The organism is Tunturiibacter empetritectus, assembly GCF_014201375.1.
Classification (GTDB): Bacteria; Acidobacteriota; Terriglobia; order Terriglobales; family Acidobacteriaceae; genus Edaphobacter; species Edaphobacter lichenicola_D.
The window spans coordinates 630,463-688,133 of record NZ_JACHDZ010000003.1 but is presented as its reverse complement, the minus strand read 5'-3'; the positions used below and the strand labels follow the sequence as shown (position 1 = coordinate 688,133).

Sequence of the window (57,671 nt, the reverse complement as noted above, 5' to 3'; positions counted from 1 at the left end):
CAACACCACGATAATTCAATCAAAATATAAATGTCAATAAGATAACATAAAATAAGTAAATACCTTTTATTATCTAATAATTACTGTTTTAGTTTTCCATTTGGCATAGTAAAAAAACATGACGATAAGAGATTTCCGTATTCGTTATTTTTTCGCTTGTACGCAGTGAGAGCGGCCAGATTTTTTTGACTTGAACCCTGGCGTCAAGCTCATAAATAGCTCGCAGATTGGCGCTTAGAACCCGGAGCGTTCAGCCTCTTAAATGGCCATCGAGCGGCCAACAAAAAAACTCCCATCGAGACCGGTCCAGCGACCTCTCCAAACACTGCTAACATGCAATTCAATGAAAGTTCTGGTCATCGACATCGGAGGCACCAACGTAAAGGTCGCCTCCACAGATATGCGCGTCCCTATCAAGATCCCCTCCGGTCCTGCCATGACCGCCGAACAGATGACTAAGGATGTCCTCGCGGCCACCGCCGGCTGGACTTACGACTGCGTCTCCATCGGCTATCCCGGTCCGGTCGTCCACCATCGTCCAATCGCCGAGCCTCATAACCTTGGCGGAGGCTGGATCGATTTTCCTTACGAGAAGGAGTTCGGCAAGCCTTTACGCTTCATCAACGATGCTGCGATGCAGGCTCTCGGCGGCTACAAGGGCGGCCGCATGCTCTTCCTTGGCACCGGCACCGGCCTGGGCTCGGCAATGATCTTCGATGGCGTCATCATCCCGCTCGAACTCGCTCATCTGCCTTACAGGAAGGGATTCACCTACGAACAGTACATCGGTCTCGTGGGACTCGAACGTCGTGGTGTCAAGCGCTGGAGGAAGTCGGTTCTGGACATCATCAGCCGCCTCAAAGCCGCGATGGTATGCGACACTGTCCTGCTCGGTGGTGGCAACGCCAAACTGATGAAGTCCCTGCCCAACCACGTGATCCTGGGCGCTAATACCAACGCGATCGACGGTGGCATCAAGCTCTGGCAGGACAACCCTGGTACTTCCAAGCCGACAAGCCCCTCGGCAAAATCTTCAAAGTCCTGAGCATGCAGAGTGCAACCGAAGGCGATTCGCCGAGTCATTGTTTCGCTTTTGAAAGTCTTCAGTCGGAGCGCAAGCACAACGTTTACGACCAGAGATCGCACCCCACCTGTAATCTGAAACAATTCATACCGGAGACAGCATGGCTAACAAATATGGCGAAGCCGCTCTCATCGCGGCCCGCATGGATACTTACGGCAAGTCCATCACACCTGCAGCTCGCTGGGAGCAGGCGACCGCAAAACTCTATCCGACCAGCCCCTCGGCCCAGCGAAAAGGAGGCCCCCGGTTCGCCTTCCTTAGCCTCTGTGAAGCCGGTCTGGTCAAGGGAATTCCTGCCGGACAATATGCTCCATCCAACAAAGCCAAGGCTTATGCCCTTCGTGCCGTGGCGCTACTCAACGCCGGCACGCACAAAACTGTCAACGCACTCTGGGCCGAGGTCACCGACGGCGAAGACATAGCACACAACAGCCAGATGGACGTCGTTCTGGCCCTTTGGAAGAACGACCTGATCGTCCGCGGCGCCTAGCTCATCGTCACATCCGGTCCGAGCGGTCTCCCACAGAAGGAATCTACATATCCCGGCATCAAACCCTTGCATCCGCAGCAAGTAGGAGTATTCTTCTTCCATCAATCGAGACGTATCCGGCCGCCCCGGAAAACCAAACATGGAGGAACAGCGATGCTTCATTTGCTTTGGACGGCTCTTATCGGTCTCATCGTCGGCGCACTCGCCAAACTGATCATGCCAGGCAAAGAGCCCGGCGGCATCTTTATAACCATGTTGATCGGTATAGCGGGGTCCTTCCTTGGGACCTTTCTCGGCCGCGCTATTGGTCACTATGAGCCTGATCAGTCCGCTGGCTTTTTGATGTCGCTTATTGGCGCCCTCATCTTGTTAGGCATCTATCACCTGATTCGTCGCAGTCGGGCAACTACTTAGAAGTTTTTTTTTATTTTTTCAATGACTGCTACGGCCGAGGGAGATTTCTCCGTAATCGATGTTGCGTCACGGGGCCCTCTACCGAACCAACCCGATTGCCGGCTCCGACGCACGAGCGGCAGGGCCATCGGCGTACTGTCGTACCACGTCGCTAAACTCCGCCATAGCCACTGGTTTCGCAATGAAGTTGCCCTGCGCTTCGTCGCACTTTCTCCGCAACAGGAAACGCATCTGCTCATCGGTCTCGACGCCTTCTGCTACTACCTTAATGTTGAGTCCGTGAGACATTGCAATTATCGTTCGAACCACTGCGGCGGCGTTGGCATCAGTTCCAGCCTTCTTCACGAAGCTCTGATCGATCTTCAAGCGATCGACCTGATATTCCAGCAGATACGAGAAACTGCAGAATCCAGTACCGAAGTCATCAATGGATATTCCGACTCCCAGCTCCCTCATCTTCTGCAACTTGTCCAGAACATGTTCCGAGTTGACCATCAGCATATTTTCCGTGATCTCGATCTGCAGTTTCTCTGGAGACAGACCGCTCTTCGACAGGGAATGTTCAACAATAGGAACGAGATTTTTTTGCTGAAACTGCCGCGGCGACAGATTGATTGAAACCGTTAGATCCATGCCAAGCTCGTCCTGCAGCGCCTTTCCCTCGCAACATGCGGTCATAAAGGCCCATTCCCCGATCGGCACAATCAGCCCCGTCTCTTCCGCCAACGGAATAAATTGCGACGGCGAGATGCTCCCCAGTCTGGGATTGGTCCAACGCAGTAACGCTTCCATTCCGGTCACCGCTCCGGTGGTCAAAGAGATCTGCGGTTGGTAGTGCATGCTGAGCTCTTTATTCGCCAAGGCGTGTCGTAGCGCATGTTCCATCGTCAGGCGCTCTGCCGTCTCCTTCAACATGCTTTCGCTGAAGATTTGAAACTGGTTCCGCCCATTCTCCTTTGCCGCGTACATCGCCGAATCTGCCCGTTTCAGCAGGTGCTTGGCATCGCTTGCGAAGTCGGGATAGATGCAGACTCCGACACTCGCGGTCACGTGCACCAGGTGCTCTTCGATTGAGATCTCCGGCGATAGCGTAGCAACAAGATTCACTGCGCATTGTTCCACGTCGTCCACGGTGGTGATGTCCGGCATGACCACCACAAACTCGTCCCCTCCTATCCGCGCCACCACATCAGTGCTGCGTACCGAGCGACGCAGTCTATGGGCCGCCTCGACCAAAATCTGGTCTCCCGCCGAATGTCCCAGGGAGTCATTGATACGTTTGAAGTGATCCAGATCGATCACAAAGACCGCGACCTTCGTCCCGTAACGTCGCGCCAGCTCCACCGTCTGGACGGTCTTGTCCTGCAGGAGCGCGCGCCCTGTCAGCCCCGTCAATTGATCATGCGTGGCGAGATGAGTCACATACTCCATCATCTGCCGCCGATCCGTAATATCGAATGCGATGCTCACAAAGCCGGTTACCTCTCCCGCCTCGGTCTTCACGGCTCTCATGGCCAGATTGATTGGCGTTCGTCCGCCGTCGCGTCTGATCAGCGTCCACTCCTGCTCCTCCATCTCTCCCTGGGCTGCCCTCGTCGTCAGAACTTCGAAGCCGTATTTTTCCAGCGTCGCGGAGGAGTCAATCGCGACCGAACTCCCCAACAGCTCTCGCTCGTCGTGCAGCACGGTCAGCGAAGCCTTCCCGACTAACTCCTCGCTGCGATACCCAGTGAGCCTCTCTGCCTCCCCGTTCATTGCCGTAATCATTCCCGAAATATCGGTTGCGACGATGCTGAAGGGAGCGTTCTGAAAGACAGAGCCGGTAAACTCCGCCAGGTGGGCATATCGCTCCTGAGTCGCCTTGGCTTCGCTTATATTGCTGAACGTGATGGCCAGCCCATCTCCGAGCTTGACCACCTGGGTTCGTAGCCACGTCGCCTTGACACTCGCGTAATCTACGGGAAACTCTTCGTTGAGTGACTCCCCGGTCTCGACAACCCTGCAAAACCTGGCGAACATCGGCCCCGTTGCCTTTATCGGAGTTACTGAGCACAAAGTATGTCCGAGGAGCTCGGAACGTGATCGTTCGATCAGTCTCTCGACGTTGGCATTGACGTAGAGAACCCGGAAGTCCACGATCCTGCCTTCTTCGTCTCGCACGGATTCAAAGAGCCCAAAGGCGTCCAGGCTCGTCTCAGCGGCTGCCAAAAACTGCGAATGCGCCTGCTCGGCTCCTCTTAGCTTCTCTACCCGGCTGCGTTCGCGCCACAACGCCCACAGGGCAACGGCAGTGCCAGACATCGCAATAAAGATGGTGCTCAACTTCCCGAACTCGGCCCCATGCTCGATTCGCCAGAGCCCTGCCACCACCAGCGAAACCGGCGCTGCTATAAGAATCGTCTTCCAAACCCAGGATCGCTGGGATTCGAGCGCAGAAGCCTTCAAGAAATACCTCGAAAAACAAGTCAGGATCGTGCCAGCATCGTGTCTCTCTATCCTCGTCAACGCCGTAACCGAACGAAGCAACTTCTTTCGCCGTCAAAAAATGCGTGCTGCCGCGCAACTTGTAAACGTTTGCCTTCGACCTTTTATTCCACAGCGATACCAAATGCAGTCTATTCGTTCCTCGCAGCCTGGGATCAACTATTTTGCTCCATCTGTGTTGAAGAGCACAACAATCTCTCCGTCACACTATTCCTGCGACATCCAGCCGTGCATCTCCATCCAGTTCGCGAGCAGAGTCGGATAGATGGCCAGCTCGGCCATTCCTTTCATCCCCTGCGCCATTCCCGTCCCGTGCTGTCCCCGCTCGAAGATGTGCAGCTCCGCGGGGACACCGGCTTCCTTCAATGCGTCGTAGAACGCCGTCGCATTGAGTGGACTTACTTGCTGATCGGCCGTCGTAGAGAAGATAAAGCAGGGAGAGGTATTCTTCGTCACCAGCTTCACCACCGAGACCGAGTCCAGCATTGCCTGCGTCGGATGGTTGCCCAGCAGCCCCTCCAGGTTAGTCTTTCTGGGTATCGAGGCGTCCATGGTAAACCGGCCATAGGAGACAATGGCGAAGTCGGGCCTGTCGCTGACTCTATCAATTGGGTCCGCAGCGCTCGCGGCGCCCTTATCGTTTACCGCTGCGAGATAACCTGCCAGGTGACCACCCGCGGAGAAGCCCCAAAGCCCGATCTTATCCTTCGCCACTCCCAACTCTGCAGCGTGGCTGCGCACATAGCGCATCGCCCGCGCACCATCCAGCATTGGAGAAGGGAAGTGGTATCGCGGCCCGAGCCGGTACGCCAACACAAAAGCTGTCACGCCATGCGCATTAAGCCAACGCGCCTCCTCCCCACCTTCCTTTTCGATCGCAAGGTGAACATATCCTCCCCCTGGCATCACGATCACTGCAGAATGCACGCCGGCGCCGGGGGCGGGATACACATACATCTTTGGAATGTCACCTTCCTCTTCTCCCAACGCACCTGGCGCTCCGTTCGGCCATAGCACGATGGTCTTTGCGAATCCCATCGGAGGCTTCGTTACCGTTGCCTCCGCTGTAGCGTGCGCCGAGGTAGCTGCTGTAGCCGAGTTTGAAGCGCAACCCACTCCAGACAGCGCACAGAAACATCCAACTGTCAGCCAAAGAAGTGGTCGCATCATCCCGTCAAAATACATGCTTCTCAACCCATTGCCATTGCAACAACACGAGATGGCAGATCCGCGGCTCAGACCGTCGAATCCGCAGTGAACATCTCGCTCTTTGGCATCAATGCCGCTGCCGACTCTACCCGGTTTCGTCCCAGATACTTGGCACGATACAACGCGTGATCGGAGGCCGTCAGCAAAGATATCACCGTGGTATTCCGGTTCGGTACCTCCGCCGCCACACCTACGCTGATGGTTTGGATTCCAAGTTGATTTCCCGAGTGCGGCACCTTGAGGGATGCGACGGCCTCGCGGACGTCTTCACCGACTTGCATCGCAACTTCGATTGTCGTGTTCTGGAGGATCACGGCAAACTCTTCGCCCCCAAAGCGTGCTGCGATCTCAGCTTTACCCTGCAGCGCACTGGCAATCACCTTCGCAATGCAGCGCAGACATTCATCTCCGCCAACATGTCCATTGAGGTCGTTATACGCCTTGAAAAGATCCACATCGATCAGCAGCAGTGCCAGCGACTGCTCCTCCCGCATCGCCCGATACCATGCCACCTCCAGCCTCTCATCAAAGGCTCGCCGGTTCGCCAGGCCGGTCAGCGCATCCGCATTGGCCAGCTCGCGGTATCGCAGTTCGCTCTTCTGCAACGAAATCTCGAGCGCCTTACGTTCCTCAAGCAGAGCCGCCACCGGAAAGAAGGTGAAGAGGGCCACCGCAAGGAAGATCTGCTCAACCACAATCTTATGAAGCAGATTTGTACCAGTGATCAACATCAACGGCCCATGTCCGGTGACGGTGAACCAGATCGAGATCAGTGCAATCACAAAGACGGCGAGTACAGTGCCAGGGAAACCCAGCCGAAACACCACCAGCAACAGCGCGGGAAAGATGAAAAAGATGAGCGGGTCTTTGCTGTGGCTGAACACCAGTGCTGTCGCGGCGGCAGGAACCATCAGCAACAACAGTGTTCTCGGCAGCTGCTGACGGTGGAGCATCGTAAAGAAACCCGGCCGCTGCAAGATAAAGACCAGCGGCGCGATGATCGCCATGCCCAGCACATCGCCCAGGTACCAGGTGCGAAACAGCATCCACCAGGGGCCTGCGTTCACAAAGAGCATCGTCCACGAAGCTCCCAGTGCACTGGTCACAGCCGTTGCCCCAACGACCGCGACGCCGAGAAAGCCCAGCAAAGGAAGGCGCTTCGTCAGCAGCAAAGGGCTGCCGAACCAACGCGTCAACAACACGGACGAGGTAATGACCTCCACGGAGTTGGCAACCGACACGCCGATCGCCAGTCGCAGCGGATCGCCGTAGAGGACATCGGCCAGCGTATCGGCCAGGAAACCTGCGATGAAATAAGGGATCCAGGTCTTCTTCGGACGCGTAACCACCAGCGCAAACAAAAGTCCGTTGGTAAACCAGATCGTCGCAACCCCATCCGACTGTCGCGAAAGCACGATTCCCAGCCAGGAAAACAGCAGCAGAGTGAAGAACGTGGCGGTCAGGTGCACCCAACGAATAGACTCAGAGCGCGATTGGGCATAAGTGGCCTCAGGAGCAGCACAATCAGCCAACCCCACCTCCAGCGACGCTTCGCCAACAGTCTTGCTTAGGTCCATTGCGTTCTATTTTCCAGCATCTCCAAACCCACTCAGAATACTGCAATGGGAGTGTCAACAGGTTATAGCGTGGAGCAATCCTGCCTGTCATTCGCCATGCTTCTTCAGAAATTTCCGCTCACAATCGCGAAGAGCTGCGGGGGTGCGGCGGTTTCAGAGTTCGATGACCTACAACGACCACATGGGCCGAGAATTTACTCAAGCACCCCACTTGACCCGAAAAGGAGCAAGGAGGAGCAGATTGAAACGATGACTCGATAGTAGCAAGTCAAAGATTTCTCGTCAGCAAAAACGTCAGGTCTGCCCCTGAATTGAAACCCCATCAAGCCGGGGTCGTCTAAACTCACATGACCGCCCCCTCCTTACTTTGGCCCTTTCTGATGGCCGTTGTCTTCCTCAGCCCTGCCCTCCACGTTACGGACCTCGCCGCGCAGCAAAAAAACTCTCCCTCCGATCAGTCTCCTCCACCCGCCGGGGGCACGATCGCAGTTGACGCCCGTCTGGTCAATCTCCCCGTCGTCGTCCGTGACAAAAAGGGAGCACTCATCCAGAACCTGACAAAAGACGACTTCACCCTCCAGGTGGACGGTAAACCACAGACCATTCGCTACTTCGACAAGGACACCAATCTCCCCCTTACCCTCGGTCTTCTAGTCGACATCAGCCAGTCCCAGCGCAGCGTACTGGACGAAGAACGCACCGCCAGCAGCACCTTCCTCGACCAGATGCTGACCAACCCGAAGGATCAGGCCTTCATCATCCAGTTTGCGCGCCAAACCGAGCTGCTGCAGGACCTCACCACCTCGCGCCCGCTTCTCCAGAAGGCGCTCAAAGAGATCGATACTCCAAGCCCCAACTCCGTCGACGACGATAGCGACAGCCGACGTCACAGTCGGGGTGGAACCGTTCTTTATGACGCTCTCTTTCTGGCCTCCGACGAGCTGATGAGCAAGCAGACCGGCCGCAAAGCCCTGATCATCCTCTCCGATGGCGTCGACCGAAACAGCAAGGAGAATCTCGTCCGATCCATCGAAGCCTCGCAGCGGGCCGATACCGTCATCTACGCCATCTACTTCAAGGGAGAAGAGACCCATCCGCAGAACAACAACCAACAGCGCGGCCGCGGCGGCTACCCTGGCGGTGGCCTCCCCGGAGGCGGATATCCTGGTGGAGGTGGCGGCTACCCCGGCGGTCGTGGCGGGGGCTATCCTGGTGGAGGCAACGGTGGCGGGAACGGGGGGAACTATCCCACCCAGAGCCACGTCGACGGAAAGAAGATCCTCGAACGTATGGCACAGGAGACCGGCGGCCGCCTCTTCGAGGTCAAGAAAAATCAAGACGTCGCTCAGATCTATAACCAGATTGCGGAGGAGCTCCGGGCACAGTACCGCCTCGGTTATACCCCCACTCAGGACGCAGCTTCCAACGGCTACCATCAGGTCGCAGTCGACATTCACCAGAAAGGCCTCGTCGTCCAGACCCGCGATGGTTACTACGCCGGGAAGTAACTCTCGCCGTCTTCGCGCGTCATAGTTTTGCGTCACTCCGTGATCTTCATGCATCATCGATAGACTTCCGGATATTCGGATCGCATGAGATATCCGATCGCAACGAGCGTCCTCACAGTCCCACGAACAAGGCCTCTATGAACACGACACATCGCATCATCCGCACTGTCGCAGTAGTGCTTCTAGCGCTCACTCTTACCCCGCTCACTCCGGCCTCTGCTCAGGCTGTCTTCACGGTCAACCGGAACCTCTACTCCGAGACCGCCAATGCCAGTGCCGACATTGCCGCCGCAATGGTCACCGCCCGCCGCGAACACAAGCGCATCATCCTCGACTTCGGTGCAAACTGGTGCGGCGACTGCCAGGTTCTGGACTACTACTACCGCCAAAGCCCCAATGCGGAACTCCTCGCCAAGCACTTCCTTGTTGTGCACATCGATACCGGCCATGTGGACCATAACGTCGATGTGGCAAAGAAGTATCATGTTCCCATCGCCCATGGCATTCCTTCTCTCGCTGTCATCGACGCTCACGGCAACCTCCTCTACGCCGAACACGAGAAGGAGTTCGAGCACACCAGCGTTGAAGCCGTCACGGCTTTCCTCAACCGGTGGAAGGCATAGTCCGTCTCCTTCGTCCCCTGGACGTCTCCCATGAGAAGACTCCTCCGTCTCCCCAGAATCCTTCATGGAACACTGCTCCGGGCAATGAGGCACGATAGCCTCAACCTCGCCCAGTCCACCGCTTACTCGGCGATGGTGTCACTCTTTCCAGCCCTCATCGTCGCTGCCGCCGTTATCAGCATGGTTCCCGATACAACTCCCCTGCGCTTCCAGTTCGCGCTCTTCTTCGACCGCATTCTCCCTCCGGACGTCAGCCCCCTGCTGCAAAGTTATTTTGTCGCTTCACCACAAACCATCCGTTCCACCCACGCCCTGGGCGTTGCGGCGCTCGTCAGCCTCATCGGCGCCTCCAGCGTCCTGGCCACGATCATGGAAGGCCTGCGCCGTGCGAACGACCTCCCGTTCGACTGCTGGACCTTCTGGCAGCGGCGCTTGCGAGCACTCCTTCTGGTTCCCCTCTCGCTGGTCCCCTTCGCGCTCGCCAGCATCCTTGTGGTCTTCGGTCACTTCATCACAACCTGGCTCGCCCTGCACATCACACCCTCCGCCCGTACCCCGGTCTATATCCTTGCTCTGCTCATTCGGTGGAGCGTCGCGCTTACCGGCAGCATAGGCGTCACCGCCCTCATCTATCACATGGGAACTCCCATGCAGCAGTCGTGGAAGCGTACCCTCCCCGGGGCCTTCGTCTCCACCGCCATGTGGTTTCTTGCCACCGTCGTCTTCGGCTGGTATGTCACACGTTTCGCCAACTACTCTCAGGTCTACGGCTCCCTTGGCGCCGGCATAGCGCTTCTCTTCTGGCTCTACATCATCTCGCTCTGCGTTCTCTGCGGAGCCGAGTTCAACGCCGAATTTCACGCTCGTTTCTTCCACCCTCATCTGCCTCATTCCAAACCCGCGCCCCCAAATACCCTCCTGCCCGGTTAGAATGGCCACGGCAGGTAAAACTCACTGGCCATACCATCATTCCTTCGCGATGGTGAGAAAGTTTCCGCAAGCGACCCATGAAGAAATCTGTGAACTCAATGCCCAACGTTGCCCCCTTTGCCGCAATGGAGCGTGGTCGCCGCGCCAAGATCGTCGCCACCCTCGGCCCCGCTTCCAGTACGCCGGAGATATTTCGCCAGCTGGTCCGCGCCGGACTCGACGTCGCCCGCCTGAACTTCTCTCATGGCACCCACGAGCAAAAGACCGAACTCATTCGCATGGTCCGCAAGATCTCGAAAGAGGAGGGCAAGCCCATCTGCATCCTCGCCGACCTGCAAGGCCCCAAGATTCGCACCGGCAAGCTCAAAGGCCATAAGCCCGTGCAGCTTATCGCCGGCAAGCGCCTCACCATCACCCCGCAAGAGATCGAAGGCACAGCCGCTCTGGTCGGCACAACCTTCAAGACGCTCGCTGAAAACCTCGAGCCCGGCTCACGCATCCTGCTCTCCGACGGCCTCATCGAGCTGCGCGTCGAAGCCGTCAAGGGCGTAGACGTAACCTGTGAGATCATCAACGGCGGTATGCTCGGCGAAAACAAGGGCATCAACCTCCCCGGCATCGCCGTCAACGTCCCCTCCCTTACCGAGAAGGATGAAGAGGATCTCATCTTCGCCATCGCTCAAGGGGTAGATACCGTCGCCGTCTCCTTCGTCCGCACCGCCGACGATGTACGCCACGTGAAGAATCGTTTGGCCGCTCTCAAGTCCGACGCATGGGTCGTCGCCAAACTCGAAAAGCCACAGGCCATCGAGCACCTCGACAGCATCCTCGAAGTCACCGATGCCATCATGGTCGCCCGCGGCGATCTGGGGGTGGAGGTTCCACCAGAAAAGGTTCCGGCGATCCAGAAGCACATCATTCGCCGAGCCGCCGAGTTCCGCAAACCCGTCATTACCGCGACCCAAATGTTGGAGTCGATGATCGACAACCCGCGCCCCACCCGCGCCGAGGCGTCAGACGTCGCCAACGCCATCTACGACGGCACCGACTCTGTCATGCTCTCCGGCGAGAGCGCCGCAGGCAAGTACCCCGTCGAAGCCGTTGCCATGATGGCCAAGATCATCACCGAGACTGAGCACCAGATCCGCCTCGATCCTCGCCCTGCCCTCGGCCATCACCCCAGCGTCCGCCTCTCCATCGCGGAGACCATCTGCGAGTGCATGTCGCACGCAGCCGACGACCTCGACGTAGCCGCAATTGCCATCTTCACCGAAAGCGGCATGACGGCACGGCTTCTTTCGAAGTACCACCCCGATCCACCCATCTTCGCGCTCTCGCCCTTCGAGAAGGTCATCAACCGCTGCATGCTTCTCTGGGGCACCTCCCCTATCCTCTGCGCGCGCTTTCGCGATACGGACAAATTGGTCGACATGGCCGAACAAATCCTGGAAACGCAAGGTCATGTTCACCAGCGCCAGATCGTCGGCATCGTCGCCGGTACGAGGACCAAATCCGGCGCCACCAACTTCATGCGGTTACACATGGTTGGGGATCGCGACACCGAGGTCGCCAGGGCGAGGGCCTCGAAAAAAAGAAAGTGAACCGCCAGGCCGCGGGTGCTTTAGCCCTTAACGAAACAAAAGCCACCTGCCATAAGGTGGCTTTTGTTTGCCTACAAGGCTTAGGTGGTAAGACGGCGACGCATGACACCAGCTGCTCCCAGGATCCCCGTGCCCAGAAGGGCAAGCGTTCCCGGTTCAGGAACCGGAGAGGTAGATGCGATCTTTTCTACGTCGATGTTGATGTATTCAGTGATATCCCAATTGCTTTTCGAAGGATCCAGGTCGGCAACTTCAAATAAATTGAGGAAGCCACCCTGTCCAATGTTGACCCTGTCTCCCCCGCTTCCAAGCTGAAACGAGACCCCTTGGGTATCGAAGTTATAGGCTCCAAACAGGAAACCAGGGCTGTAGAGCAGGTTGTCGTTGTTATCGAAGGCGTTGACGCTGAGCAGGTTGGAGATGGCCTGATTATCAACGATTCCCGATATATTGGTGATGGTGTAGACGCCGCTGCCGTTTGCGGATGCCGTTATGGTCCCCGATCCATTGAAAGCTGAGCCGGTGAAGTTGAAGGAGAACGTGTCTGCGTGAGCTGCCGACGTGCAAGCAACAGCCAAGGCAAGGATGCAAAGTCCAACAGTTCTAAGTTTCATAACACTCCATAAGTGCCGAATGAATGCCGTTCCAACCATCTGGTTGCATTCTGATAGCCAATTCAGATCCCGCAGGAAGTCCGTAAATTCGGTCTTTTTTAGCGCATACGCAAGATTGCCACTTTGTCAGTGTGCAAATTTTTGCCATGCAAAGTGGAACTAAAATTCCCTGCGAGAAGACAGTGATATCCTCTATCTCTTGATATAAGTTGACTAAACTTACAAAGGGCCATAGTTTCACTTCTCGCGTCGGAATTTTTTACCTGACGGCACACCTTCAAGACATCTCCGATACACCTCACGACATCTCAAGATCGCTCCTCGTACAATCGACCTATGGGCCGCATTCGCATCCTTTCCGACCTCGTGGCGAACCAGATCGCCGCCGGCGAAGTCGTCGAACGACCCGCCTCCGTCGTCAAAGAACTCCTCGAAAACTCCCTCGACGCTCAGGCCACCCGCATCCGAATCGAGGTCGAAGCCGGAGGCCGCAAGCTCATCCGCATCACCGACAACGGTCACGGCATGGTGCGCGACGACGCTCTTCTCGCCTTTGAGCGCCACGCCACCTCAAAGCTCCGCAGCGCGGACGACCTCCTCTCCATCGCCACCCTGGGCTTTCGTGGAGAAGCCTTGCCATCGATCGCCAGCGTCTCCCGCCTCCAACTCGAGACGCGCGTCGCCGAAGAGGCATCAGGCACCCTGGTCGAGATCGCCGGCGGCAATATCCTCCGTGTCGAAGACGCCGGCCTTCCCGTCGGCACCACCATCACCCTCCGCGATCTCTTCTTCAATACCCCCGCCCGCCGCAAATTCCTCAAGTCCGAGCAGACCGAGCTCTCCCATATCGCCGCCCTCGTCACGCACTACGCGCTCGTTCATCCAACAAAACACATCGAGCTTCACTCCTCCACCCAGGCTCTCCTCGTCGCCCCCGCCGTTGCCAATGCCGCCGAACGCCTCTTCCAGATCTTCGGCAGAGACACCAGCAACTACATGCTCCCCACCACAGCCGAACTCGACTTCACCCGAGCCGGCCTCCCCGAACCCCCGCCCTGGAAGCGCGAAGAAGACTACGAAACGCCCGATCCCGGCTTCCTCCGCATGACAGGCTTCGTCTCCAAACCCGAACTGCAAAAGCTCAATCGCAACTCCATCTACGTCTTCGTCAATCAGCGTCTCATCCGCGACAAACTCATCCTCCACGCGCTCTCCGAGGCCTACCGCAACATCCTCCCCCCAACCTCCTACCCGGTCGTCCTGCTCTATCTCGAGATGCCCCCCCAAGAGGTCGACGTAAACGTCCACCCAGCAAAAACCGAGGTCCGCTTCCGCCAGCCAAGCTTCGTGCACGACTTCGTCCGCGACACGATCCGAACCACGCTCATGCAGGCCCGTCCCGCCGCGAGCTTCGCCACCGCGCTTCAGAAGGGCCCGCAAGGCATCTCAAGCTCTCTCCTTATCGACGTAAGCCCGCTCCCCGGCCCTCCCGATGGCAGCGACGCTATCCCCCAACCAGTCTTCGACCCCACGCATCCACCATCTACCTTCAAAGACCATCAGCGGGCTCCTCTGAGTGTCGAAGGCGAAGGCGCCCTCTATTTTTCGAACGGCTCCGAAACCGCCCAGTGGGACAATCCAACCTCAGCTGAAACCATAAAGTCCCCCACCTTCTACCTTGCCGCTCCCATCGTGCCACCCTCTCCCGGCCGCTTCGCCTTCTCCGGGCACTCGATCCCCATCGGTTACGAATCCACCGACGCCGAATCCACTTACGAATCAGCCTCGCCTCAGCAAGCCGACACGCTCACCGCGCTTTCAACCCTCAAGCCACTCGGCCAACTCCGCGACTCCTTCATCCTCGCCACCAACGAAGAGGGGCTCTGGATCATCGACCAGCATGTAGCTCATGAGCGCATCCTCTTCGAAAAGGTTCTCCGCGACCGTGACACCGAACAGATTCAGCGACAGCGTCTGCTCATGCCTCTGCTCATCGACCTCCTCCCCGCCCAAATGATCACCTTCGCCGAGATCGCCGAAGAGTTGGAGCGCAACGGCTTTGAAGCAGAGCCCTTCGGCCCTCGCACTCTGGCAGTCAAGGCTGCACCCATCGGTCTCGAGGGCCGCGAGCTTGAGCACCTCCTCGAAGAAGTCCTGGCCATCCCCGACCGCAATCGCCAGACCGAGAACTCCGAAGCCCGCCGTCGTCGCATCGCAGCCTCCATCGCCTGCCACGCCGCGATCAAGATCAATCAGCCCCTCGAACACTCGAAGATCGAATGGCTGCTCGACGCCCTTGGAAAGACCGAGCACCCCACCGCGTGCCCTCACGGCAGACCCATCGCCTTGCGCTACTCCTATAAGGACATTGCGAAGGCCTTCCAGCGCATCTAACTCCATAAAGACTCAGCCTCTGTAAAGACTCTGCAAATATGCCCCTCTGGCGGCAACCATCTCTCCATGGTCATGCAACCAAACTAATATCCATCTTCGTTCCACTGGAGAACCTATGCGCAAATCCATCGATAGCCCCCGTCTCCGATCAGCCTATGTTCTCTGTTTTGCATCCGCTCTTTTTATGGTCTCCCTTGCGGGCTGCAAATCAAGCTCCGGCGGCAGCGAAGCTCAGAGCGTGGAACTCAACGGCGCTGGAAGCACCTTCGTATATCCCGTAATGTCCCAATGGACGTCCGCTTTCGCCAACGCCCACTCTAACGTCCGCATCAACTATCAATCCATCGGCTCTGGCGGCGGCGTCCAGCAGGTCAAGAACGGCACAGTCGACTTCGGCGCCTCCGATGCCGCGCTCAACGACGATCAACTCAGCGGCATGAAGCCCGTCATCCAGATCCCCGAATCCGCAGGCCCCGTCTGCATCACCTACTCGCTGCCCGGCCTCGCCAAGCCGATCCAGCTCTCCTCAGACGCCATCGCAGGCATCTTCCTCGGCAAGATCACCTCCTGGCACGATCCCATCCTGGTCAAAGACAACCCCGGCGTCGCTCTGCCCAACACCAAGATCCTCGTCGCCCACCGCACCGATGGCAGTGGCACCACCAACGCCTTCACCACCTATCTCTCAGCCGTTAGCCCGGAGTGGCAGCAGAAGGTCGGCAAGGGCAACTCCGTCGACTGGCCCGTCGGCATGGGAGGCAAGGGAAGTGAGGGTGTCACCGGCCAGGTCCGTCAAACTCCCGGAGCCATCGGCTACGTCGAACTTACCTTCGCCCAGCAGAACAAGCTGCCCGTAGCCTCGGTCAAAAACCTCGCCGGCAAATACATCCTGCCCGATACCTCCAGCACCACCGCCGCCATCGCAGCCTTCACCGATCAGCTCTCCAAAGACCCGCGCACTCCCATCGTCAACGCCCCCGCCTCCGCGCCGGACGCCTACCCGATCTCCACCCTCACCTTCCTCATCATCCCGAAGGACGGCCCCGACGTCGCCAAGCGAACGGCCCTCAGAAACTTCATCCAGTACGTCATCACCGACGGACAGGCCGCTGCAGCCACACTCAACTACGCCCCGCTCCCCGACGGCGTCAAAGCCTACGACCGCCAGCAGGTCCAACTAATGACTGCCGCGGGCCAGCCAATCCCATAATCATGCGCGCCTGAGTTGGCGACGCACGTGAGGCAGGTTCAGATAAACACACCACCACATGCCGATAAGGAAGCAAAAGGGTATGAAGAATATTCCGAACCCTTCATCTGGGCCAGCTCGCTCAGGATGATAAAGGTCATAAACGAAACCTCCGCTTAGGAGGAGAAACATGACTCCAAATAGCATGGCCAGGTATGCAGCCCACAGTTGTCTCTTCCTAAGAGCTGAAGCAGCACAAAAGATCAGATATGTAATTGCAGCGGAAACACACATACCGATCAGCATCAGCGGCCACGATTGAGGGCGTAAGGTCGAAGCTCGTCCTGTTAGAACTTGAATCGCGAGAACGATCAGCAGCAGAGCAAAACCAAGTGGGTAAATGGCGAATATGCAGCCTACACTCGCGAGCAGGCCAGCACTGACGCGTAAGCCCACTAATTCCGGCTCATCTTCTGGAGGAGAGTTATCAGCTCGAAATTCCATTGTGCTGCAGCCTCTTGGTAGCGCAACGGTAGCATACAAGGTTTCGCAGCTTGCTTGTATTCCCTGAACGATCGCGCCAACGGTTTCGCTTCCTCTCCGGTTGGTCTGAATTGAGGTTCCTTGAAAACGAGGTTATAGATAACTTGGTTGCCCAGGTTTCAATCGACCCGCTACCAATTCCTTCACTCATCCACGGAACCCCGCCGCTTTGCGGTATTCTTATAAAGACATACAAAAAGCATCTCAGCGCATCCGGCCGCTTATCGCTCGAATCCAATCTTTTAGTGTCATCCTTTTAGCCCAGGCTAAGGATATGTTGTAGCGCGAGCCCCGCTCCGCCCAGCAGGAAGGCAACACCTTGAGTAACCTAAGCACTCCCACGGCTGACCAGCTCGCCGCCGCCCGTCTCGCGCATTGGCATCAAAACACCGATCCCATCCTCACCCTCAACATGCTTCGCGACTGGCTCAACACCTCAGGCCTGGTCTTCTTCACTCCCCGCGCCGCACAGCTTCCCGCTCCCGCGCCATCCTTCGTCGAAGCCATCCTCGGCACCCCCAACGCCACGCCTACCCTCGCCGACACCGACCAGTCCCGCAGCCTCCTCTCCCGTCTCATCCTCGACAGCGGCGCCATCCCGCTCAATCTCCTCGGCTCACCCAGCGGCACCGGCAGTGAAACACCCGACTTCATCGTCTCCCCGCTCGCCTTCCCCTACATCTTCACCCTGCGCGGCGACAAGGCCTGGAAGCAGCCCCCCACCACCAGCGGCGCCACGAAGGTCTCCCCGCTCGCCCTCAACACCTACACCCTCCTCGCCGAGCGAGCCAAAGACCACTCCACCGGCATGAGCTCCTACGACCTCACCACGCAGCTCGGCAAAGAGGTCACCGAAACCGCCGTACTGCGCTCTCTCACCGAACTCTGGCAGCACCTCCGCGTCATCCCCGTCCCCCAGCCCGATGGAGCAGCCACACTCTGGGAGCTCATCACCACCCGTTTCACCAAGCAGATCAAGGCCGGAGCCAACGCCGGACAGCCCACTGCCCTCTCCGCACTCATCTCTCTCTATCTCGGTCAGGCCATCGTAGCTTCTGAGGAGGACATCGAGACCTTCCTCTCGCCCATCGCCGCCCGCTCGCGCATCCGCGATGTCATCCACGCTCTCATCTCCGCGCGCCAGTTGGAGACCATTGCAGTAGAAGGCCGCACCGTCCTCCACGTCACCGGCGAACTCCCCGCCTTCCTCGCCATCGCCGCTCCCGCACCGGACGACGTCGACTCCATCGCCGCCACCACCGAAGGCCACAGCGCCGAATCCGCCGAGGAGACCGGCCGCATCAAGAAGTTCATTCCCAAGCCCCGCAAGGTCGGCACTGGATTTGTAACCAAACCTGGTCGCAGTTCAGAATCAACTCCTTCCCCACGCGAGCGCCGCCCATTCACTCGCGAATCCAACCGCCCCGACCGCCCCAGCTTCACCAAGCCCTGGGAAGAAGAGAAGGCCGACCGCCTCGCCGCAGCGAAGTCCTCCTCCGAGGTGCCAAACGAAGGCGACAGTGCCGAAGCACCCCGCACTCCTCGCACCTACAAGCCCGCCTCTGACCGAGCAGGGAAGCGGCCCTCCTTCGGATCGAAACCATCCTTCGGCGCAAAGCCCTCGTTTGGCTCGAAGCCTGCTTTTGGATCAAAGCCATCCTTCGGCAGCCGCCCCAGTTTTGGCAGCAAGCCAGCGTTCGGCAGCAAGCCCCGCTTCAGCAGCGATCGCCCCACTACCGGCGGCGACCGCCCCACCTACCGCCGCAGCGCAGACTCAGGCGAAAGCCGCCCACCCCGTCGCGAATACACTCCGCGCCCCTACAACGACTCCTCCGCCGGAGAAGGCGACCGTCCGCGCAAGACCTTCTCCAAGCCAGGCACCTTCGGCCGCAAGCGCGAAGGCTTCGCCGGGAAGCCCAGCTTCAGCCGCGACAGCAGCGACTCCCGTCCACCCCGCCGCGATTTTGGCGACGCTCGCCCCCCACGCCGCGACTTCGCGCCCCGTCCCGACGCAGACTCCGGTGACGCCCGCCCACCTCGCCGCACCTTCGGCGACAGGCCAGCCAAGCCCAGCTTCGGTGGCCCCCGCAAACCCGGCAGCTTCTCCGCCCGCCCGCAACGCAGCTTCGACGGCGGCGACCGCACCAACGGCTTCGCTCCGCGCAAAAACTTCTCCCGTGACACCCCCGCCACCCGCGACACCCGTGACTCCGAAGCCCGACCCCGTCGCACAGAGGGCCGCGCAGCACGTCCCGACGGTCCCCCCTTCCGCAAGTTCGACGCACCTCGCACCCCGCGTCCCAAGGGCACCTTCGAAGGCAAACCCAGCGGCGGCTTCGGCGAGAAAAAACCGTACAGCAAAACCGGCAGCAGCTTCGGCGCCAAAAAGCCATACAGCAAATCGGGCGGCAGCTTCTCAGGCGGCAGCTTCGCCGGCAAATCCACTGGCAGCTTCGCCGGCAAAAAACCCTACAGCAAATCCGCCGCCGGAACCGGCAAACCCGCCAGCACCTTCGACAAGTTCAAGGGCAACAAGAAGCCCTTCGGCAATCGGCCTCCCGCCCGCAAGTTCAAACGTGAGGAAGGGGAATAAGCCGGATGACGCAGCCGCACGTGGACTCCGCACCCGCAACGCAGCCTGAAACCAAAAAGCGCCAGCGCCCCGTCATCGCCATCGACGGGCCTGCTGGAGCCGGCAAAAGCACCCTCGCCGCTCATCTCGCCCGCCGCTTCGGATTCCTCAATCTGGAGACCGGCGCCATGTACCGCGCTCTCGCCCTCAAAGCCATCGACAACGACTACGACTTCGACGACGAGGCCCCGCTCCTGGACCTCGCCGCCCACACCCGCATCACCCTCGAGCCGCAACTTGAAGGCAACCGCGTCCTGCTCGACGGCCGGGACGTCTCCCGTCGCATTCGCGAGACCGATGTCACCAACGCCGCCTCCAAAGTCTCCGTCCACCCGCAACTTCGCGCCTGGATGGTCCACCAGCAGCGCCTGCTCGGTGAGGCCGGTGGGGTTGTCATGGAAGGCCGCGATATCGGCACCGCCGTCTTTCCCGACGCAGAAGTCAAGATCTTCCTCGACGCCGCCCCCGAGGTTCGCGGCAATCGCCGCTACCGCCAGGCCGCTCCCACATCGAACATTGGATCGAACGCCGACGAACCGACCGCCCGCCAAAACTCCAGCCGTCAGTCTCCCGATCCCATCTCCGCCGAGCAGCAGCGCCTTAACGAAGAGGCCGTCCTTCGCGAACTGAAAGACCGCGACTACCGCGATCGCAACCGGGCCGAATCACCCCTCAGGCCCGCCGCAGACGCAGTCATCCTCGACTCCACGTCAATGACCCTCCACGAGGTGCTGAATCAAGCCGAAGAGATCGTCCGAACCCACCTCAAAGCATAACGCTGCGTGATACTTAGCATTGTGGTAGTACGTTTGTCGAATCCGCCGAACCCCGATATCCTCAACTACGCCCTAAAATTCACATTTCTTGCACTATAAATAGTGCAGTTGTAACTATTTAGGAGAATAAGTAAAAAAAACTTGGCAACTGTGCTAACCTTCACACATCGTTTGAAACAGATTGGATTTCTGCAAAGCTCGTACTGTACGAACCCCGATTTGGATCTAGCGGCAAATTCAACAGTAATAAGGAAATAACGGATATGGAACAGGGAACAGTGAAGTGGTTTAACGATGCCAAGGGGTTTGGCTTTATCAGCCGTCAGAATGGCGAGGATGTATTCGTACACTACTCGGCGATCAATTCGAACGGTTTCAAGAGCCTTCAAGAGGGCCAGGCTGTACAGTTCAACGTGGTAAAGGGACCCAAGGGTTGGCAGGCGTCTGACGTCCAGCCTCTCTAGTCTTTAGCACTACGACTACAGCGACAACCAAGTTTTGCGGAAGGGATGGCCTCGGCTATCCCTTTGCGCGTTTTTAACGTATGCTTTCCTGAAAATCGGGGATCTTCTTCCCCTTTCTGCTATCGTGGTGGCGCGATGCCGAAGACGGGAACACTCAAACAGACCTCTCTCGTCCTCATAGCCCTTATCGCCTGGCTAGCCGTCCTCGTACAGATCATCTCAGCGACAAAAGGACTGGTCGCAGATGGTCGCTCCCTAATCTTCGGGGTCATCAACACACTCAGCTACTTCACGATCCTCACAAACCTGCTCCTCGCCATCGTAACGACCGCGTGCTTTCTTCGCGGCGACGCCGACACCCTCCTTACCCGTCCCTCCACGCAGTCGGCTGTCGCGCTCTATATCTTCGTTGTAGGGCTTATCTACACGCTCCTGCTCCGTGCGACTTGGAGTCCAACCGGTCTCAACGCAGTCCTGGACACAGCCTTGCACGACGTGACGCCGGTCCTCTACGTCCTCTACTGGCTTCTCTTCGTTCCCAAAGGCACCCTGCGCTGGAGCCTGCCCCTCTACTGGCTCGTCTATCCTCTGCTTTACGTTGCCTATTGCATCCTTCGCGGAGCATTAACCGGCTTCTACCCCTATCACTTCGCCGATGTCACCCTCCTCGGGTACCCTCGAGCACTCCTCAACACAGCCTTCCTGCTGCTAGGTTTCTGGGTCCTGGGGATGGTTCTCGTCGCCATCGACCGGCTTCTAGCGAGATCACGCTCCGCCTCCACCAAAGCCTGAAGATCACTGAGGCATAGACTCCGGCATGGGACTCTCCACCGGCACAATCTTCGAAGTCGCCTTGAACTTCCGATAGTCCGACTCCACCGCCTCAACGCGGCCGTTGAAACCCAGAAACAGCAAGGCTCGTGCAGACCCCTGGCCCTCTTCTCTCGCCGGCAGCCACACCTCGCCATTCACCTTTCTCTGCTCCATCGAGAAGCTCGTCCCCTTCTGAATATTCGCCATCAGCCCGCCGCCAATCTTGAAGTTATTCACGAAGTGTCCTTCAGCCTTCACCAGCACACGGTCCTGTTCATCCACCCATACCGTGCCCATCATGTCCCGAACCACCTCTTCGAATTTGGTTCGTGTCTTGGCCTTCGGGTCACCCGCATAGTCCGCCACAATCGTGTCCCTGCCATTCAGCTGCACTCGCCGCGGATTGGTAAAGCTTCCCAGCTCCAGCGCCCGCGAGGCCGTCATCAGCTCGTGCCCGCGCGCATCCGACTCCTTCCCCTTCTCATCGGCCTTCTCTCGTCTCTCCTTGGCCTTCTCGGAGTCCTTGTCAATCCGGTCACTCTCTTTCTTCTGCTCGTCCGGGCTTAGCTCCTGCCCATCCTTCTTTACCAGCCGAGCCACCGGCACGCCATTCTCCCAAAAGACCTCATACTCCCTGGTCTCGGTCTTCTTCAATCCGCCATGCGAATCCAGCCGCTGTTCCGTCACCAGAGACCGATATAGATAGTCCTTCTCAATCGCCTCTGCGGCTCTCTGATTCGTCTCAACGTCATGCATCAGAGCAGCAATATCCGGCAGCGGACGTTCCCCAGCCTTCACGTCCGCAGCCTTCACGTCGTTCGCTGCCGGAGCAGAAGGAGTGGCTGGAGCAGGAGCGACCGGAGCAGAAGGATCGACAGTCTGTGCAGGCTCCTGTTGTGCAGGCTCCTGAGTGGATGGCTGCGCAACTGTGTTTGCCTGCCCCGGAAGGCTCAGAGCGGCCCCCTCGGACAAACCCATCAGACCCACCCCTGCGAGCAAAACCAAAACCCTGCGAGCCTCAACCACCATAACTTCTCACTATAAGCGGCCCATCGCGACTCCGCTCCTCCAAGGCTTGTCCGATAATCGGGAACTCCGCCCTAACCCGCTGGGAAAAAATGGCTTACAACATCTCCACCGACAGGGAAAATCCCTCCAACACACCAGAGCAGAAGAACCGCTGGCTGGCCCCGTTGTTTTTTCGCTAGCTGATCTCAAAGAGGGGCAAAAGAGGGGTGCAACTTTATGGTCACAGCCCCTGGCAGGCCCCTCCAGAGCGTGCACCCAACCGCCGAAAGGTCTAGCATAGAAGAGGACGCGCATCACGCGAATAGATCTGAAGTGAGGAAGCAATGGCCACGAAGGCAGAGGCACTGACTGCAACAACATCCGCAGTTGAACAACACGAACGAGAGACAATCTTCGATATCTTCCGCCGCTGGGGCTACCTCCAGGCATCGCTTGACCCTCTCGGCCAGTACCTTCCTCCCGAGCCATTTCCCACCCCCGCACCCGAAGGCGATATCGCGAAAGAAGCGCGCAGCTACTACTGCGGAACCATCGCCGCAGAGTTCATGCACCTTCCCAGCAACGAACAGCGGCAGTGGCTGCAGGAGCGCATCGAACAACTCCCGGCCAAGCCCGATCAAGCACTCATCCTCACGCAACTCATTCGCGCCGACATCTTCGAGCAGGTCATTCAGTCCCGCTACCTCGGCACCAAACGTTTCTCCCTCGAGGGGATCACAGCGCTAATCCCATTCCTTGATCGCGTCTTCGCCGTCAGCGCCGGAACCGGCGTCGCCACGGCCATGATCGCAATGAGCCATCGCGGCCGCCTCAACGTGATGACCAACACCATAGGCCGTTCTCCCTCCGAGATATTCACCAAATTCGAAGACGTCGATCCGCGCAGCACCATGGGTGGTGGAGATGTGAAGTATCACGTCGGCGCGACCGGCGAATACCACTCCCCCGACGGAAAAACCATCTCGCTCCATCTCGCCTCGAACCCAAGCCACCTCGAAGCCGTCGACCCCGTAGTCCTCGGACGCACCCGCGCCAAGCAGGAGCGCATCGGCAAAGACGGCAACGACCACGTTCTTCCGTTGATCATCCACGGCGACGCAGCCTTCGCAGGTCAAGGCATCCTCGCCGAGACCTTGAACATGGCCACCCTGCATGGCTACAACGTAGGCGGCACTATCCACGTCATCGTCAACAACCTCCTCGGCTTCACCGCAGTCCCCGAAGAGTCGAACTCCTCACGATTCGCCACCGACATCGCAAAGCGCCTTCCCATTCCGATCTTCCACGTCAACGCCGAAGATCCAGACGCCGTCGTGCGAGTCGCTGCAATCGCCGCAGAGTACCGCAATCGCTTCCACTCCGACATCGTCGTCGATCTCGTAGGCTATCGCAAACACGGGCACAGCGAAGTCGACGATCCCACCGTCACCCAGCCCCGCCGCTACGCCATCATCAAGGATCGCCCCGCGCTCTACCAGCTCTATGCAAAACAGATCGGCGTCGACCCCACAGCCGAGGTCCAGCAGATCCAGCAAGAGCTCCTCGACGATCAGAAGGCCGCGAGCCAGGCTGATCACAAGCCGCACCTGGCTCAGCTGCCCGCCTACTGGGACCCCTACAAAGGCGGCGAATGCGAGCCCGAGTACAACGTACCCACCGGGCTGCCAGCAGAGCGCATCAATCAACTCGTCACCTCGCTGACCTCCTACCCCAAAGAGTTCCACATCCATCCCAAGGTGAAAAAGCTCTTCGAGCAGCGCCAGGAGATGGGCGCAGGCACACGCCTCTTCGACTACGGCATGGCTGAGCTCGTAGCCTTCGCCTCAGTCCTCGAGGCTGGCGTTCCCGTGCGTCTCAGCGGACAGGACTCGCAGCGCGGAACCTTCAACCAGCGCCACGCCGTCATGGTCGATACTGAAACCGAAGTCCGCTACACGCCCCTCGCTCACCTCAGCGACAAGCAAGGAAAGTTCGAGGTCTACAACTCGCTCCTCTCTGAAGCCGCAGTCCTCGGCTTCGAGTACGGCTTCTCCCGCGACTTTCCCGAAGCTCTCGTCCTGTGGGAGGCGCAGTTCGGCGACTTCGCCAACGGTGCGCAGATCATCATGGATCAGTTCATCGCCGCCAGCGAAGCCAAGTGGGGCCTCCTCTCCGGCCTCGTCATGCTTCTCCCGCACGGCTACGAAGGCCAGGGCCCCGAGCACTCCAGCGCGCGCATCGAGCGTTACCTGCAGCTCGCCGCCAACGACAACATCCAGATCTGCCAGCCCTCGAACGCAGCGCAGTACTTCCATCTCCTGCGCCGTCAGGCTCTCAGTCCATGGCGCAAGCCGCTCGTCCTCTTCACCCCCAAGAGCATGCTTCGCCATCCCGATGCCTCCTCAACCCTGGCCGACTTCGCCATCGAGCACTTCCAGAACGTCCTCCCCGACAACGACGTAAAAAATCCACGCCGCCTTCTCGTCTGTAGCGGAAAAATCGGCCACAACCTCCGCGTCGAGCGCGCGAAGCGCAAGGACTTCAGCGTTGGCATCATCTTCCTCGAACAGATGTACCCCTGGCCAGAGCAAGAGTTGCAGGCCGCCCTCGACCAGCACCCAGACGCACAAGAGATCATCTGGGTCCAGGAAGAGCCCGCCAACATGGGAGCCTTCTCCTACGTCATGCCTCTGCTACGCCGCATGGCCGGCGACCGCGCAGTGCTCAGCGTCAAGCGCAGTGCCAGCGCAACACCGGCAACCGGCTCGGCCAAGGCTCACGAGATCGAAGAAAAAACCCTGATCGATCTGGCACTCGGATCCGCAGTCTAACCCAACTCTGAAAAATTCACGGGCACAGCCTTGGTTTTGGCTGTGCCCGTCGTCATTCATCGCAACAGTTTACTCAGCGATCTGTACCGCGACCTTTCTGCGGCGAATAAAGCCCGCAGCGGTCAGCAGTCCGCTCCCCAGCAAGACAAAGTTGCGCGTCTCCGGTGCCGCAGGAGCAGCAGCCTTGAAGACAACTGCGTCATCGTAGTCTTCCTCAGAGAGCGGAAGGAAAGAGTCTTCCGCCTCAGGGGATCCATTGGCAGCGTTATGGGTCGCCGAGCCGTTTGGGACGGGGTAAGTCATTATCGAGCCGCTGCCCATCTGCGGCATTGTCGATGCAAGAAACGGGTTAGGGATGGTGTCGGCAGAAGCGAATTTGGCAAAAAATAACGCAACGACCAACGAGGATGTAGCGCAAAACACACGTAGCGTTAACCTCATGGCGAGACCTCGGGAAAGTTTTCAGTAAAGGGGCCTGCCCGGGTAAGCAGCACGCCGACGGCCAAACACTTTTTCGGCCCTCCCGGAAACCTGGCAACTCACCGCGCCATTATTTTCAGAGATTTGCAGACTGGCCGCTTCTTGACTCCGTCTTACCTCTCGCAAAGAACCGCAAAAATCTGCAGGAACGAAAGAAAACTCTTCGGTCCAGTATTACGGCTTCGTTTCAACAGCGCTCGCAGGAGAGCCGGACGGTATCGGATTCGCAACCTCGCGCGCATAGATCTGGTACGTTGTCTTCGGCGGATCTTCATGCTGATGTAACGCACGCACGCGAGCGCGAATCGCCTCATCAGCCGCAGTAATGCGTTCGCGCGAACGCAGGTAATCCAGCCACGACTCCATCACGAAGGTCTCGTTCAAATGTGTTGGATCGATGGCGTCGCGGTAGATGCCCCAGCGTATCGCACCATCACGCAGACGCACGCCTCGAAGCTGGTGAATCGCAGAGGTGAACTCCGCATAATTTTCGATCGGCACGCAATATTCAACCGAGATGCGCACCGGCCCGTCGGTAGGCTCCGTATCCAGCGCAAGCTGCGGTGCCGGATGCTTCCACTGATACGGCGTATGGTCGGGTAGCGGACCCTGCAGGATATGAAACCGTCGCGCGAACGGAAAGGTGATCAACAAACCGCACGCCGCAGTAGTCAGCGCGATCGTCGTCGAAGTATGTTCCGCGATGTATCCCCACAGAATCGCACCAAACGCCATGCCCCCCTGAAACGTCGTCATGTAAGTCCCCAGCGCGCGAGCCTGCACCCACGCCGGCACCGCAAGCTGCACCGAGACGTTGATCGTCGACATCGTGCTCGTCCACGCCGCGCCCGACAGGATCAGCGTCGCGATCAGTATCGACGGGCTGCGCACAAACGCCAGCACCAGCAGCACCACCACGTTGTACAGCGTCGATGCCGCCAGAATCTGGTCCGCGGAAAATCGCTGACGAATGCGATGGAGCGTAGTAGCCGCGATCACCGCGCCCAACCCAAGCGACCCGTTCAGAATTCCGTAGCCCAGCGGACCCTGCTTCAAATCACGCTTTGCGACGACTGCCAGCAGCGACCAGATCGCCGAGATGAAGAACGTATAAATGAACGCGCGTACCAGCGACGACTGCAGATCCGGAGCGTATCGCACATACCGCAGCCCCGAGCGAATCGAACCCGCGATGCGCTCCGACGGCAGCGCCGACTTGAACAGCGGAATCCTCTTCCAGTTCACCAGCACCCAGATCACGCCTGCAAACGACACTGCATTCAGCGCAAACACAGATCCTGCGCCGGTGTAGACCCGCTGAAAACCCGCAACCATCAATCCACCAAGCGCCGGGCCCACCGCACGCGCCAGGTTATTACTCGCAGCATTCAGCGACACCGTATCCGGTATCAGTTCGCGAGGCACCAGTTCCGGCACAATCGCCTGCCACGCCGGGTTGTTCATCGCCGACCCGATGTTCAGCAGAAACGTAAACGCAAGCAGGGCCCACGGCGAGATATAACCAACGAAGGTGAGCACAGCCAGTACGCCGACCGAAGCCAGCATCCACGCCTGCCAGAAGATCAGCAGCTTGCGCCTGTCGAAGATGTCCGCAGTAGCCCCAGCCAGTAGCCCCAGCAGCAGCACCGGCAGGCTGGCCGCGGTCTGCATCAGCGCAATCAGTAGAGGCGAGGTGGTCAGCGAGGTCATCAGCCAAGTGCCCGCAGTGTCCTGCATCCACGTCCCCACCGAAGAGATCGTGCTCGCAATCCAGCGATCTCGAAACAGAGGAATCTTCAGGGGAGCGAAGCCGCCGGACTTGTCTACCATCGGAGGTTCTGCAGCGGTGTTGGGAGATTCGAGTGGCATCGCTACGTTAGTTTACGGTCTCAACGTCCTTCGTAAACGCATTCGCATGCGAAGACAGAAGACAGAAGATAGAAAACAGAAAACAGAAAACATGAAGACAAGAGTTTCAAGCAGCTGGTCCGCAGTTCGGCCCAACCGGCCAATTCAGCGAGCTCGTTACGGTAGAAGTTCCCTGAAAACCGCGAAATCTGTGAATCGGCAAAACTTACGTTGACTTTCGACCAACCAATTCTTACAGTCTATTAATCTAATCCAGCGCAGCGCGGTCGATACAAGAACCACCCTAGGTTGTCGAAAGGGTTTAATTATGAGACGCACGATGGTTGGTACGACGTGTCCGAAATCGGTTGCAGGCCCAGCCGATACAAAATCCCACAAGATACTTCTTCTCCTGGTTGTCTGTGTCCTCGCACTTCTGATCCCGCCTGCCCTCCATGGCCAGGCCGTTGGAAGTTTCTCCGGCAATGTCCTCGATAAATCCGGATCGGCTATCCCTGGAGCTACCGTCAAAGCTACCTCTCAGGCAACCGGCCTCACTCGAGACAGCAAGACCGACAGTGCCGGACACTATCTGATTCCGTTACTCCCACCGGCGAACTACACCGTGCGCGTCGACATGCAGGGCTTTCAAAGCGCCGAGTCCAAAGATCTGCGTCTCCAGATTGATGAAGCTCGTGAGCTCGATTTTTCCATCGCACCTGCGACAGTAGTCACTACAGTGGTAGTCTCCGGTGACGCCGTCACTGCCGAGACCAATAACCCTTCCCTCGGCCAGGTCATCACCTCGCAGCAGGTGTCGCAGCTTCCCTTAAACGGTCGCGACTTCGTTCAACTCGCCACGCTCACCGCAGGCGCTACAGCAGAGACCAACCCCAACAGCTTTTTCACCTCCGGCACCGACAGCGAGGTGGCCGCGCGCGGTTCCTTCTCCCTGTCTGTCGGGGGCTCCCGGCCCAACAGTACCGATTGGCTCCTCGATGGAGTCGACAATAACGAACTGACGGCAGGCGGAATTGGCGTCTTTTCTTCCATCGACGATATCGCGGAATTCAAGGTGCTCACCTATAGCTATTCCGCGGAATACGGCTCCCGCGCCGGCCCCACCGTGCTGGTCACAACCAAGTCGGGTACAAATAACTTCCACGGATCTCTCTTCGAGTTCGTCCGCAACACCGCCTTCGACGCGAAAGGCCCCTTTTCCACGACAACCCCAAAGTTCAATCTGAACCAGTTTGGCGGCTCTATTGGGGGGCCCATCCTCCACAACAAAACGTTCTTCTTCGTGGATGGCGAGCAGAAGTATCAGCGTCAGGGAATCACCTTTACCGGGCTGGTTCCTTCCCTGGCCATGCGCAAAGGCGACTTTTCGGCCGACCCCTTCGGTACTCCCAAAACAGGTCTCGCCATCGCCAACCCTAATGTGTACGGATCATCAAACCCTGCCTTCCAGTGCGACGCCTCCGGCAATGCGATACCCGCGAACGCCGACGGCAGCCAGGCACCGGGACAGAACTGCAACAAGATTCCTTCAAACCTGATTAACAGCGCCGGACAGGGGTTGCTCAATATCTACCCTACGCCCAATGCATCCGGTAATGGCTATAACTATCTCAACGAGCCAGTCCGCATCCTGAACGAAACCAAATTCGATATTCGACTGGACGAGACGCTCACGGCCAACGACAACCTGTTCGGCCGCTTCAGCTACGACCAGGCGTTCTCTTTTGCGCCCGGCGGCGCGCCCGACCTAGCCGAAGCCAATGCCTTCGGCAGCAATGAAAACCTCATCAATCACGCACGCAATGCCGGCGTGGGCTGGAGCCACGTCTTCGCGGCCACCACACTCAACCAGGCAACCTTCGGCTACGACCGCATCTTCAACTACATTGACTCACAGGGTAACTTCACCTGCGGATCGGCTCTCCTGGGCATTCCCAATGCCAATACCGGCTGCTCAGCCACCGGTACCCCTATTGCCGGAGGCTCCTACAGTCAAGGTGTGGTCTCCGTCCTGCCCACCAGCGGATATTGGGCAATCGGTGATCGCGGCTACTCTCCCTTCCAGGGTGGAACCAATATCTACTCCTTCAAAGACGATCTCGACCTCATCCGCGGCAAACACGATATTCACGTCGGCATCGATCTCCGTGCCAATCAGATGAATGTGGGCACAGAAGCCTTTGGATCCGGCTTCTTGCTCCCGGGTGCCACCGGAAACTTCAGCGGGGCGGGTGTAGCCCAAGGTAATCCCCTGGCCGACCTGCTCATGGGGATCAGCGGAGGCGCCATCCACGACCAGACATTCAATGGCGCAGTCACCGGCCGCCGCTGGAAGATCGTAAGGCCCTTCGTCGAGGATGACTGGCGGATCATCCCGTCGCTGACCCTCAATCTGGGCTTGGCGTGGGCCGTCACAAGTCCGATCACCGAGGTCCATAACCGGATGGCGAACTACATCCCCTCGACCCGAGAGCTTCAGATCGCCGGCCAGAACGGAGTGAGCCGATCAGCGGGCATCAACAGGTTCGGGGGCGCGTACGAACCCCGTCTGGGCTTCGCCTGGAAGGTTCTCGGCAGCGACAAGACAGTGCTCCGCGGCGGCTTCGGCATCTATCACGACTCCGTCTGGAGCCAGGGCGCGCAGGGCCTGTGGCAAAATCCACCCAACCTCGGCGAGACCGATCAATTCGCCGACGCGGGATGCGCCTTTGCAACTTCATTCTGCGCCCTCAACGGCCAGAAACCTTCGGGAACCTTCTACCTCTCCACCGGCTTTCCCATTCCACCCACACCGGGGACTGTGGACAACTTCCAGGGTACGTTCTACTACCAGCCACCCAACTTCCAGCCCGGCAGGGTTCATCAATATAACGTCAACGTGGAACGCCAGCTACCGGGCGATGTTCTGCTCACCGCCGGCTATGCCGGCGCGGTCGCCGGCCACATACTGGTAAGCGGCAATGCCATCAACGTCAACAGCCCCTCTGCTTGCGGAGTCGACTCTACCTATACGATCGGCTGCCTGCCCGGTGGCGCACCCTACATCTATCCCTACCCCACCAAGAACTTTAACTCGATCATTCTCTTTGGTGATGTGGGCAAAACCCACTACAACTCGCTGCAGATTAAAGCAGAGACCAAGACGCCCAAGCATGGTCTTTACGCGCTGATCGCTTACACCTACTCGCGCACCTACGACAATGGTCTAAGCGACGGCCTTGGCTCGTTGTTGAGCGCCCCGTATTTTCCGCTGCCCAACTGGGAAAACCTCGACTGGGGACTGTCGCAGATCAACCTGAATCACAGCTTCACCGCAAGCATCATCTATGATCTGCCCTTCGGCAAAGGCAAAGCGTTCGGAAACACTTGGGGCCCTGTGACCGACAGTCTTCTAGGCAACTGGCAGGTTACGCTGATTGAAAGGATCTCCTCCGGGTTCCCGGTTCCACTGATCGACAGCAGTAACCAGTCGGGCACTACCTTCAATGAAGGCGGCAACAGCTTCAACTTCAACCGGCCCGACCAGATTCCCGGTTGCAATACGCACACAGCAAATCACAGCACGTACAACTGGATCAACCCTAAATGCTTTGCTCCACCGGCTGCAGGCAAACTCGGCAATGCCAATCGTGTCCCCGTCGCGGGACCCGATTTCGTCAACTCTGACTTCTCACTCATCAAGCAATTTCGCCTGCCCCGTGAGATGGGCTTGAACTTCCGCGCTGAGTTCTTCAACCTGTTCAATCATCCGCAATACGGATCGCCAATCGCCGACATCAACTTCAACTCACCGGCTGCGGGCCAAGTCTCAGACTCCTTCGGCTCAGTGAGTTCAATCGTCAACAATCCGCGCTTAATACAACTGGCCCTCAAGCTGAATTTCTAAAGCGCAAAGGCCAGCACCGAAGTAGTCCCGACCTGCAAGCGAGGAGTGTCAGTCCCGAACGACGCTCTCTCCGGAGCGATTGATGTAAGAGCCGACACAGCATACTGCCGGAGCAGTATGCTGTGTCGGCGATCGGATTAGTCCTCATCAGTTCCCAATCTCGAACCTGAAGTGCAAGGCAAAACTGGAGCTTCGCAAGCGTGATCTGCTCTTCCATTTGGCCTCCTCCAAACAATCAAAGGGATGTTAAAAAGGAAACCCACGCAGCGCGGTGGGGGCTGTTGCGTGGGTATTCCGGTAAAGCAACGAAGTGGGTGGACTTCGTTATGACTGACTCAACCCGAAGGGAGTCTTGCCACTAGTTAAAGATAAAGGCAAAGAAGATAGGAGTCAATAGGCATTTGTGGGGAGTGCACTGTTCTGGCGCGCGTGTTTTACCATCTCGACCAAAATGGAACGTGTGTCCCCAGCCGTCTTCGCCTCACGTAAAAAAGCGATGCGCGCACCCTTGACTCCTGCTGGTGTGACGGCCCGAACATGGAACCCCAGCCGGTCGACCGAGGTCATCGTTGCCGACTCGGCTTCAAGCCCGGCATGTGCCTTCGTCAGCAGAACGAGCGCGTCGCCGTGATCGGCGTTCATGTGGTCCAGGATGCCCTGCGCTGTCCCGGCAAGAGGGTCGGGAGAGGCTGCGGCGTAGTCCGCCGCAGTGACCCAGCCCATCACGCCGAAGCCGCCCACGTAGTACACATCCACCGGCTCCAGACGAAAGAAGGCGAAGTCGGTAAAGTCCACCCAGTAGTGGCTGTTGGGGTGAGCCTTTAGGTAGAGTTCCCGAGCCTCAGGCTTCTCCTTCTCGATGATCTGGTGGACCGCCCCGACGAGGGTGACACGTGCCGCCCCAAGCACGTCCCCATCGGCCGCCGGCTGGGCAACAAAGAGGCTGGCGCGTGGGTCCGCCTTCATGTTCTGAGTGTGCATCGCCATCGTGCTGATGAGGAACAGGGGCCGCCCCGCAGCATCGAGCGCGTAGGGCATCAGGGAGCCGAAGGGGAAGCCCGGCTGCTTGCGGGAGACGGTCGAAAGCGTCGCCACGCTGGCCTGGTGAAGCAGGGTGCGGGAGCGTTCGGCGTGGCTGGGCTCTGGCACTGGCGGCCGCGGATCGGGGTTGACGGGTGCAGCGTGCTGATTCGACATAGGATCCTGCTTAGCTCTCTGAATATTGCTTCCGGGAGACTTTGAAGGTCAATCACCATTCAAAGGGGGAACCGGAACCTTCGAACCAGTTGGCTCTGAACAGCCATGCCAAATAACTCTGAACAAGGCAGGTCAAAATAAATTGTCAAAACGTGGCGTATTTTTCGTGACCTGAAATCGTGGTGTTTTCAGCCAGCATTTCACCACGATCTCACCACGTTTCACCATCCAGAAAACCACGTTTTAGCACTAGCATTTCGCAAAAACCCCTGCAAAAACGCACATGCCACCATACAGAAAAAAACACCTGACTAAAGTCTGCAGATGAGCAGTTCGCGCTCATAGATCATCTCCGGAGGCAGGTGGTCATGAAGGGCGAGGAAGAGCTCCTCATGGCCCATAACCTCCTGCTTCCACTGGCCGCGATCTACCGTTTGGAGCACGTCGAAGGTCTCACGCGGAAAGTCGAGCCCCTTCCAGTTGATGTCGTCAAAGTGCGGCGTCCAGCCAATGGGCGTCTCTTTGCCCTGGGCGCGGCCGCGGACACGATCGACGATCCACTTGAGAACACGCATGTTCTCGCCGAAACCAGGCCAGAGGAACTGCCCGTCAGGACCCTTGCGGAACCAGTTGACGTGGAAGACGCGGGGCGTGGCAGAGAGGTTGCGCTGCATCTTGAGCCAGTGCCGGAAGTAGTCGCCCATGTGATAGCCGCAGAAAGGCAGCATGGCCATAGGGTCGCGCCGCACCTTGCCGATAGCACCGCCCGCTGCAGCAGTGGTCTCCGAGCCCATGGTGGCCCCAATGTAGACGCCGGCAGACCAGTTGAAGGCCTGATAGACAAGCGGCATGGTGGTGGGTCGTCGACCGCCAAAGATGAACGCGGAGATGGGAACACCGTTCGGATTCTCCCAGTCGGGGTCGATGGTGGGACACTGCGAAGCCGGAGCGGTGAAGCGGCCGTTGGGATGGGCGGCGGGTTGGCCGGTTTCCTTGGCGATGGCCGGGGTCCAGCGGTTGCCGCGCCAGTCGATGAGCTCGGCGGGTGGGGTATCGGTCATGCCCTCCCACCAGACGCCGCCCTCGGGGGTGAGCGCTACATTGGTGAAGATGGTGTTTTTGGCCAGCGTGGCCATGGCGTTGGGATTGGTCTTGGCGCTGGTGCCGGGGGCCACGCCGAAGAAGCCGGCCTCAGGGTTGATGGCGCGGAGCTGTCCATTCTCGTCTGGTTTGATCCAGGCGATATCGTCGCCTACGGTCCAGACCTTCCAGCCCTCGAAGCCTGCGGGTGGGATCATCATGGCAAAGTTGGTCTTGCCGCAGGCACTGGGGAAGGCGGCCGCTACGTAGGTCTTTTCGGTGGTGCCGTCGGGGCGCTTGGGCGATTCCACGCCGACGATCAACATGTGTTCCGCCATCCAGCCCTCGTCGCGGGCGATGTTGGAGGCGATGCGTAGGGCGAAACATTTTTTGCCGAGCAACGCGTTGCCGCCGTAACCCGAGCCGTAGGACCAGATCTCGCGGGTTTCGGGGAAGTGGACGATGTATTTCTCGTCGTTGCAGGGCCAGGGGACATCCTGCTCGCCGGGTGCAAGGGGTGCGCCTACGGTGTGCATGCAGGGGACGACGCGCTTCTCGTCCTTGTCGATTTCGGCGAAGACGGGGGCTCCGATACGGGCCATGATGCGCATGTTGACGACGGCGTAGGCGGAGTCGGTGAGCTGGACGCCGATCTGCGACATGGGCGATCCGACCGGGCCCATGGAGTAGGGCAGGACGTACATGGTGCGGCCGCGCATGGCTCCTTTGAAGAGGGCCTTGAGCTTCTTGCGCATCACGAAGGGGTCTTCCCAGTTGTTGGTGGGACCGGCGGTATCCTTCGACAGGGAGCAGATGAAGGTGCGGTCTTCGACTCGGGCGACGTCGTTGGGGGCGGAGCGGGCGAGGAAGCAGCCGGGCCAGAGCTTTTCGTTGAGCTTGGTAAAGGTGCCGGTGTGGACGAGCTGGTTGCAGAGGAAGTCGTACTCGGCCTGCGATCCGTCGATCCAGTGAATGCGGTCGGGCTGGCAGAGGTCGGCCATCTTTTCGACCCAGCGGATGAGGTGTTTGTTGGTAGTGGGCGGGGTCGCGATAGCGGATTCGACGGCTACAGTCTTCATAAGTGGGCGCAATTCCTTCGGGTACAAGTCTTCGCCTCTACCGTGGGGCTGTCAACCCTCTGGAGAGGGTACAGAGATAGTGGTTCAAATTCAGGGCATAGAGAGTGCACGGAATTGCCTCATTTTGCGCGCGTTGCTGATTTTGAGGCGATTCAGGCGCGGGCGAGTCGCACTTCGATTACCGCGCTGATAGACTTAAAGTTCTGCGCTGTGACTTCGCGCTACCAGATCCCTCAACGCGGGACGAGCAAAAAGGAAGAACAAGACAAAGTGGACCAGCAGACCAAGCAAGCTCTCAAGCATGACCAGTTCGTCGATACCACACAGCATGGCCTTGAGTGGGCCAGCGAAAACCGCCGCTCCGTGATCGCTACCAGTGCAATTGCCCTCGCGGCGATCCTGGTGGTGGTGGGTGGCTTTCTGATCTATAACAGCCGCGCAAATCAGGCTTCCGTGGCCTTTGGCGCAGCCATGCAGGCTTACCAGACGCCGCTGGCAGCGCCTGGGCAGCCGGTGCCTGCTGGGGTGAAGACGTATGCGTCTCCGACCGAACGGGCTAAGGCGGCCAATGATCTTTTCATGGGCGTCGCGGACAAGTACGGTATGACCCCGGATGGCAAGGTGGCTCGCTACTTTGGTGGGTTGACCTATATGGAAGAGGGACAGAACGGCCCGGCGGAGAGCACGCTGAAGCAGGTGGCGGGTGGTTGGAATGGGGATCTTGCGGCGCTCGCGAAGCTTTCGCTGGCACAACTCTATCGCCAGACGGGGCGTGATTCTCAGGCTGTGGATATCTATAACGAGCTGACGGCCAAGCCGACGACGACTGTGCCTTCCGGCCTGGCGCAACTGCAGCTTGCGGAACTGTATGAGGCACAGGGGAAGCCTGAGCTGGCGAAGAAGATCTATGCGCAGTTGAAGGACAAAGACGCTAAGGGCGCTGCCGGGACGCTGGCTGCTCAGAAGCTGAATCCTGCGCCTGCGGGGCCTGCTGGTCAGTAGCTTTCTGGATACAGATTTGGAAAGAAGTTCGGGATGCGAGGGCTGTACGCCTTGCATCCCGAATCTTCGTTGTGGGTTGCGGGAATCAGCCGTGGTCTTCGTCGGGAAAGAAGGGCGTGCGGTCGCCTGCGGACTTCATGGCTGTGGCGGCGTCGGTTCGCATTCTGGTCAGAAGACTCCACTGGTCGTTTACTTTTGGGGGCGCGACCCAGACGGGGAGGGGCAGGCGCAGGTATTCGGAGAGACCGTGGGCGTGAGGCTCGTAGAGAGCACGGATAGTGTGGAGGCGTTTTGCCGCGGCGGGATCGCCACAGAGCCGGAGCTGATTTTCGCCAAGCGCCTCGCAGAGATGGTAGAAGTCTTTGGACGGGAGGCGGTCGGGGTCGGTTCGAGGCTGTCCGGGGTTGCGTTCGAGAACTTCGAAGACCTCACCGATATCGATGAGGGCGTGGCGGGACATGACGAAGGTGAGTTGGGCCTGGCGGGAGTGGGTGCCTTCGATGACCGAGATCAGGAGGGCGCAGGTGTCGAGGATTGAGATGAGGGCGGCGAGCCAGCTCTGGGTGTCGTGCTGCGAGCGGTAGAAGCAGAGAATGGGGTAGGAGATGTGCGACTCGAGGATCTCGGCGGACCAGCGCTCCCACTCCTCCAGCAGATCGATCAGGGCTTCTTCGCTTCCTTCGAAGGCATGGCGGCGGAGTAGTTCGGCGGCGTTGGGAGGGGAGCCGGCGCGTGCATCGAGGAGGGCAACGTTGATCTCGCGATGCGAAAATGCCTGATAGAGCACAGGAAGATAGCCGATGACGAGGGCGACGAAGCCGAGGCCTACGCCGGACTCGAGGATAATGAAGGCCCGTGCGAGAAGACTATGGGGGACGACATCTCCCAGGCCGAGGGTGAAGAGGGTCGTGCCGCTTACGTAGAGGTCGGTGCCGAACTGTGCCAAGGGGTTGTTGGCGTGGGTCATCATGGCGTCACCAAAGGGGGAATGCATGGAGAAATAAAACATTCCGAAGCCGAAGATTAGAAGAATCGCCCAAAGCAGGAGAAGCAGAAGAAGAGAGAGCGGGCCATAAATGCTGTAGATCTGCTCGCGCAGCTTTTTGTCTGTGGCGCGTTCGGCCATGTAGACCCAGGGGGCCCAGGTGGCGATGAAGAAGATTCGGGTGATTCGAAATCGCCCGGTGGGACGGCGGGGAAGGATGATGGTCTGAAAGGCGTCGAGGGCGACTCCCAGGCAAAAGAGCAGACCGGCGATGAATGCGGCGACGTGCAAGGTGAGATCCTCAATCGATTCGGAGTCAGCGTTCTGTCGTAAACCTTACCAGAGACTGAAGTTGCGATTCTGTACGGGTGAAGTCGCAGGCCGTGGTTCGCAAACTTTCTTTTGCACAGCCTCGTCGTTGACTCTGTTTGAAGAGCGGAGTCTATCTCTTCAGAGATGAAATCATTGAATTTTGATTCGACAAATATGCTTTTTGAGGCCTAGTCTGGATTCTTCAGGCATGTGTTGACGCACGCAACCCGAACGATTCGCACGGAGGGCACCGATGAAGCGAGTTCTGGTGGTTGATGATGACCGTCTTGTAGCCGATACGCTGACTCTCATCTTTGAGAAGAGTGGTTTCAAGGCGATGGCCGCTTACTCCGCAGATCAGGGACTGGAGTGTTCTCGCGAGTTTGAGCCAAATCTTCTTTTGTGTGATGTGTCCATGCCTGGCCGGGACGGACTGTCGCTGGTAAACGATGTGACGCGGGAGCTGCCGGCGTGTCGCATCCTTATGCTGACCGGTTTTTATTCCAATCTGAAGAGTGTGCGGGAGCGGGCCAGTACCTTGTCGCGACCTGTAGGCATTCTTACCAAGCCGTGTCAGCCTGCGGAGCTTCTGCGTGAGGCTTCTGCGCTGCTGGCGACTGCTTAGAGTGGTGCAACATGCCTGACCTGGGTCGTACTCTTGTCATCCTCGGGTTGCTGCTGGCTCTGGCAGGTGCGCTCATCCTCGGGTTGAATCGCCTGAATCTTCCCCTTGGTCGTCTTCCTGGTGACCTTAGCTGGCATGGGCGGGTATGGTCGGTTTCCTTTCCCATCGCAACTTCCATTCTGATCAGTGTTCTTCTGAGTTTGCTTCTTTGGTTTGTGGGACGGCTGCGCCGTTGACCGTCTGATTGGCTGCGTCGCGATGCTAGACTCAGGCAAGATGTCCGAACGGGAAGACAATCCGCCGACACTGGCCAGCCTGCGAGCGCGGCGGGGGAAGGTCCGGACCCAAAGACGGTCGACGTCGAAGACCTCGACAATCCCTGCGCCGGACCCGCTGCTCCAATCGGAGCTTTTCTCTTTCTTTGAAGAAGACGGCGCAATAGCGGTTGTTGCTTCTGCTAAGCCGGTTTCTGGCAGAGAAGAGTCTTGCGAGATTGCGATAAAGCCCACCCCGCGAAGTATTTCGGACATGAGCGAACGGGCAACAGAGCGTCGTATCTGGAGCGTTCACGCGCTTGTGATGAACATAAGGCAGGAGATTGAAACGGCCTATGGCGATCTTTGGGTCGAAGGTGAGATCTCCAACTGCAGGCCGGCACCCTCTGGCCACATCTACTTTACGCTGAAGGATGGCGAGGCTCAGTTACCGGTGGTGCTGTTTCGCCGTCAGGCAGGACTGTTGCGCTTCCGGCCTGAGGATGGGCTTGCCGTTCTGGTTCGCGGCCGCGTCTCGGTGTATGAGAGCCGGGGGCAACTCCAACTCATTGGGGAAACGATGGAGCCTCGCGGTGCCGGTTCGTTGCAGCTTGCGTTCGAGCAACTGAAGGCGCGATTACTGGCGGAAGGACTCTTCGACGCGGAGCGTAAACGGCAGCTGCCTTCGTTTCCGAAGTGCGTTGGCATCGTTACTTCGCTGTCCGGCGCGGTAATTCGCGACATCGTTACGGTAGTTCGCCGTCGCCATGCGCGGCTGAATCTGTTGGTATATCCCGCTATGATGCAAGGTGCCTCCAGTCCGGAGTCTGTTGCTGCGGGGATTCGCTGGTTCAATACCAACTCTTCGCTAGTCGATGCCATTGTGATTGCGAGAGGGGGCGGCTCGATGGAAGATCTTGCCGGCTTCAACGACGAGGCGTTGGCGCGCACAGTTGCCGCGTCCGCGCTTCCTGTGGTCTCGGCGATTGGCCACGAGACCGACTTCACGATTGCTGATTTCGTTGCGGATCTTCGTGCGCCGACGCCGTCGGCTGCTGCGGAACTGATTACTGCCGCTCAACATCGCATCGAGGAGCGCGTTGCTGCGTTGGGCGCGAGGGTGAAGCGTGCCGGAAGATTCCATTTGATGCATGCGAGACAGCGCTATACACGACTCTCTGCAGAGGCGGTTTTGAATCGATTGCGAGATACAGTCAGCCGGAAGGATCAGCGGCTCGACGAACTTCGCTTTCGTCTTGACGCGGCTGCGCAACGATGTCTTCGCGTTCCCGCCCAACGTCTGAATGCGGAGAGCGACCGTCTTCGCCGCCAGGATATCTCTGTTCGCATCGCCGCGACGAACCATCGTTTGCAGGCCGCCACACAGCGGTTGCAGCGCACCGCGATGGAGAACGTTGGCGGCCGTCGTACGCGGGTTGAAAGGGCATCGACGAGGCTTGATGTACTGTCGCCGCTTGCGGTTTTGTCACGCGGCTATGCTCTGGTGTACTTGCAAGGTGGCGCTGGAGACGGCACGTTGTTGCGTTCTTCTACAGATGCTGCGCCGGGCCAGACGATACGTGCGCGGCTTGCACAGGGGACGCTTGAAGCCGAAATAACTCAGACTCAGAGGGACGAAGCAAACATAATGGAGACCAGCAAGTCATGAAGAAGCTCTTTGGAACCGACGGCATTCGCGCTGTCGCTGGGCAGTCGCCCCTTGATGCGACTACGGTATACGCTATCGGACTTGCACTGGCGCATATTCTCGGCGTGAAAACTCCGAGGCCCCGCGTGTTGCTCGGGATGGATACTCGCGAGTCGAGCGAATGGATTGCCGCAACGTTGACTGCCGGGCTGGACGCGGGCGGTGCTTCTGTTGAAAGCGCTGGTGTGATTACGACCCCGGCTGTTGCGTTCCTTACGCATACTCATGGCTTCGCAGCCGGCGTCGTTATCTCGGCCTCGCATAATCCGTGGCAGGACAATGGCATTAAACTCTTTGGACCAGATGGTTATAAGCTTCCGGATGCGGTGGAGCTTGCGATCGAAGAGGAGATCTTCCGCCAACTTGCGGCGTCGAGGGCTGTGCCGCAAAGGACTGTGCCGCCTGCTGTGAATGAGGCCGATCGCGCAGAGTATGTTCGCTTTCTGCTGGCGTCCGTCCCAGAGCTTTCACTGGATGGGAAGCAGATCGTGGTCGACTGTGCCAACGGGGCTGCTTCGTCGGTCGCGCCTCAGTTGTTCTCCGACCTCGGCGGAGAGGTTTTGATTACCCATGCCAGTCCCGACGGGAGAAATATCAATGAGGCTTGCGGTGCGTTGCACCCGGAGATCGTTGCCGAAAAGGTGAAAAGCTGCAAAGCGTCGATGGGCATTACGTTTGATGGCGATGCCGACCGTGCGCTCTTTGCAGATGAGCATGGTCGGGTTGTGAACGGGGATGCGGTGCTGCTGCTCGCGGCACGCGATTTGCAGCGTCGTGGACTTTTGACGAACTCGACGGTGGTTGCGACGACGATGTCTAACATGGGGCTTGAGGCGGCACTAAAACGCAGCGGAATTGAGATGCTTCGCGCCGCGGTAGGCGACAAGTATGTTCTTGAGCAGATGATCGCCACAGGGGCGGCCCTGGGAGGAGAACAGTCCGGCCATATTATCTTTAGCGGACGCAGCACGACGGGGGATGGACTGCTGACGGCGTTGCTGTTGCTGGATGTCGTACATCGGAGCGGGAAGTCTTTGGCGGAGCTTGTGGCAGATCTGAAGGTTTTTCCGCAGGTAATTGTGAACGTCAAAGTGCGCGAGAAAAGACCGCTTCAGGGGATTCCGAACGTGGCAGCTGCAATTCGCGCCGCCGAGGTGGAACTTGCTGATTCGGGTCGAGTGGTGATTCGTTATAGCGGCACCGAGGCGCTGGCCCGCGTGATGATCGAAGCGGAATCAGAGCCATTGATGCGGCACCATGCCGATACGATTGCGGCCGCGATACGGACTGAGATCGGGATCTGAAGGACCTGCATCTAACTGATCGCGGCGGCCGTCTAGGATGCAAGACCTGTCCAATCCTTGTTTCGGAGAGTGGTAACTTATGCCGTCGAAGTGTGTCTTATGGGCGATGAAATAGGTCAGCTTTTTTATGGAATATCTATTTGCATTTCGAACATCAATAAAGAGATGCTGGAGTTGGGTCCGTGGATTTGTATAGGCTGCTTTCCGGGAGTCTTCGTTAAAATTGCGGGAATGTTACAGGTTTTTCCACCTTCCCTCTTCAACACGATATTTGTAACGGGAATGAATAGTAGTCTGGTCTGGCGGAAACAAACAGAGATGCAAGGAGTATGCAGATGACGACGAAATTGACGCCGCTGAGTGAGCGTTCAGCATGGAAGGCACTGGGTGCTCATTATCAGAAGATCAAAGACACTAAGCTTAAAGCATTGTTTGCTGATGACCCTGGGCGGGGAGAGCGTTTTACCCTTGAGGCTGCGGGCATCTTTCTCGACTACTCGAAGAATCGCATTACGGACGAGACGCTGAAACTTCTGGTTCAGTTAGCGGAGGAGTCGGGACTGAGGGCGCGGATCGACGCGATGTTCCTCGGGGAGAAGATCAATATCACCGAGAATCGGGCAGTGCTGCATGTTGCCTTGCGCGCGCCGAAGGGTGAAAAGATCGTCGTCGATGGCGAGGATGTTGTGCCGGCGGTTCATGCGGTACTGGACAAGATGGCGGCCTTCGCGGATCGGGTGCGGAGTGGGGCGTGGAAGGGACATACGGGCAAGCGAATTAAGAACGTCATCAATATTGGGATAGGCGGCTCGGATCTTGGACCGGTGATGGCGTATGAGGCGTTGAAGCACTATAGCCAGCGCGATATTACGTTCCGCTTTGTGTCGAATGTAGATGGAACGGACTTTGTTGAGGCGGTGCAGGATCTGAATGCAGATGAGACGCTGTTTCTCGTCGCCTCGAAAACCTTTACGACGCTGGAGACAATGACGAATGCTCACTCGGCGAGGGACTGGTCGCTTGCTGGATTGGGTGGTGATGAGAAGGCGGTTGCGAAACACTTTGTCGCGATTTCGACGAGCGCCAAGGAGGTTGCGAAGTTCGGCATTGATACGGCAAATATGTTTGAGTTTTGGGACTGGGTCGGCGGCCGATACTCGATGGATTCGGCAATTGGGCTGTCGACGATGCTGGCGATTGGGCCGGATAACTTTCGCGCGATGCTGGATGGGTTTCATCAGATGGATGAGCACTTCCGCACTGCACCGTTCGCCCGCAATCTGCCAGTTTTGCTGGGGCTGCTAACGGTCTGGTACACCGACTTCTTCGATGCGCAGACGGTTGCGATTCTGCCGTATGAGCAGTACCTGAAGCGGTTCCCGGCGTATCTCCAGCAGCTGACGATGGAGAGCAACGGAAAACATGTAACTCTTGATGGCACACATGTTACGACCGAGACAGGGCCGATCTACTGGGGCGAGCCTGGGACGAATGGTCAGCACTCGTTTTATCAGCTGATTCATCAGGGGACGCGTTTGATTCCTTGCGATTTTATTGGATTCTATAAGACACTCAATCCGCTGGGGCAGCATCATGACATGCTGATGGCAAATGTGTTTGCGCAGGCTGAGGCGCTGGCGTTCGGCAAGACGGCGGAGCAGGTGAAGGCTGAGGGGACGCCGGATTGGCTGGTTCCGCATCGTGTGTTCGAAGGCAATCGTCCGTCGAACGTGATTCTTGCGGATCATCTGACTCCGGAGGTGCTGGGCAAGTTGATTGCTCTTTATGAGCATGCGGTGTTCACGCAGGGTACTATCTGGAGCATCGACTCTTTCGATCAATGGGGCGTTGAGCTTGGGAAGGTGCTGGCCCAGAAGATTATTGGAGAGCTTGAGAGCAAGACGGAGCCTGCGCTTTCGCATGATACTTCTACAACGAATTTGATTCGGAGATACAGGAAGAACAAATAAGGGTCGGCGGCTGCGGTTGCAAGAAAACTCTGCACCGTTTTGATGTTCAGTGAACCAGCAAGTATTGGGAGGGAGCGTTCAATGCAACTTGGAATGATAGGCCTGGGCAGGATGGGAGCCAACATGGTGAAACGGTTGGCTAAAAATGGGCATGAATGCGTTGTCTTCGACAGGTCGCAACAGGTTGTCTCTGACCTTGCGAAGGAGAAGGGCGTCACGGGAGGAACTTCGCTTGAGGACTTTGTTAGCAAGCTGTCCAAGCCGCGCGCTATCTGGCTGATGATTCCTGCGGGAGTGGTGGATCAGACGATCGCTGAACTGGTGCCTCACTTGGAGAAGGACGACATTTTGATCGACGGTGGGAATTCGTATTACATCGACGATATTCGCCGTTCCAAAGAGCTTGAGCCCAAGGGAATCCGTTATGTCGACGTGGGCACCAGTGGAGGCGTCTGGGGACTGGAGCGCGGGTACTGCATGATGATTGGCGGACCGAAGGCCGTTGTGGAGCATCTGGATCCGATCTTCAAGACGATTGCACCTGGGGTGGGCGATATCCCCAAGACTCCGGGGCGTGAGAAGGTTGGTGGCACGGCGGAGATGGGGTATTTGCACTGCGGCGAGACTGGCGGCGGACACTTCGTCAAGATGGTGCATAACGGAATTGAGTACGGGATGATGGCGGCGTATGCCGAGGGGCTGGGCGTACTGAAGGCGGCTGACATTGGCAAGCACACGGCGGAGATCGATGCTGAGACGACGCCGTTGCGCGATCCTGAACACTATCTTTACGACTTCAACCTGCCTGATGTCGCCGAGGTCTGGCGACGCGGGAGCGTGATTGCGTCGTGGCTGCTGGATCTGACCGCGTCTGCGCTGATTGTGGACCCTGAGCTTTCGAAGTATGGCGGAAGAGTTTCGGATTCTGGGGAAGGCCGCTGGACGATCAAGGCTGCGATTGATGAAGGCGTTCCGACTCCTGTGCTGACGACGGCGCTCTATTCGCGGTTTAGTTCGCGAGGTGAGGCCGACTTTTCCAACAAGCTGTTGTCTGCGATGCGCTTTGCCTTTGGCGGCCATCTTGAGAAGCCACACGAAAAATAGTCTTGGGACTTGAAGGAGAAAACTCGTGAGTCAATCTCATTCCGATGCGCTAGTCTTCTTTGGTGCAACCGGCGATCTTGCTTATAAGAAGATTTTTCCGGCGCTTCAATCGATGGTCAAGCGGGGCACGCTCAACGTGCCGGTGATTGGCGTGGCGAAGGCTGGATGGAACCTTGATCAGTTCAAGGCGCGCGCCCAGGACAGTCTCGAGAAGCATGGGGGGCTAGATCCGGACGCGTGGGCGAAGATGAGTGCGCTGCTGCAGTATGTCGATGGAGACTATGTGGATCCCTCGACGTTCGTTGCGGTGCGAAAGGCTCTGGGTTCGTCGGAGCGACCAGCACATTATCTGGCGATTCCTCCTTCTCTGTTTGAGGAGGTTGTCGAACAGCTTGTGAAGTCGGGTTCGGCCAAAGGCGCGCGGATGATTGTGGAGAAGCCGTTCGGACATGATCTGGCTTCGGCGCAGGAGCTGAATCGGATTCTGCTGTCTGCGTTTCCCGAGTCGTCGATCTTTCGCATCGATCACTACCTGGCGAAGGGCCCGGTTCACAATATGGTGTCCTTTCGCTTTTCAAATGCGTTCCTGGAACCGATCTGGAATCGCGATTATGTTGAGACCGTTCAGATCACGATGGCGGAGGACTTTGGGGTTCAGGGCCGTGGGGGGTTTTACGACCAGACTGGCGCTATTCGCGATGTGATTCAGAACCACATCTTCCAGGTGATGTGTAATCTTGCGATGGAGTGTCCTGCGCGCGGCGATGCTGAGTCGATGCGTGATGAGAAGGTGAAGGTGCTCAAGGCAATTCCACCAATTGAGGCGAAAAACCTGGTTCGCGGGCAGTTTCGTGGCTATCTCGATGAGAAGGGTGTTGCGCCTAACTCCAAGGTGGAGACGTTTGCTTGTCTGAAGCTTGGGATTAACTCGTGGCGATGGGATGGCGTTCCTTTTTACATTCGTGCCGGAAAGAATCTTCCGGTGACGTGCATGGAGGTGATGGCGCGGTTTCGCAAACCACCACACACGAACATCACGGAGCCGAACACGGCGCAGAACTATATGCGCTTCCGGATCAGTCCCGAGATGACGGTGGCGATGTCGGTCTCGATTGCGAATGAGCTTGAGGGTTCGGGTCGCGAGTCAGTGGAACTAATTGCTAGCCGCCACCCGAGTCCAGAGGAGATGGAAGCGTATGAGCGGGTGTTGACGGACGCGATTGCCGGGGACGCTACGTTGTTTGCGCGACAGGATTACGTTGAAGAGGCCTGGCGGATTGTCGATCCTGTTTTGAAGGAAGATACGCCTGTGTATGTTTATGAGCCTCACACGTGGGGTCCGGAGGAGGCAGGTGATCATCTTGTTCCGTGCTGCGGATGGGACAAGCCGCTTGCCCAGGAGCCGGATGACTTCAGGGTTGTCGCAAGATAATGAGAGAGCCTCGGCGGTGGCCGGGGCTCTCTCAGGCTCGTGTGACGGTGATTCCGAGCTTTTCGTAAGGGCGCAGAAGAGTCTTTTCCGCAGAGCGTTCTGTGATGATGCCGCTGATCTCTGTGAGCGGGACGACGACGTAGGGTGAGGCTGCGTTGAGCTTTTCGGTGGAGGCAAGGACAATGGTTTCTGCTGCTGCGTGGCTCAGGGCTCGCTTGATCGCGGCTTCTTCGTAGTCGCCTGTGGTGAGGCCGGTTTTTGGATGGATGCCGGTGACTCCCATGAAGTAGGTGTCTGCGTGGATCTGAGCGATGGCCTCGATTGCTGAGGCTCCGACGGCGACGACGGAGTGGCGGAAGAGACGTCCCCCGATGAGGATGACTTCGATGTTCTGATGGTTGATGAGCTCGAGGGCGATGGTGGGGCTGTGGGTGACGATGGTGGCCTTGAGGTAGAGAGGAATGTGGCGTGCGACTTGTCTGGCGGTGGTGCCGCCGTCGAGGAGGATGACCTGACCGGGTTGAATCATCTTAGCTGCGGCGCGGCCGATGGCTACTTTGCCCTCGGGGGCGATTCGTTCGCGGCTGGGAAAATCTGCGACGGCGGGAGAGGCAGGGAGGGCTCCGCCGTGAACGCGTTGGAGGAGGCCCTCGTGGGCCATTTCGCGAAGGTCGCGCCGGATGGTGTCTTCTGAGACGCCCATGGTCTGGCTCACTTCTTTTGCGATGACTTGGCCCTGGCGCTTCAGGATGGAGAGGATCTGCTGTTTTCGGTGAGTGGTTAACATTTTCCTTTTCACGATAATACTTGACTTTGCACGAAACTGCACGATATCGTTTCGGCAGGATGAATTTCGTGCAGGCACCTTCGATGAAAGACCGCGTGCGGATCAAGAAAGTTGAAACGCTGTCGGATGATTGGTACGTGTTGAAGAAGACGACCTTCGACCTGCAGCGGAGCGATGGAACGTGGCAGCAGCAGAGCAGGGAGACCTATGACCGCGGCAATGGTGCCACGATTCTGCTGTATAACCTGGAGCGCCGCACGGTTGTGCTGACGCGGCAGTTCCGCTTTCCGGTTTTTGTGAATGGGCATCCGGGTTTGTTAATTGAGACTGCGGCGGGGCTTTTGGATAAGGCAAGTCCGGAGGAGCGGATTAAGGCTGAGGTGGAGGAGGAGACGGGATATCGCGTCGAGCATGTCCGAAAGATATTTGAGGCTTTTATGAGTCCGGGGTCGGTGACTGAGAAGCTTTACTTTTTTCTGGCGGAGTACGACAGCGGCAGCAGGGTGACGGTTGGCGGCGGAAACTTTGTTGAGGGCGAAGACATTGAGGTTCTGGAGCTTTCGATTGAGGATGCGATGGGAGGGATCGAGCGGGGTGAGATTGCGGATGGCAAGACGATCATGCTGCTGCAGTACGCTTTTATTCACGTCTTCAGCGAAAAAGGAAGGGTGGTTGAGGCTGTCTGCTGAGGGCTGTGACAGATTTCGGTGCGGAGGACTACAATTTCGGGCGCGGTGTAGATAACGATCTCGAGGGAGTGGATTCTATGGCTACGATGACTGCAGTTCAGCCGGGGACTTTTGGGTTTCCTGTGTCGATCAAGAAACGGTATGAGAACTACATTGGCGGGGAGTGGGTGGCGCCGCTGTCGGGACAGTATTTTGAGAATGTGACGCCGGTGACGGGGCAGGTGCTGTGCGAGATTGCGCGCTCGAACGCGGCAGATGTGGATCGCGCGCTCGATGCGGCGCATGCGGCGAAGAAGGCCTGGGGGAAGACCTCGACGACGGAACGCGGCCGGATGCTGGAGAAGATTGCGCAGCGGATTGAAGACAATCTTGAGATGCTGGCAACGGTGGAGACGTGGGATAACGGGAAGCCGATTCGCGAGACCATGGCCGCGGATATGCCTCTGGCGATCGATCATTTCCGTTATTTTGCAGGCGTGATTCGGGCGCAGGAGGGGTCGATCTCGGAGATCGACAAGGACACGATTGCTTACCACTACCATGAGCCGCTGGGTGTGATTGGGCTGATTATTCCGTGGAACTTTCCGATTTTGATGGCGACGTGGAAGCTGGCGCCGGCGCTGGCGGCAGGGAACTGCGTGGTGTTGAAACCAGCAGAGCAGACGCCGATGTCGATTCTGGTTTTGATGGAGCTGATCCAGGATATTTTGCCGCCGGGCGTGGTGAATATCGTCAATGGGTTCGGGCTGGAGGCGGGTAAGCCACTGGCTTCTAGCAAACGTATTAACAAGGTTGCGTTTACGGGCGAGACGACGACGGGCCGGCTGATTATGCAGTATGCCTCGCAGAATATTATTCCGGTGACGTTGGAACTTGGCGGAAAGAGCCCGAATATCTTCTTCAAGGATGTTGCGAGCGCGGATGATGCGTTCTTTGATAAGGCGTTGGAAGGTTTTACGATGTTCGCATTGAACCAGGGCGAGGTATGTACTTGCCCTTCGCGCGCACTGATTCAGGACACGCTCTACGACCAGTTCATGGAGCGTGCCCTGAAGCGCGTGGGTGCGATTAAGCAGGGGAATCCGCTGGATAAAACGACAATGATCGGGGCGCAGGCTTCGAGCGAGCAGATGGAGAAGATTCTTTCTTACTTTGATATCGGCAAGCAGGAGGGTGCGGAGGTGCTGATCGGCGGGAAGCGTGCTACGCAGACGGGCGATCTGGCCGAGGGGTTCTATATTGAACCTACCGTCTTCAAAGGCAACAACAAAATGCGTATCTTCCAGGAGGAGATCTTCGGGCCGGTGGTTTCGGTGACGACCTTCCACGATGAAGATGAGGCACTGGCGCTGGCGAACGACACGCTCTATGGGCTGGGCGCAGGCGTTTGGACGCGAGATATGAATCGGGCTTACCACTTTGGGCGGGCGATTGAGGCGGGACGGGTGTGGACGAACTGCTATCACCTGTATCCGGCTCATGCGGCGTTTGGAGGGTATAAGCAGTCGGGCGTTGGGCGCGAGAATCACAAGATGATGCTGGAGCATTATCAGCAGACGAAGAATCAGCTGGTGAGCTATAGCCCGAATGCGATGGGATTTTTTTAGAGGACATGGGTAGAGATGAGCGATTTACCGGAACAGGTTGTGACGACGCCTGCCGCTGTGGAGTTGATGGGCAGGTTGTCGAACAAACATGGGGAGCTGATGTTCCATCAGTCGGGAGGTTGCTGTGACGGCAGCTCCCCCATGTGCTATCCGCGTGGAGAGTTTCTAGTCGGCGACGGGGATGTGCTGCTGGCGACGTTGGGGGAGACTCCGTTTTATATGAGCGGGAGCCAGTTCGAATACTGGAAGCACACGCAGCTGATATTAGATGTGGTGCCGGGACGTGGGGGGATGTTTTCGCTGGAGAACGGGGAAGGGGTCCGGTTTCTGATCCGGTCGAGGGTGTTCACGGATGTGGAGATTGGTGCTCTCAGGGCGGCGGGGCGGATCTGATCGAGGTGGCTTCGTTACGTCTAAGCGGAAAAGTTATTTTTTGGCGAGACACTTGGCCATGATAGCGGAGTGAAGGCGCTCGCGTAGCCCGGGAGAGACCTCATAGAGCTCGTTGCCCTTGTAGACCTCGATGGTCTGGTGGGTCGTGTTGAGCACGACGCGGCAGTGCTGGCATCCGGCGGTGTGTTCGCTGATCTCTTCGCGGAGTTCGGTGGTGAGCTGGTCATCGAAGTAGTCGGAAAGATGGCTCAATAGGTCCGTGCAGTTCATGCTGGCTGGCCCTCCTGCTTCTGCCGGAAGTATCGGCTGAGACGCTCGCGCAGTTGAAGCCGCGCGCGCAATAATCTGGATTTCACTGCGGGAACGCTCAAGCCGAGTGCCTCCGCAGTCTCTTCCGTGGAGAGATTTTCAACGTCACGAAGAGTGAAGACGGTGCGGAATCCTGGAGGAAGACCCTGAATGGTCTTGCGGAGGATGTCGGCGAGCTCAGCCTGGTTATACTGCTGCTCGGGGTTCGGCCGCCACTCGGCGAAGTCGCGAGGGATAGATCCTTCGTCGGTCTGGACGTCTTCGTCCATGGAGACGGTCTTGCTGGTTTTGCGCTTGCGCAGCCGCATGAGACTCTCATTGACCGCGATGCGGACGAGCCAAGTCGAGAACTTCGAGTTTCCCTGGAACTGGTCAAGCTTCTCGTAGGCCTTGAGGAATGCGTCCTGCGTGATGTCTTCGGCGTCTTCACGGTTTTGAGTAATATGCTGCGCTACCCGGAAGATCTGGCGCTCATACTGACGAACCAACTGCTCAAATGCTGCGGTATCCCCCTCTTTCGCGCGCGCTACAAGCGCTACGTCGGGGTGTACCTCTTCCGTGGCTGGAGATTGGATGGCGGGCATGAATGAAAAGGTGCGGAAACAAACACTTGAATCGCCCGTTTTAAGGAGCGGAAGATTCAGTATCTACAACATAGTAAATGTCGGTGAGCTAGAGAGCAAAGTTAGGATTGGGGAGCTGCTTTTGCGGAGAGGTCTTGTTGCCGAAAAGAAGCGGTTACCGGAGAACATGGCCTGGAAGGTTCACGCTCTCCGGTGTTGCCGAACGTTGATGGAGAAAGGACTTAGCCGCGGGCGAACTTGCGGCGGAGGGCGCCGGCTGCTGCGACCAAGCCAGTGCCGAAGAGGATGATGGTGCTCGGCTCCGGTGTCGAGGCTGGAGTCGCGGTGGCGTTGGTGACGACGAAGTTGTCGTCGTTGTAATCGAGGTCGGAGCCGGTGAGCGGCTTGAGGCCTATGACTCCGAGATCTTCCATCCCGAGATAGATGCCTGCAGGAATACCGCTGACTCCGCCGGAGTAGGGGGTGGAGTAGGCGTGGTTGTAGCCGTCGTCGTTGTAGTTGGCTGGTGAGACAACGCCGAAGTAGTCGACGGAGCTGAAGTCCTGGCCGGTTGTGACGTCGTCAAGGACGAAGATGAGGGAGTCACCGGCTTTGACGGAGAGTGAGATGGAGGATCCGATGGCGGAGTTGTGGTTGTCGAGAGAGGGGGCGGTCCGTGTGTTGGAGGTCTTGTCCCAGAGAATGATCTTGTCATCGTTGCCGGCGCTGGAAGAGTAGAAGTAGGCGGTGACTATTCCGTTGCCGGTTGCCGTAAAGGAATGGTCCGGAGCTAGTTGTCCGACGTTTGCGTAGGGAATAGGGTCGGCGAAGAGAGGAATGGAAGCAAGGGCGAGGATAGAGGCACGGGTGAACAGGCTTAGGCGCATAGTATTCCTCAGGGGAGGTCTGGAAACTCTTTTGGAGTGGGAGAACGCAAGCGCGGGACAAGAGAGATCTGGATTTTTCCTGCATATCTGCAGTCCTCTTTGTCTATTCGGCCTTGAATGGGAGATCTTTACCCTAGTTGTGGAAAAAGATTGGCAATTGGTAATCTCGGGAGCGCTCGGCGCCGATAAGAGAGGCAATTGGCGCAAGGTGGACGCATCCGATGAAGTATCTTTAGTGGTATCTGTGGTGGTTCGCGGTCGATTGGTGCTGCGGAGCCAGAGCGGCTCAGCTTAGAGTGGAGATGTGGGTTGGAGAAACAAGGGAACAATGGGGACCATCAGGGGTAAGGTTTGGTCGGCGGTAGTTGCCGCTGCTTTGATGGGGATGAGCGTGCCGTGTTCGGCGGGCTACACGGTTGGGCAGGCGCAGACCACAACACCGGCGACTCCGCAGTCTAAACCACAACCTAAGAAGGCACCGACACCTTCCAAGTCTGGGACATCTTCTGCAGGCGCAGGGAAGGCCTCGGGATCGAAGACGAAGGGGGCGAGCGGGAAGGCGAAGGCCGGGACATCTGCCAAGACGCCGGGCAGCAAGGCGACGGGGAAGAAGGGCGCTGCGAGGCGGAAGCACCACATCGTCTCGCGGAAGCCAACGGCGCAGACGATTCGTTTGACAAGTGCGTTCAAGGCTTCAGAGCAGCTTCGTCCGATGGCGCAGCAGCTGGCGGCGACTCGATCGGCAGCGGCTTACAGCGGGGTGGAGGCTTATGCGCGACAGCATCCCGGAGAAGGCGCGGCGGCGGCTTACCTGGCGCTGGGGCATGCTGCGATGCTGGATCATCGGTATGACGAGGCGGTGCACAGCTATCGACAGGCCAATGTAAGCGGTACGGCACTGGACGACTACGCCGATTACCTGGGGGCGCAGGCGGCGATACAGGGCGGGCATGGGGCAGATGCGTATGGGTTGCTGGACGGCTTTGCGGAACGACATCCTGAGAGCATCTTCGACGCGAGTGCGCCGGTGTCGCTGGCGAATGCTCATTTGCAACAAAATGATCCACAAGGCGCGTTGAAGGTTCTGGTGCCGCTCGCGGATTCGGCGCAGGGGTCGCACGTCGACTTTCGTTATGCTTTGGCGCGGGCTTACCAGACCTCGGGCGACACGGCGCACGCGGCTTCTATTTTCAGAAGTATTTATGTTGGATTTCCTTTAAGCGTTGAGGCGGCTCAGGCACGTACGCAGTTGCAGGCGATGAATATGCCACCTATTGTTGCGGAGCGTAAGGTTCATGCGGACCAGTTGTTCAACGCCAAGCGATATGCGGAGGCTGGGGAGGAGTATCACTCGATCGAGCGGGATGGTTCGGGTCTGAGCTCGGCGGACCATGATGCGCTGTTGATCTACGCTGCGGCCTCGGATATGAGGTTGAAGAAGATCAGCCGGCGAGAGGTGGAGAAGCTGCCGGACACCAGGGACGACAGTGCGGCGCTGAAGCTGTATCTGCTGGCTGAGTTGTCGCGTAATGAGGATGACCAGAGCGCACATGACGCTTTAATTGCGCGGATGGTGAGGGATTTTCCGACGAGCCGGTGGCTGGAGGAGGCACTGTATTCCGGCGGAAATATGTATCTGCTGAAGCATGATGCGCAACAGGCAACCTATCACTATGCGCTGCTGGTGAAGCTGTTTCCGAAGAGTTTATATGCGCCTTCGGCACACTGGCGGGCGGCGTGGATGAACTATCGGCAGCATAACTATGCCGAGGCGGCGCGGTTGATGGAGGAGCAGATCCAGATGTTTGGCGGGGGGATCGAGATTCCTGGGGCGCTCTACTGGCGCGGGCGAATCTACGAGGATGAAGAGAAGAACTTCGGGCAGGCTGTGAACTACTATCGCGCGCTGACTGCCTCGTACATCCACTCCTACTATGCGGGACTGGCGAGGCAGCGACTGAATGTGCTGAAGACGCAGACGGCGAGTGTCGCTCCTGCTGCGGCTTTGAGCGCGGTGCACGTGCCGGTGGTTCCGGATTTGACGGGGGAGTTGCCGGAGAACGAGCCTCATCTGATCAAGGCGAGGCTGCTGGCGAATGCGGCGCTGAATGAATACATCGGGCCGGAGATTCAGGCGAGTGAGACCTCGAGCGAATGGGGCACGCTGGCACAGGCGGAGATCTACTCGTCGTATGGGGAGACAACGCGGGCGATTCAATCGATGAAGCACAGCGGGATCTCCTTTTTTTCGCTACCCCTGGATGAGGTTCCGACGGTGTATTGGAAGCTTCTGTTTCCGCAGCCGTACTGGGCGGATCTGACGGCGGACTCTCGGAAGAACGGGTTGGACCCTTTCCTAGTGGCGTCGCTAATTCGGCAAGAGTCGGAGTTCAATGCAGGAGTAGTGAGTCATGCAAACGCCTGGGGGCTGATGCAACTGCTGCCTTCGGTGGGGAAGTCGGCGGCGAAGAAGCAGGGAATCAAACACTTCGATGCGAATATGCTGTTGAATCCGACGACGAACCTGCAGTTGGGAACACTGAATCTGCGGGAGGTGATGGACAGATTCGGTGGCCAGGCTGAGTATGCGCTGGCTGCCTACAACGCAGGGGACGTGCCGGTGCGGCAGTGGATAGCAATCGGGGACTACAAAGACATCGCTGAGTTCGTTGAGTCAATTCCTTACAGTGAGACGCGGGAGTACGTGCAGGCGATTCTGCGTAATCGTGAGATCTATCGTGCGTTGTATGCGGGACAATAGGGTGAACCACGCTGTCTTCTTTCTGTGCAAAATGTGGGATTGACAGGAGCGGGAATTCCGTTATTCTTTGCACCAGAAGTAGTGCATAGAGCGACGGCGACACAAAGTCATCCAGGAGGTCTCTTCCGCAGCCTGACAATTCGGTATTGGCGCTAGAACGTGAGTCGTGAACCGCAGACAACCGTTGGGAGAAGAGGCAAGCATGGTAGCGGAATTGAACCTACTTGAAGTGTGGATCCCGGAGCAGATGCAGCCGGGTACGTTGTTTCTGCTGGAGCAGGCGGGCGAGCTGGGTAAGGCGGATAACCCTTATTGGGCGGTGCTGGCGTGTCCGTCGTGCGGGTCGTTGGGGCTGATTACGAAGCAGCAGTGTGCGGGGCTGGAGTCAATGATCTGCGGGGCTTCGGATTGCTCAGCAGAGTATTTTCTTGAGGATCAGACAATTCGGTATCGGCTGGCAAATTAGGGAATGCGTCCTGCCGGACGGGCTCGCTCTGTGCGGGCGGGCACGTCGTGACTTGTATACCCGTCTTGGCTGGGGTGAGTACACGGGGTCTCGCCGTTGGTCGGGAGAAACGGATGGGTTACTCGTGTCTTAGAGCGACGACGGGGTCCATGCGTGAGGCGCGCACTGCCGGTAGAAGCCCGGAGATGACGCCGACTGCGGCGAGGATTGCGAACGAGACGAGCATGATGGTTGGGGAGGCGCGGAGAAGGATGTCGCCCTCGTGGTTGGCTGTCTTGTAGATGTCGGAGTAGAGCGGCATCGGTGGGATAAGGTACGCGACGATGACGGCTACAATCATTCCGACGATGCCTGCGAGGAAGGTTAACGTCAGACTTTCCAGGAGAAACTGCGTGAGGATGTCTTTGCGGCGTGCTCCGAGAGCTTTGAGCAGGCCGATCTCGCGGGTGCGCTCGGTGACCGAGACTAGCATGATGTTCATGACGCCGACTCCACCGACGCCAAGCGTCATGGCGCCGATGATGCCGAGGAGAAGGTCGAGCGCGGTGCTGAACTGCATGATCTCGGCTGAGTCGGCGACGGTGTCCCAACTGGGGACGGCCTTGTCATCCTTGGGATCGAAGTGGTGCCGCTGGGCGAGCACGGCGCGTACGGCCTGCAGTGCCTTGAGGTGGAGTTCGGGCGCGCTGGGCTGGAAGACGATGCTGTCGGGGTTGCGCTGGCTGCGGAGCAGGCGCATCATGTCGAAGGGGACGAAGGCGTTTTCATTGTCGGGACCGTTGTTGGAGGAGTCCTGGATTTTGTTTTTTAGAACGCCGATCACTTGAAAGACGTGGCCTTCGATCTGGACCGACTCGCCGACGGGAGGATCGCCGTTGAAAAGTTTTTGCGCGGCGTGCGGACCGAAGATGACGACCTGGCGATGATCGGTGAAGTCAGCTGCTTCGAAGTAGCGGCCTTGATCGACGTTGAGCCGGCGCATTCCTCCGTAGGGGAAGTCGATTGCTTTGCTTTGGATGTTGACCACCTTGGAGCCGTACTTGAAGCTGAAGCCGTCGTCAGTCTCGGAGCTGACTGCTTTGAGGAAGGGAACTGCGTCGCGAATTGCTTCCGTGTCGCCGTCAAGGAACTTTACTTTTTTACCGGATCGTTCGCCGCCAGCCTGCATGCTGGTTTGGCCCCCCCACACCATGATGACGTTGTCCCCGAGACCCATGAAGCCATTGAGTACGCCTTCGCCGAGGCTCTTGCCATAGCTGAGCAAAAGGACGACGGTCACCAGTCCCCAGATAATTCCGAGCATGGTGAGGCCAGAGCGCAGACGGTTGCGGAGGAGTGAGTCGAGGCTTTGGCGAATGATTTCAAGCAGGCTCATCTCTATTCTGTCCTCAGGCATTCCATCGGGCTAAGATTGGCGGCGCGAAGGGCAGGGTACATTCCTGCAAAGATAGTGATGGCTGCAAGGGTGGTGAGCGATGCGGCGATAGCTACTGGAGAGATTACGGGGTGCGGCACGAAGTCGGGAAGCGGGACGTAGCGCATTGCGGCGCAGACCCCGACTCCGAGTGCCAGGCCGCCGAGTCCGCTGACCAGTGTGATGATTGCTGACTCGACGAGAAATTGGCGTTTGATATCGATGGCTGTGGCTCCCAGGGCTTTGCGGACCCCGATTTCGCGAGTGCGTTCGGTGACTGCGACCAGCATGATGTTCATGACGCCGATTCCGCCCAGGGCGAGTGTGAGCAGCGCTACGGCTCCGAAGAAAAATGTCATGACGCTGAAGATGCGTTCGGTAAACTTCGAGCCTTCGAGGGTGTCCCATATCCAGAGAGCTTCTTTGTCGTTGGGATCGTAGTGGTGACGCTCTGCGATGATTCGCGAGACCTGGTCCAGGGCTTTTTCGTGCATGCCGGCGGAAACCGGTTCGACGACGATGTTGTTTACATATCCGCGAATGACTCCTGGGCCTTCGGTGGGTGGGAAGTCGCGGGCCATTGCGGAGTAGGTTGTGAAGAGTTGCGTGTTGTCCGGGCCACTGCCGTAGCTGCCATTCTGCTTCTTTTTTGCGAGTACTCCGATGACGGTGTATTGATAGCCGCTTACCATCAGAGGTTGTCCGACGACTAGTTTACCGGGGAAGAGCTGCCGGCTGGCTTCGGCACCGAGCAGAATGACTCGTGCTCCTTCGTCCTCGTCCTGCGCGGTCATGAGACGCCCCTGCTCGACGGTGAGGGAGCGGAATCGCTGATACTCCGGCCATACTCCGCGCACGGCTCGGTTGGCTGCGTTCCACTGGCTGACCTCGGCGACGCTGCGGCGGAGTTCGGGGCTTACGGTCTTCACCAGAGGGGCCTGCTGCTGGATAGCGATGGCGTCATCAACGGTGAGATGAATGTCTCGGCCTGCGGCGTATCCTCCCGCCTGGGCACCGGTCTTGCCGCCAAAGATGATGGCGATGTCGGTGCCAATCGTGCGGAGATGCTCCTTTTGATCCACGTTGAAGCCGATGCCAAGGCCAACAAGCAGGATCACCGAAGTGATCCCCCAGACGATGCCGAACATTGTAAGAAAGCTGCGAAGCTTGGTGTCCCAGAGCGCAGACAAAGTTTGCATCAGGATTTCGTGGAAAGGCATAGAGGGGAACCGATCGAGATAAGATGCAAACTTTTCGAAGATACGCAAAGATGCCGGCTGAGGTTCCCTGACGGGAATCTTTCGGAATGCGTTAAGATGGTGCAGGCGGGTCCTCTCTCGCAAGCCCGGATGGTGAAATCGGCAGACACAGCGGACTTAAAATCGATTCAGTTTGTACGTCTATCTCACATAAATTCATGAAAATAAAATACATGTTAGATTTCGAGAATGATCACAAACCTTACGCAACCCTCACACATTTTTCGTGTTATTCATGAGAGTGTGGAGGTGAATGCGCGTGTCCGAACATCACACGATCCTTGGCGGCAAGGTACACATCTACAGACGTCCCAATAGTTCTAGCTGGCAATGCGCAAGCTATCTGGCAAGCAAGAATCGACGCACGACCACGAAGGAAGACAGTCTCTCCAAGGCAAAGGAGTTCGCAGAAGACTGGTACTTGCAGCTTCGAGGTAAACTTCGCGACGGTGAGTTGAAAAGCGGGAAGATGTTCCGCGAAGCTGCGAAGTTATACCTGCGTGAGTTCGACATCATCACGCAGGGACAACGTAGCCCAACCTATGCTCGTGGACAGCATGCGCGTACGAATGGTCACCTCGTCCCATTCTTTGGGAACATGGTGCTTCCTGAGATCACGGCGGGCAAGATCAACGAATATCGCATCCATAGGCTCGAAGAATGCAAAGCTACGCGTGGCAAGCCGCCAGCGCGCAACACCATGCATCAGGAAATCGTGACCCTCCGCCAGATTTTCAAGACAGCCCTGCGGCATGGATGGATAGATCATCTGCCGGACCTGTCGGAACCATACCGCTCGTCGTCCAAGATTTCGCATAGAGCGTGGTTCTCCCCGGAGGAGTACAAGCAACTTTACGAGGCGACGCGAAAACGCGCGCACGATCCCAAGCAGCCCCGTTTCCGTTGGGAAGCGGAGCAACTTCACGATTACGTTCTTTTTTCCGCCAACACGGGCCTACGTCCCGATGAGGCATTGCGTCTTCAGTTTCGCGATGTCACGGTGGTTGAAGACGAGGGCAGCGGCCAAACCATCTTAGAGATCGAAGTACGTGGAAAGCGTGGTGT

Annotated in this window: 47 protein-coding genes (1 of these 47 running past the window's edge); 29 read left to right on the top strand and 18 right to left on the bottom strand. The window is 58.0% G+C overall.

Annotated features, from left to right (window positions below):
- Positions 1–343: 343 nt before the first annotated feature.
- The 3 genes from HDF10_RS11970 to HDF10_RS11960 all read left to right on the top strand — a co-directional run bounded on the left by HDF10_RS11970 (position 344) and on the right by HDF10_RS11960 (position 1,988).
- The gene (locus HDF10_RS11970) at positions 344–1,045 is read left to right on the top strand and encodes an ROK family protein (protein WP_183813583.1); all 702 of its coding nucleotides are present in this window, start codon (positions 344–346) and stop codon (positions 1,043–1,045) included.
- Positions 1,046–1,184: 139 nt separating this feature from the next.
- Positions 1,185–1,574 carry a DUF6979 family protein gene (locus tag HDF10_RS11965; protein ID WP_183813581.1) on the top strand — a complete coding sequence of 130 codons (390 nt, stop codon included), beginning with the start codon at positions 1,185–1,187 and terminating at the stop codon, positions 1,572–1,574.
- 153 nt (positions 1,575–1,727) lie between these two features.
- Positions 1,728–1,988 (top strand): GlsB/YeaQ/YmgE family stress response membrane protein, encoded by a 261-nt coding sequence (locus HDF10_RS11960; RefSeq protein WP_183762924.1) that lies wholly within the window; start codon positions 1,728–1,730, stop codon positions 1,986–1,988.
- A 78-nt stretch (positions 1,989–2,066) separates the two neighbouring features.
- Here the strand turns inward: HDF10_RS11960 and HDF10_RS11955 are convergent, their stop codons facing one another.
- From HDF10_RS11955 to HDF10_RS11945, 3 genes are all read right to left on the bottom strand, one after another.
- Positions 2,067–4,433, bottom strand: coding sequence for a sensor domain-containing protein (locus HDF10_RS11955; protein WP_183813579.1), 2,367 nt, complete (start codon positions 4,431–4,433; stop codon positions 2,067–2,069).
- A gap of 246 nt (positions 4,434–4,679) precedes the next feature.
- Positions 4,680–5,510, bottom strand: coding sequence for an alpha/beta hydrolase (locus tag HDF10_RS11950; protein ID WP_260177834.1), 831 nt, complete (start codon positions 5,508–5,510; stop codon positions 4,680–4,682).
- A 197-nt stretch (positions 5,511–5,707) separates the two neighbouring features.
- Complete coding sequence (locus tag HDF10_RS11945) at positions 5,708–7,258, bottom strand: GGDEF domain-containing protein (RefSeq protein WP_183813577.1); 1,551 nt, start codon at positions 7,256–7,258, stop codon at positions 5,708–5,710.
- Between the two features lie 347 nt (positions 7,259–7,605).
- On the opposite strand from HDF10_RS11945, the gene HDF10_RS11940 reads away from it, so the two are divergent.
- From HDF10_RS11940 to pyk, 4 genes are all read left to right on the top strand, one after another.
- Positions 7,606–8,766, top strand: coding sequence for a VWA domain-containing protein (locus tag HDF10_RS11940; RefSeq protein ID WP_260177833.1), 1,161 nt, complete (start codon positions 7,606–7,608; stop codon positions 8,764–8,766).
- 137 nt (positions 8,767–8,903) lie between these two features.
- Complete coding sequence (locus HDF10_RS11935) at positions 8,904–9,389, top strand: thioredoxin family protein (protein WP_183813575.1); 486 nt, start codon at positions 8,904–8,906, stop codon at positions 9,387–9,389.
- 84 nt (positions 9,390–9,473) lie between these two features.
- The gene (locus tag HDF10_RS11930) at positions 9,474–10,319 is read left to right on the top strand and encodes a YihY/virulence factor BrkB family protein (protein WP_260177832.1); all 846 of its coding nucleotides are present in this window, start codon (positions 9,474–9,476) and stop codon (positions 10,317–10,319) included.
- Positions 10,320–10,444: 125 nt separating this feature from the next.
- Positions 10,445–11,920: a pyruvate kinase gene (pyk, locus tag HDF10_RS11925; protein WP_183813746.1), complete on the top strand. Its 1,476-nt coding sequence runs from the start codon at positions 10,445–10,447 to the stop codon at positions 11,918–11,920.
- An 80-nt stretch (positions 11,921–12,000) separates the two neighbouring features.
- Here the strand turns inward: pyk and HDF10_RS11920 are convergent, their stop codons facing one another.
- On the bottom strand, positions 12,001–12,534 hold the full coding sequence (locus HDF10_RS11920; protein WP_183813571.1) for a PEP-CTERM sorting domain-containing protein: 534 nt from the start codon (positions 12,532–12,534) through the stop codon (positions 12,001–12,003).
- A 336-nt stretch (positions 12,535–12,870) separates the two neighbouring features.
- Here HDF10_RS11920 and mutL point away from each other — a divergent pair, with 336 nt between their 5' ends.
- Both mutL and pstS read left to right on the top strand, forming a co-directional pair.
- Positions 12,871–14,928 carry a DNA mismatch repair endonuclease MutL gene (gene mutL, locus HDF10_RS11915; RefSeq protein WP_183813569.1) on the top strand — a complete coding sequence of 686 codons (2,058 nt, stop codon included), beginning with the start codon at positions 12,871–12,873 and terminating at the stop codon, positions 14,926–14,928.
- Between the two features lie 115 nt (positions 14,929–15,043).
- Positions 15,044–16,138, top strand: coding sequence for a phosphate ABC transporter substrate-binding protein PstS (gene pstS / locus HDF10_RS11910; RefSeq protein ID WP_260177831.1), 1,095 nt, complete (start codon positions 15,044–15,046; stop codon positions 16,136–16,138).
- Here the strand turns inward: pstS and HDF10_RS11905 are convergent, their stop codons facing one another.
- Positions 16,139–16,621 (bottom strand): hypothetical protein, encoded by a 483-nt coding sequence (locus HDF10_RS11905; protein WP_183813567.1) that lies wholly within the window; start codon positions 16,619–16,621, stop codon positions 16,139–16,141.
- Between the two features lie 358 nt (positions 16,622–16,979).
- On the opposite strand from HDF10_RS11905, the gene HDF10_RS11900 reads away from it, so the two are divergent.
- The 4 genes from HDF10_RS11900 (at position 16,980) to HDF10_RS11885 (ending at position 21,324) form a co-directional block, all read left to right on the top strand.
- Positions 16,980–19,253 carry a hypothetical protein gene (locus HDF10_RS11900; RefSeq protein ID WP_183813566.1) on the top strand — a complete coding sequence of 758 codons (2,274 nt, stop codon included), beginning with the start codon at positions 16,980–16,982 and terminating at the stop codon, positions 19,251–19,253.
- Positions 19,254–19,258: 5 nt separating this feature from the next.
- Complete coding sequence (gene cmk, locus HDF10_RS11895) at positions 19,259–20,068, top strand: (d)CMP kinase (protein WP_183813564.1); 810 nt, start codon at positions 19,259–19,261, stop codon at positions 20,066–20,068.
- Between the two features lie 263 nt (positions 20,069–20,331).
- Positions 20,332–20,532, top strand: coding sequence for a cold-shock protein (locus tag HDF10_RS11890; RefSeq protein ID WP_013581125.1), 201 nt, complete (start codon positions 20,332–20,334; stop codon positions 20,530–20,532).
- Positions 20,533–20,667: 135 nt separating this feature from the next.
- Positions 20,668–21,324 (top strand): Pr6Pr family membrane protein, encoded by a 657-nt coding sequence (locus tag HDF10_RS11885; RefSeq protein ID WP_183813562.1) that lies wholly within the window; start codon positions 20,668–20,670, stop codon positions 21,322–21,324.
- A gap of 3 nt (positions 21,325–21,327) precedes the next feature.
- Here HDF10_RS11885 and HDF10_RS11880 read toward each other — a convergent pair whose 3' ends face one another.
- Positions 21,328–22,323, bottom strand: a complete 996-nt coding sequence (locus HDF10_RS11880) for a hypothetical protein (protein WP_260177830.1) — start codon at positions 22,321–22,323, stop codon at positions 21,328–21,330.
- A 374-nt stretch (positions 22,324–22,697) separates the two neighbouring features.
- On the opposite strand from HDF10_RS11880, the gene HDF10_RS11875 reads away from it, so the two are divergent.
- Complete coding sequence (locus HDF10_RS11875) at positions 22,698–25,184, top strand: 2-oxoglutarate dehydrogenase E1 component (RefSeq protein WP_183813558.1); 2,487 nt, start codon at positions 22,698–22,700, stop codon at positions 25,182–25,184.
- A 69-nt stretch (positions 25,185–25,253) separates the two neighbouring features.
- Here HDF10_RS11875 and HDF10_RS11870 read toward each other — a convergent pair whose 3' ends face one another.
- A complete protein-coding gene (locus tag HDF10_RS11870) occupies positions 25,254–25,487 on the bottom strand; it encodes a hypothetical protein (protein WP_183813556.1) in 234 nt (77 codons plus the stop codon).
- Positions 25,488–25,838: 351 nt separating this feature from the next.
- Entirely contained in the window at positions 25,839–27,533 is a 1,695-nt protein-coding gene (locus tag HDF10_RS11865; protein WP_183813554.1) for an MFS transporter, read from the bottom strand.
- A gap of 319 nt (positions 27,534–27,852) precedes the next feature.
- Here HDF10_RS11865 and HDF10_RS11860 point away from each other — a divergent pair, with 319 nt between their 5' ends.
- Entirely contained in the window at positions 27,853–31,419 is a 3,567-nt protein-coding gene (locus HDF10_RS11860; RefSeq protein WP_183813552.1) for a TonB-dependent receptor, read from the top strand.
- A gap of 390 nt (positions 31,420–31,809) precedes the next feature.
- Here HDF10_RS11860 and HDF10_RS11855 read toward each other — a convergent pair whose 3' ends face one another.
- Positions 31,810–32,616, bottom strand: a complete 807-nt coding sequence (locus tag HDF10_RS11855) for a HugZ family pyridoxamine 5'-phosphate oxidase (protein ID WP_183813550.1) — start codon at positions 32,614–32,616, stop codon at positions 31,810–31,812.
- Between the two features lie 311 nt (positions 32,617–32,927).
- Positions 32,928–34,775, bottom strand: coding sequence for a phosphoenolpyruvate carboxykinase (GTP) (locus tag HDF10_RS11850; protein ID WP_183813548.1), 1,848 nt, complete (start codon positions 34,773–34,775; stop codon positions 32,928–32,930).
- A gap of 114 nt (positions 34,776–34,889) precedes the next feature.
- On the opposite strand from HDF10_RS11850, the gene HDF10_RS11845 reads away from it, so the two are divergent.
- Entirely contained in the window at positions 34,890–35,777 is an 888-nt protein-coding gene (locus tag HDF10_RS11845) for a tetratricopeptide repeat protein (protein ID WP_260177829.1), read from the top strand.
- Positions 35,778–35,862: 85 nt separating this feature from the next.
- On the opposite strand, the gene HDF10_RS11840 is transcribed toward HDF10_RS11845, so the two are convergent.
- The gene (locus HDF10_RS11840; RefSeq protein ID WP_183813546.1) at positions 35,863–37,053 is read right to left on the bottom strand and encodes a potassium channel family protein; all 1,191 of its coding nucleotides are present in this window, start codon (positions 37,051–37,053) and stop codon (positions 35,863–35,865) included.
- A gap of 274 nt (positions 37,054–37,327) precedes the next feature.
- Here HDF10_RS11840 and HDF10_RS11835 point away from each other — a divergent pair, with 274 nt between their 5' ends.
- On the top strand, positions 37,328–37,699 hold the full coding sequence (locus HDF10_RS11835; RefSeq protein ID WP_183813544.1) for a response regulator: 372 nt from the start codon (positions 37,328–37,330) through the stop codon (positions 37,697–37,699).
- Here HDF10_RS11835 and HDF10_RS20955 read toward each other — a convergent pair.
- Positions 37,696–37,836, bottom strand: coding sequence for a hypothetical protein (locus tag HDF10_RS20955; protein WP_260177856.1), 141 nt, complete (start codon positions 37,834–37,836; stop codon positions 37,696–37,698). The genes HDF10_RS11835 and HDF10_RS20955 overlap by 4 nt on opposite strands.
- Between HDF10_RS20955 and HDF10_RS11830 the strand changes: the two genes are divergently transcribed.
- The 6 genes from HDF10_RS11830 (at position 37,783) to zwf (ending at position 45,471) form a co-directional block, all read left to right on the top strand.
- Positions 37,783–37,935, top strand: coding sequence for a DUF2905 family protein (locus tag HDF10_RS11830; protein WP_260177853.1), 153 nt, complete (start codon positions 37,783–37,785; stop codon positions 37,933–37,935). The two genes, HDF10_RS20955 and HDF10_RS11830, sit on opposite strands and share 54 nt — an antisense overlap.
- 292 nt (positions 37,936–38,227) lie before the next feature.
- Positions 38,228–39,622, top strand: coding sequence for an exodeoxyribonuclease VII large subunit (gene xseA, locus HDF10_RS11825; RefSeq protein WP_260177828.1), 1,395 nt, complete (start codon positions 38,228–38,230; stop codon positions 39,620–39,622).
- Entirely contained in the window at positions 39,619–40,965 is a 1,347-nt protein-coding gene (gene glmM / locus HDF10_RS11820) for a phosphoglucosamine mutase (protein WP_183813538.1), read from the top strand. Before xseA ends, glmM begins: the two co-directional genes overlap by 4 nt.
- Positions 40,966–41,300: 335 nt before the next feature.
- Positions 41,301–42,935: a glucose-6-phosphate isomerase gene (pgi, locus tag HDF10_RS11815; RefSeq protein WP_183813536.1), complete on the top strand. Its 1,635-nt coding sequence runs from the start codon at positions 41,301–41,303 to the stop codon at positions 42,933–42,935.
- Positions 42,936–43,016: 81 nt separating this feature from the next.
- Positions 43,017–44,039 (top strand): phosphogluconate dehydrogenase (NAD(+)-dependent, decarboxylating), encoded by a 1,023-nt coding sequence (gene gnd / locus HDF10_RS11810; protein WP_183813534.1) that lies wholly within the window; start codon positions 43,017–43,019, stop codon positions 44,037–44,039.
- 25 nt (positions 44,040–44,064) lie between these two features.
- Entirely contained in the window at positions 44,065–45,471 is a 1,407-nt protein-coding gene (zwf, locus tag HDF10_RS11805) for a glucose-6-phosphate dehydrogenase (RefSeq protein ID WP_183813532.1), read from the top strand.
- Between the two features lie 31 nt (positions 45,472–45,502).
- On the opposite strand, the gene HDF10_RS11800 is transcribed toward zwf, so the two are convergent.
- A complete protein-coding gene (locus HDF10_RS11800) occupies positions 45,503–46,258 on the bottom strand; it encodes a DeoR/GlpR family DNA-binding transcription regulator (protein ID WP_183813530.1) in 756 nt (251 codons plus the stop codon).
- A gap of 68 nt (positions 46,259–46,326) precedes the next feature.
- Between HDF10_RS11800 and HDF10_RS11795 the strand changes: the two genes are divergently transcribed.
- The 3 genes from HDF10_RS11795 (at position 46,327) to HDF10_RS11785 (ending at position 48,947) form a co-directional block, all read left to right on the top strand.
- Positions 46,327–46,947: an NUDIX domain-containing protein gene (locus tag HDF10_RS11795; protein ID WP_221271645.1), complete on the top strand. Its 621-nt coding sequence runs from the start codon at positions 46,327–46,329 to the stop codon at positions 46,945–46,947.
- 77 nt (positions 46,948–47,024) lie between these two features.
- On the top strand, positions 47,025–48,554 hold the full coding sequence (gene adh / locus HDF10_RS11790; protein ID WP_221271644.1) for an aldehyde dehydrogenase: 1,530 nt from the start codon (positions 47,025–47,027) through the stop codon (positions 48,552–48,554).
- Between the two features lie 15 nt (positions 48,555–48,569).
- Positions 48,570–48,947 (top strand): DUF779 domain-containing protein, encoded by a 378-nt coding sequence (locus HDF10_RS11785; protein WP_183813528.1) that lies wholly within the window; start codon positions 48,570–48,572, stop codon positions 48,945–48,947.
- A gap of 33 nt (positions 48,948–48,980) precedes the next feature.
- On the opposite strand, the gene HDF10_RS11780 is transcribed toward HDF10_RS11785, so the two are convergent.
- The 3 genes from HDF10_RS11780 to HDF10_RS11770 form a co-directional block, all read right to left on the bottom strand.
- Positions 48,981–49,217 carry an anti-sigma factor family protein gene (locus HDF10_RS11780; RefSeq protein ID WP_183813526.1) on the bottom strand — a complete coding sequence of 79 codons (237 nt, stop codon included), beginning with the start codon at positions 49,215–49,217 and terminating at the stop codon, positions 48,981–48,983.
- Positions 49,214–49,840 (bottom strand): RNA polymerase sigma factor, encoded by a 627-nt coding sequence (locus HDF10_RS11775; protein ID WP_179585025.1) that lies wholly within the window; start codon positions 49,838–49,840, stop codon positions 49,214–49,216. The genes HDF10_RS11780 and HDF10_RS11775 overlap by 4 nt, the downstream gene beginning before the upstream one ends.
- A 221-nt stretch (positions 49,841–50,061) precedes the next feature.
- On the bottom strand, positions 50,062–50,706 hold the full coding sequence (locus HDF10_RS11770) for a PEP-CTERM sorting domain-containing protein (RefSeq protein WP_183813524.1): 645 nt from the start codon (positions 50,704–50,706) through the stop codon (positions 50,062–50,064).
- 328 nt (positions 50,707–51,034) lie between these two features.
- On the opposite strand from HDF10_RS11770, the gene HDF10_RS11765 reads away from it, so the two are divergent.
- On the top strand, positions 51,035–53,467 hold the full coding sequence (locus tag HDF10_RS11765; protein ID WP_183813522.1) for a transglycosylase SLT domain-containing protein: 2,433 nt from the start codon (positions 51,035–51,037) through the stop codon (positions 53,465–53,467).
- Positions 53,468–53,669: 202 nt separating this feature from the next.
- Positions 53,670–53,933 (top strand): hypothetical protein, encoded by a 264-nt coding sequence (locus HDF10_RS11760; protein ID WP_183762825.1) that lies wholly within the window; start codon positions 53,670–53,672, stop codon positions 53,931–53,933.
- A gap of 118 nt (positions 53,934–54,051) precedes the next feature.
- Here the strand turns inward: HDF10_RS11760 and HDF10_RS11755 are convergent, their stop codons facing one another.
- Both HDF10_RS11755 and HDF10_RS11750 read right to left on the bottom strand, forming a co-directional pair.
- Positions 54,052–55,308 carry an ABC transporter permease gene (locus HDF10_RS11755; protein ID WP_183813520.1) on the bottom strand — a complete coding sequence of 419 codons (1,257 nt, stop codon included), beginning with the start codon at positions 55,306–55,308 and terminating at the stop codon, positions 54,052–54,054.
- Positions 55,309–55,310: 2 nt separating this feature from the next.
- Positions 55,311–56,546, bottom strand: a complete 1,236-nt coding sequence (locus HDF10_RS11750) for an ABC transporter permease (RefSeq protein WP_260177827.1) — start codon at positions 56,544–56,546, stop codon at positions 55,311–55,313.
- 313 nt (positions 56,547–56,859) lie between these two features.
- Here HDF10_RS11750 and HDF10_RS11745 point away from each other — a divergent pair, with 313 nt between their 5' ends.
- On the top strand, positions 56,860–57,671 hold the 5' portion of the coding sequence (locus HDF10_RS11745; RefSeq protein ID WP_221271643.1) for a tyrosine-type recombinase/integrase. It continues 475 nt past the right edge of the window; only the first 812 of its 1,287 coding nucleotides appear in the window; its start codon is at positions 56,860–56,862; its stop codon lies beyond the right edge, outside the window.

Excerpts from the sequence above, each read along its gene's own strand:
- adh (WP_221271644.1), top strand. The coding sequence starts at position 47,025 with ATGGCTACGATGACTGCAGTTCAGCCGGGGACTTTTGGGTTTCCTGTG.
- pstS (WP_260177831.1), top strand. The coding sequence starts at position 15,044 with ATGCGCAAATCCATCGATAGCCCCCGTCTCCGATCAGCCTATGTTCTC.
- pyk (WP_183813746.1), top strand. The coding sequence starts at position 10,445 with ATGGAGCGTGGTCGCCGCGCCAAGATCGTCGCCACCCTCGGCCCCGCT.
- HDF10_RS11905 (WP_183813567.1), bottom strand. The coding sequence starts at position 16,621 with ATGGAATTTCGAGCTGATAACTCTCCTCCAGAAGATGAGCCGGAATTA.
- HDF10_RS11875 (WP_183813558.1), top strand. The coding sequence starts at position 22,698 with ATGGCCACGAAGGCAGAGGCACTGACTGCAACAACATCCGCAGTTGAA.
- mutL (WP_183813569.1), top strand. The coding sequence starts at position 12,871 with ATGGGCCGCATTCGCATCCTTTCCGACCTCGTGGCGAACCAGATCGCC.
- HDF10_RS11885 (WP_183813562.1), top strand. The coding sequence starts at position 20,668 with ATGCCGAAGACGGGAACACTCAAACAGACCTCTCTCGTCCTCATAGCC.
- HDF10_RS11780 (WP_183813526.1), bottom strand. The coding sequence starts at position 49,217 with ATGAACTGCACGGACCTATTGAGCCATCTTTCCGACTACTTCGATGAC.
- HDF10_RS11870 (WP_183813556.1), bottom strand. The coding sequence starts at position 25,487 with ATGACTTACCCCGTCCCAAACGGCTCGGCGACCCATAACGCTGCCAAT.
- HDF10_RS11865 (WP_183813554.1), bottom strand. The coding sequence starts at position 27,533 with ATGCCACTCGAATCTCCCAACACCGCTGCAGAACCTCCGATGGTAGAC.
- HDF10_RS11765 (WP_183813522.1), top strand. The coding sequence starts at position 51,035 with ATGGGGACCATCAGGGGTAAGGTTTGGTCGGCGGTAGTTGCCGCTGCT.
- cmk (WP_183813564.1), top strand. The coding sequence starts at position 19,259 with ATGACGCAGCCGCACGTGGACTCCGCACCCGCAACGCAGCCTGAAACC.
- HDF10_RS11950 (WP_260177834.1), bottom strand. The coding sequence starts at position 5,510 with ATGGGATTCGCAAAGACCATCGTGCTATGGCCGAACGGAGCGCCAGGT.
- HDF10_RS11800 (WP_183813530.1), bottom strand. The coding sequence starts at position 46,258 with ATGTTAACCACTCACCGAAAACAGCAGATCCTCTCCATCCTGAAGCGC.
- xseA (WP_260177828.1), top strand. The coding sequence starts at position 38,228 with ATGAGCGAACGGGCAACAGAGCGTCGTATCTGGAGCGTTCACGCGCTT.
- HDF10_RS11855 (WP_183813550.1), bottom strand. The coding sequence starts at position 32,616 with ATGTCGAATCAGCACGCTGCACCCGTCAACCCCGATCCGCGGCCGCCA.
- HDF10_RS11770 (WP_183813524.1), bottom strand. The coding sequence starts at position 50,706 with ATGCGCCTAAGCCTGTTCACCCGTGCCTCTATCCTCGCCCTTGCTTCC.
- HDF10_RS11890 (WP_013581125.1), top strand. The coding sequence starts at position 20,332 with ATGGAACAGGGAACAGTGAAGTGGTTTAACGATGCCAAGGGGTTTGGC.
- gnd (WP_183813534.1), top strand. The coding sequence starts at position 43,017 with ATGCAACTTGGAATGATAGGCCTGGGCAGGATGGGAGCCAACATGGTG.
- HDF10_RS11860 (WP_183813552.1), top strand. The coding sequence starts at position 27,853 with ATGGTTGGTACGACGTGTCCGAAATCGGTTGCAGGCCCAGCCGATACA.
- HDF10_RS11880 (WP_260177830.1), bottom strand. The coding sequence starts at position 22,323 with ATGGGTTTGTCCGAGGGGGCCGCTCTGAGCCTTCCGGGGCAGGCAAAC.
- HDF10_RS20955 (WP_260177856.1), bottom strand. The coding sequence starts at position 37,836 with ATGCCAGCTAAGGTCACCAGGAAGACGACCAAGGGGAAGATTCAGGCG.
- HDF10_RS11970 (WP_183813583.1), top strand. The coding sequence starts at position 344 with ATGAAAGTTCTGGTCATCGACATCGGAGGCACCAACGTAAAGGTCGCC.
- HDF10_RS11835 (WP_183813544.1), top strand. The coding sequence starts at position 37,328 with ATGAAGCGAGTTCTGGTGGTTGATGATGACCGTCTTGTAGCCGATACG.
- HDF10_RS11760 (WP_183762825.1), top strand. The coding sequence starts at position 53,670 with ATGGTAGCGGAATTGAACCTACTTGAAGTGTGGATCCCGGAGCAGATG.
- HDF10_RS11755 (WP_183813520.1), bottom strand. The coding sequence starts at position 55,308 with ATGAGCCTGCTTGAAATCATTCGCCAAAGCCTCGACTCACTCCTCCGC.
- HDF10_RS11775 (WP_179585025.1), bottom strand. The coding sequence starts at position 49,840 with ATGCCCGCCATCCAATCTCCAGCCACGGAAGAGGTACACCCCGACGTA.
- HDF10_RS11750 (WP_260177827.1), bottom strand. The coding sequence starts at position 56,546 with ATGCAAACTTTGTCTGCGCTCTGGGACACCAAGCTTCGCAGCTTTCTT.
- HDF10_RS11920 (WP_183813571.1), bottom strand. The coding sequence starts at position 12,534 with ATGAAACTTAGAACTGTTGGACTTTGCATCCTTGCCTTGGCTGTTGCT.
- HDF10_RS11850 (WP_183813548.1), bottom strand. The coding sequence starts at position 34,775 with ATGAAGACTGTAGCCGTCGAATCCGCTATCGCGACCCCGCCCACTACC.
- HDF10_RS11940 (WP_260177833.1), top strand. The coding sequence starts at position 7,606 with ATGACCGCCCCCTCCTTACTTTGGCCCTTTCTGATGGCCGTTGTCTTC.
- glmM (WP_183813538.1), top strand. The coding sequence starts at position 39,619 with ATGAAGAAGCTCTTTGGAACCGACGGCATTCGCGCTGTCGCTGGGCAG.
- HDF10_RS11930 (WP_260177832.1), top strand. The coding sequence starts at position 9,474 with ATGAGGCACGATAGCCTCAACCTCGCCCAGTCCACCGCTTACTCGGCG.
- HDF10_RS11785 (WP_183813528.1), top strand. The coding sequence starts at position 48,570 with ATGAGCGATTTACCGGAACAGGTTGTGACGACGCCTGCCGCTGTGGAG.
- HDF10_RS11965 (WP_183813581.1), top strand. The coding sequence starts at position 1,185 with ATGGCTAACAAATATGGCGAAGCCGCTCTCATCGCGGCCCGCATGGAT.
- pgi (WP_183813536.1), top strand. The coding sequence starts at position 41,301 with ATGACGACGAAATTGACGCCGCTGAGTGAGCGTTCAGCATGGAAGGCA.
- HDF10_RS11945 (WP_183813577.1), bottom strand. The coding sequence starts at position 7,258 with ATGGACCTAAGCAAGACTGTTGGCGAAGCGTCGCTGGAGGTGGGGTTG.
- HDF10_RS11960 (WP_183762924.1), top strand. The coding sequence starts at position 1,728 with ATGCTTCATTTGCTTTGGACGGCTCTTATCGGTCTCATCGTCGGCGCA.
- HDF10_RS11935 (WP_183813575.1), top strand. The coding sequence starts at position 8,904 with ATGAACACGACACATCGCATCATCCGCACTGTCGCAGTAGTGCTTCTA.